Source organism: Rhizomonospora bruguierae (assembly GCF_018397995.1).
Taxonomy (GTDB): Bacteria; Actinomycetota; Actinomycetes; order Mycobacteriales; family Micromonosporaceae; genus Rhizomonospora; species Rhizomonospora bruguierae.
This window is the reverse complement of sequence record NZ_BBQH01000081.1, coordinates 1-55874: the sequence shown is the minus strand read 5'-3', so window position 1 is coordinate 55874 and position 55874 is coordinate 1. Positions and strand designations below refer to the sequence as shown.

The window sequence follows — 55874 nt, the reverse complement described above, 5'->3', positions numbered from 1 at the left end:
GGACCCGTACCCCCTCTTGCCGGAGCGTGGCCACCGCGTGTTGGAAGGGTGCCCGCGCGGCCAGGGCCGCGTTGACGAACGGCACCACCACGGTGGGAACGTTGCGTCCGATCAATTCGGCGATCGAGGTCAACGGGTAACTGTCGGCGATGCCCAGGGCTATCTTGTTCACCGTGTTGTACGTGGCCGGGGCAATGATCAGTGCGTCGACCCACGTTGGAACCCGCCGGCCCCTCCCAACAGTCTGATACGAGGTGCGCACGGGGTTCCCGGTGAGCCGCTCGATCGCCGGTATGTCGATGAAGTTCGCCGCGCTCGCCGTGGCGGTGACCGCCATCGTCCACGATGCCTCGCGAGCCACCACGATCAGCCGGGCGACGTCGGAGGCGGGGCCGGCGCCGCACACGACGATCTGCAGGTGCCCGTCGCTCACAGGCGGATTCCTGCCGCGGCGGCGAAGGTGGTGACCTCGGCTCGTACCCCGCCTCGGGAGAGAACAGCGAGGTCACCAACGATCTTCCGCGCAGCCGGCCGGTGGCGGATCTCCTCCGGCGCTACGCGGTACGCCGTCCTCAGCGCCGATAGCCCCTCCTCGTGGCGGCCCCATTGCGTGTACGCCTGCGCTACGTCAACGAACAGCGCCGCCTTGCGCTCGGCGAGTGTGATCTTGTCGAGCTGGATCTGGCGGGCGAGGGAGATCGCGCCGCCCGCGTCGCCGAGCGTGAGGGCCACATTGACCCGATGTAGCAGCACGTTGCCCGGACCGAATGCGGTCCAGCGATCGTTGCCGTCGTACCCCAGCCTGGTGGCGGTTCGCGATGCCTCGTCCAGCATCGTGGCAGCGGCGTCCCGGTCATCTGCCCTCGCGGCTGCGATCGCGCCGCGCAGCATCAGCGCCCCGTACACGGCGACCGCGTCTACGGAACTGAGCCGGGTAGCCCGATCCAGGTCGTTGGCTGCGGCCTGCGCGAGGTGCAAGGCACGACGGGCGTGGCCGTTCGCCATCAGCGCATGGGTCATGATCCGGGCACTGGTGCCCACCGCCACCGGGTCCTCGCTGGCGAGCCCGCAGTGGCGGCTGCGTTCGGCCGCGACGAGTGCCATCGCTTGATCGCCGACCTTCAGAAGCACACTGCCCACGACATGATAGAGATCCGCGGCCAGCGTAGCCAGCTGTTCCCGCTCGTCGCCGCCGCTTTCCGATCTCGCCAGGGCTAGATCGGGAAGCAGTACCACGAGCCGGTCGAGGACCTGCTTGTAACGGCACGCCTGATAGTCGGCCTTCGCAGCGGCGACTCCCTTGGCCAGGCATAGCCGGGAAGGAGGCGTCGTGCCCGGCCCGGCGGCCGGATGCCCTGCTGACACCAGCACGTCGAGTAGGTGCGTGACCGCAGGAAGGACAGCAACGCCGCGCAGCATCGCTCCCGCGAGAAGACCCCTGCGCCGCATGTCACCATCCTGGTCAGGACCGCCGAGAGTGCCCTCGCCAGTATCGACCGCTGGCCCCGGGATCGTGGCGGAGCCGGAGATTGCGAGAACCGCGGATGCGCCGCCGCCACCCGCTGCCATGAGCTTCTCGAAGCGTTCCTTGACCTCCGGTGCGGCCCGCATCAGCACGGTGTCCAGCGCGGCCTGCATATCGGCACGTAGCTGGACGCCCCGACCTCGGCTGCTCCATGTGGCGACCGTGCGCCGCGCGGCCCCCAGGTGCTCGGCGAAGTCGGTCACGCTCATTCGCAACGCCTTACGCAGAGCGTTGGCCTCCCAGCCGGTCCACATCACCACGGTGGTCATCGCAACGCCCTTCCCGGACTGCGGCGCTTGTCGCCATGGTAACCGCATGTGTGGGTCCGAAAGTGCACCGTCAATGCACCGGCGGGACATTTCCGTACAGTCATGGATCAGCCAGCCTGTACGTGGGACCGGTTGTTCGCCGAGATCCGACTGACGCCAAATGCACCCTGAGCGTTGACATCGCCTGACCGGCCGGCGCCGGGCCACTCAGGAAATCACAGGTTCGGCTCATCCCACTGACCGTTGTGGAACCAAGAACTGTTCACCCCGCCCGACCATGGAGGGTTCCTGTGCCACCGCGACCGCTGCGTCCCAAAGTGCTTGAGTTCCGGGTCTTCCGCGGTACCGAGGCGATCCGCGCCGGTTTGTTGACCGAGCATCAACTGCGGAGCCGGGCGTGGGTCCGGCTGCTCCAGGACGTGTACGCGGATGCGCGGTTGGAGCAGGATCACCGGTTGATGTGCCGGGCGGCGGCGCTTCGCCTCCCGAAAGGGGCGGTAGCCGCAGGGCCGTCAGCGGCCGTCCTTCACGGAGTCACCGTGGCGGCGGGGTTCAACGACCCGGTGCACGTCGTGTCGCCACCGTCCGTTCGGGTCAGTGCGCAGAGCAGGTTGCGGGTGCACGTCGGGGAGATGTGCTACGACGAGGTGCTCCTGCACGCCGAGCCGCCGTGCACCACTGCCATCCGCGCCGCCTGGGATGTCGCCCGTTGGCTCTCGCCCGCCGACTCGGTGCCGATCCTCGACGCGATGCTCCACAGCGGAATCGTCGCCCGCGCGGACCTGGACGCGCTGCTCGTGCGGCACAACGGCCGGCGGGGCAGCAGACGCTGCCGGATCGCGTTCGGCATCGCCGACGAGGCCGGCGGCCACCCGCTCGGGTCACGGCTGCGGGCGCTGCTGGTCCTGGCCGATGTTCCGCGACCGGCAGTCGGTTACGTGGTGGCGTACCCCAGCGGCCTGGAGCTGCGGGTGGAGATGGCGTGGCCCGATCAGCGAGTGGCGGTCGTGTATGACATGCGCCAGACGGCGGCGTTGACCGTGGCCGGCTGGATCGTGGTTCACGTACCTCTCGAGCGGGTGCGGCGCGACATCCCGAGGGTCGTGCGGGAAGTTCGGCAGGCTCTTGCCCGGCGTGACCGGAAGATGGCCGAGCGCCTGTGGGGGCCGGAGTGGAGGCCGGGTGGTGAGCTCACAGCGGCAGGGGCGCCTGGAGGGCGATGCTCTGGGCGCGGTACGCGTAGCCGAGCCGTTCGTTGAGCCGGCGCAGGTCCTCGCCGCCCCGCCGGGTGCGCGCGACGACCTCGCGGACGCCGTTGCGGGCGGCCCAGGCGAGCGTGTGCCGGGTCAGGGCGGTCGCCACGCCCCGGCGGCGCCACTGCGGACGGACAGCGGTGAGGCCGTGCTCCGCTCGCTCCGGGTGGCCGGCGCGGGTGAGCAGGCCGGCGCAGCCGATCACCCCGTCCCCGGCCAGCGCGACGAACATCGCGGCCGGGTCGGTGAGCCACTCCCGCTGCCACTGGGCGGGCGTCACGGGCGGTTGGCCGGGCAGCCCCGCGAGCGCGCCCCGGGCGACCGACTCGTACGCCTCGGGCCAGCGGTGGGGCTGCTCGGCGACGGAGACGATCCATACGCCCGCCGGGAGCGCCGGCGAGCGCTCGACGCCGACCGGGCGGACCTGTTCCGCCTGCCGTTCGACCTCCACGAAGCCGAACCGGGCGCCGAACGCGACGCCCACCGCGTCGTCCGTGTGCCCGAGCGCGAGCGGGAAGCCCTGCTCGGTGGCGTGCGCGGCCAGCCCGTACAGCAGGGCACCGCCGACGCCACGGCGCCGCGCGTGGGGCAGCACCCGCGGCGTCACCGCCGCCCGACCGGCCTGATCGGACGGCCCGACCATCCCCGCGCCGACCACCTCACCGTCCAGCGTGGCGAGCAGCAGCAGGCGCTCCGGTGCGGCGCCGGCCCGCAGCCGGGCCACCGAGGGCACCGCGCCGTCCGGCGCCACGGCCAGGCGGATCTGCCGCCAGGCGTGGTAGTCGGCGTCGGTCATCACCTCCCGCAGCGCGATCATGCGGCGAAGGTAACCCCGGGGGGTGAGCCGCCGCGAGCGGATTCCCACGTTTCGTACCACCGCCGGCGTGGCCGCCGGGCGGATTCTCAGGCGCGGACCACCGCCAGCCATTCGCCCGCCGCGACCGGGGTGCCGGGGCCGACCAGGAACCGGTCCACCGCCCCGGGGGCGGCGGCGACCAGGTCCCACAGCGCGCCGCCGGGCAGCCGGACCCGGGCGAGCGGGTGCCCCGCCCCGTACGGCTCGCCCGGCTCGACCAGCCAGCGGACCAGGGTTCCCCCGCCGCCGGGGATCGGGAACGCTAGCGGCACGGTCCGGCCGCCGGGCGTCTCCGCCGCGATCACGCGGGGCCCGCTGCGGGGCAGCCAGCCGACCGCGCCGCGGACCACCGCGAGCTCCGGCTCCGGGAACCGGCGCACGGGGCGGTGGAACGCGCCGGCCAGCAGCCGGGTGACCAGCGGCATCCGGGTCGCGCCGCCGACCGGCAGCACCTCGTCCGGCGCCGCGCCGGCCTCGGCCAGCACCTGCTCCGCACACTCGACCGTGCGGCGCAGCAGCGGCTCGGCCAGCGCGGCGAACTCGTCGGCGGTCAGCCGGTACGGCGGGGTGTCCGGCAGCAGGCTCCGCTCGACCACCGGCCCGTCGCTCAGTCCCTCCCGGACCTGCCGGGCGAGGTCCGTCACGGCCCGGTCGAGCCGGGTGGCGTCGGCCGCCGAGGCGCCGGTGAGCGCGGTTTCCCGCCACGGCTGCGCGCTGGCCCGGATGTGCTCGGCGATCAGCGCGTCCAGCGGGTCGCCGCCCAGCCCGTCGATCCCCGCCTGGGCGAGCACCCGGTGCCCGTGCCGGTCCAGTTCCACCAGGGCGGTGGAGAAACCCGAGGCGCCCAGCCCGTACACCAGCAGCCGGCTGCCGGACGGCAGCGCCGGACCGGAGCCGGGCGCGTGCGCCGCCGCGAGCGGCTCGGCCAGCAGTTCCACCACCCCGAAGCCGGCCGCCTCGCCGGCCGCGATCAGCCACTCCCGGCGCGGGTCGGCGCCGGTGTAGCTGACCGGGACGGTGAGCAGCAGCCGGTCGACCACCCCGCCGTGCCGCCGCCGCGCCGCCGCGCCGATCGCGGCCAGCAGCCCGGCCACCAGGTCCACCGGGCGGTACCGGTGGTCGCCGAGCGTGACGGGCGCGTCACTGTCGAGGGTGCGGACGAAACGGCCGGCGTAGTTGGCCGGCTCCGCCGGGCGGTGCCGCTCGGCCAGCGCGCCGAAGGCCAGGCCCTCGGCCGGGTCCAGGTACGCGGCGGCCGGCCACTGGCCGGAGCCGTCCGCCGGGTCCGGCACCAGCCAGGCGTCCCCGCTGTCGAACACCGCCGCCCGCGCGCATGCCGCGCCGAGGTCGACCACGAGCGCCGCCGCCATCAGACCACCCACACCGTGACGCGGCTGTGCCCCGGCGCGGTCCAGCGGGCCAGCAGGTGCCGGCCGTCCTCGGTGAACGCCACCGAGGCGCCGGTCGCGTCGGCCTGTTCGGTGCGGAACACCTCCGTGTCGCGTTCGGTCAGCGTCACCGCCACTCCGCCGGCCGCCGGCCGCGTCGTCGCCCGCAGCCCGTCCGGGGCGACCGCGGTGGCCGTGAAGGCGTCTCGGGTGCTGCGCTGCGCGTACCCCGGGTGCCTGTGCATCCAGGACTCGTCGGACAGCCGGTCCACCGGGGCGCCGCTGGCCAGGTCCCAGATGGTCACGGTGCCGCGCCGGTACCGGCCGACGCCGCGCCCCACGCTCGCCACCGCCACCCGCCACAGTTGCTCGTTGACCAGCACCGTGCCGGGCGGCTCCGGCTCGCCGAAGGTGTTGGTGAGCCGGGCGGAGCCCAGGTCGTACAGGTGCAGCGCGCCGGTCGGCTCCCAGGCGAGCAGCGCGGGCCGGCCCTCCGGGTCGACGAACAGCCGGCCGCCGAGGGGCGGCCCGACCAGCGCCGGGCGTACCTCGCCGAGCGGGGCACCGTCCGGCACCGCCCGGGCGGTCACCACACGACCCCCGTCGACGCACTCGAGCAGGACGCGCCGCTGCGGGGTGAGCAGCCACTCACCGTCGGTCCCGACCTCGGACACCTGGGGTGGCGGGTCGGCCAGGAGGGCGGCCGGGTCGCGCGCGGCGGCGACCGCCAGGGTCGGGCCGACCAGCCCGCCGGCCGGAATCCGGTGGGCGAGGACCCGCCCCGGCTCGGCGGCGGTCACCTCCACCACCCGGTCGTCGCCGGTGCGTACCAGCGCGAGCGGCGTGCCCGCCTCGTGCGGGTGGTTCTCCTCGACCAGCCAGCGCAGCAGCCGGCCCCCGCCGCCCGGTATCGACCAGGTCAGCGGCGCCACCCGCCAGCCGGGCTGCTCGGCGGCCACCCGCCGGGCCGGCTGGTCCAGTGCCCAGCGGGCCGCGCCGCGCACCGGGTTCGCCCGGCGCATCGGCCGGCCCAACCCGTTGGCCAGCATCGGCTCGACCAGCGGCGCCCGGGACCAGCCGCCGGCGAGCACCAGCGCCGTCACGTCCCCGAGGATCGCGCCCGCCCCGGCCACCACCGACCGGCAGTCCTCCAGCAGGCCGCGCAGCGCGGGCTCGATCACCGCGTCGAAGTCCTCCCGGGTGAGCCGGTAGGGCGGGACGGCCGGGCTCGGCGACCCCTCGGCCGCCGGCTCGTCGGCCACGGCCGCGATCAGCGTGTCGACCACGGCCCGCGCGTCCTGCTGGGCCCGCCGGGCGTCCTCCCCTCCGGCGGCGACCTGCGGCTCCAGCCACGACCGGGCGTGCGTGTGCAGCCGGTCGAGAAGCACCTCCGCCAGGTCCCGGCCGTCCGGAGAGGAGCGCCGCCCCAGGATCCGCGCGCCGCCGCCGGCCAGCCCGAGCAGCGTCGTGGACCAGGTGACGCCGAGGTCGCAGACCAGCACCAGGGCGTCCCGGCCGGGGTCGACCAGGTCGGTGTCCAGGGCGGCGGCGAACGAGGAGTCGATCAACTCGACGTCGGGCAGCCCGGCCGCCTCGCCCGCCGCGACCAGCGCCTCGCGGCGGGGGTCCCCCGGCTCGTAGGTGGCCGGCACGGTGAGCGTGAGCCGGTGGACCGGCTCGCCGGCGGCCTGCTCGGCCTCCGCCCGGAGCGGTTCGAGCGCCGCGGCCAGCGCCGCCACGCCGCTCACGGCCGCCTCGCCGCGGGCCGCGGTCAGCCGCAGTGGTGCCCCGGTGTCCAGGGCCCGCCGCGGGTTGGCGGCGTAGCCGCCCGGCTGCCCCCGGCGTTGCCGCTCCGCCTCGGCGCCGGAGACGAGACCGACGGGCGTCAGGCAGACGGCGGCGGAGCGGGTGAAGCCGCCGCCGCCCGGCTCGCGCAGGACGGTGGCCCGCCCGCCGGCCACCAGGGCCACGGCCGTGCGGGCCGTGCCGAGGTCGACCGCCAGGACCGGCTCTGCCATTCCACGCTCCACCGATCAAGAGTCCGCCGCCGCCCGGGACAACCAGTGACACATCAGTCTCGACCGTCCCCGGGCGCCTCGTCCAGCCCTCGACCGAGCACCCTTCGATGCCTGGTCATCCCCCGTGACGGGCCCTCGTCCGGCCATCCCGGCCGGTTCGGCTGGCCGGTGTGCTAGACGCCTGGGCGGCGCACTGCGTCACCCCCCATCGGGGGCGACCAGTCAGGGCAAATCGGGACTGACCGGCGCGGTGGCGGCGCGGCCGCACGGGTTCCCCGGGATCGTCTGACATCAATACGATGCGATCCGGGTGCGCCGGCACCCGGCTGTCCGGCCGGTGACTGCATCGACCATTGTATGTTCCGGTAATCTGCCGGTACTTCTTTCCGGCCCGGTGACGCTACGGTCGCGTTTTGACCCGATCCAAGACCTACCGCTTATCAGGTCCAGGCGTTACTTTGGTGTGACCTTGGCGCGACCGGCGGCCCCGAAAACCCTCCGGAAAGTCGTCGAAAACAGGTCCTACACCGAGTTCAAGCGCCGGTCGCGCACCGCGGCCACGCTCGCGCCCGGCAGAGCTTGCCCCAGGACAGGAGGCTGCACGTGAGCGGCGACGCCCACATCCGTGACGGTTCGGGAGCGGTGCCACCCTTGCCCGGCCCAGACCGGCCCACCGTGCTGACCGCGCCCGGTGGCCCGGAGGCGGACGGACACGCCCCCTGGCGGGACCGCGGCCGGCCGGCCGCCGAGCGGGTCGAGGACCTGCTGTCCCGCATGACCGTGGAGGAGAAGGTCGCCCAGCTGTACTCGGTCTGGGTCGGCGGCGCGGACGGCGAGGGCGAGGTCGCGCCCCAGCAGGACGAGCTGATGGAGGACGTGGACTGGGCCGAGGTCATCCCGGCCGGCCTGGGCCAGCTCACCCGCCCGTTCGGCACCGCGCCGGTGCCTCCGGGGGAGGGCGCCCGCGGCCTGGCCCGGCTCCAGCGGGAAGTCATCGCGGCGGGCCGGTTCGGCATCCCGGCGCTCGCCCACGAGGAGTGCCTGGCCGGCTTCACCACCTGGCAGGCCACCATCTACCCGGTCCCGCTCGCCTGGGGCGCCAGCTTCGACCCGGAGCTGATCGAGCGGATGGCCGCCCAGATCGGCGGCGCGATGCGCTCGGTCGGCGTGCACCAGGGCCTGGCCCCCGTCCTCGACGTCGCCCGCGACCTGCGCTGGGGCCGCATCGAGGAGACCATCGGCGAGGACCCCTACCTGGTCGGCACGGTCGGCACCGCCTACGTGCGCGGCCTCCAGTCCACCGGCATCATCGCCACCCTCAAGCACTTCATCGGGTACTCGGCCTCCCGCGCCGGCCGCAACCACGCCCCGACCGGGATCGGCCGCCGGGAACTGCACGACGTGCTGCTCCCACCGTTCGAGATGGCGATCGCCGCGGGCGCCGGTTCGGTCATGAACTCCTACGCGGAGATCGACGGGCTGCCCCCGGCCGCCGACCCGGAGCTGTTCACCGGCATCCTGCGGGACACCTGGGGCTTCACCGGCACCGTCGTCTCGGACTACTTCGCGATCGCGTTCCTGGAGCGCAACCACCACGTGGCCGCCGACCGGGGCGCCGCCGCCCGGCTGGCGCTGGCCGCCGGCATCGACGTGGAACTGCCCTCCATGTACTGCTTCGGCGCGCCGCTGCTCGCCGCCATCCGAGCCGGCGACGTGCCCGAGTCGCTCGTCGACCGGGCCGCCCGCCGGGTCCTGCTGCAGAAGTGCGAGCTGGGCCTGCTCGACCCGGGCTTCTCGCCCGAGCCGCCGGCCGGCGACGAGCCGATCGACCTGGACCCGCCGGCGGCCCGCGCGCTGGCCCGCCAGGTGGCGGAGGAGTCGGTGGTGCTGGTCGTCAACGACGGCACCCTGCCGCTGCGCCCGGACGCCCGGGTCGCGGTGGTCGGCCCGCTCGCCGACGACGCCGACGCGATGCTCGGCTGCTACTCGTTCCCCCGGCACCAGGCCAGCAGCCACCCCGGGCTGCCGCTCGGGCTGGAGATCCCGTCCCTGCTCCAGGCGCTGCGCCGGGAGGCGACCGGCGCCACCCTCACCACCGCCCCGGGCTGCACCGTGGACGGTCCGGACAGCGCGGGCATCGCCGAGGCGGTCGCCGCCGCCCGGGCGGCGGATGTCTGCGTGGCCGTGCTCGGTGACCGGGCCGGCCTGTTCGGCGGCGGCACCTCCGGCGAGGGCTGCGACGCCCCCGACCTCGCCCTGCCGGGCTTGCAGGGCCAGCTCCTGGAGGCGCTGCTGGAAACCGGCACGCCCGTCGTCGCCGTCCTGTTCTCCGGCCGCACCTACGCGCTGGGCGCCTACGCCGACCGGCTCGCCGGCCTCGTGCAGGCGTTCTTCCCCGGCGAGGAGGGCGGCCCCGCGGTCGCTGGCGTGCTCACCGGCCGGGTCTGCCCGTCCGGCCGGCTGCCCGTCGGCATCCCCCGGCAGAGCGGTGGCCAGCCGGCCACCTACCTCGCGCCGGCACTCGGGCAGCGGACCGAGGTCAGCAACCTCGACCCGTCCGCGCTCTACCCGTTCGGCCACGGCCTGTCGTACACCACCTTCGAGTGGGCGGGCGCGAGCGCCGACGCCACCGAGATCCCCACCGACGGCACCGTGACCGTGGGCGTGACCGTGCGCAACGCCGGCGACCGGGCCGGGGCCGAGGTGGTCCAGGTGTACCTGCACGACCCGGTCGCGCAGGTGACCCGGCCGGTGACCCGGCTCATCGGGTACTCCCGGCTGGCGTTGGAGCCCGGCGAGTCCCGCCGGGTGGAGTTCGCCGTGCACGCCGATCTCACCTCGTTCATCGGCGTGGCCGGCCACCGGGTCGTGGAGCCCGGCGACATCGAACTGCGTCTCGCCGGGTCCAGCGCCGACGTGCGGCACGCCCTGCCGGTCCGGTTGACCGGCGCCGAGCGCCGCGTCGACCACCGCCGGACGTTCACCGCGGGGGTGTCCCTGCGATGACCACCCTGGTCCTGGAGGTCGCCGTCGTCGGCGCCGGCGGGACCGCGGCAGCACACGCCCGGGGCGTCGCCGCCACCCGGGGGGTGCTGCGCATCGTCGCGGCGGTCGACCCCGTGCCGTCCCGGCTGCGCGCCTTCGGCGAGCGCTGGGCGGTCCCCAACCTGTACTACGACCTGCCCACCCTGCTCGAGGCGGAGTGCTCCGACCTGGTCGCGCTGTGCTCACCGCCCGCCCTGCACCGGGAGCAGGCCGTCGCCTGCATCGCGCGGGGCCGGGCGGTCCTCAGCCACCACCCGACCGCCCTCAGCCTCGCCGACCTGGACGCCATCGCGGCGGCGACCGGGCCGGGCCGCGGGGCGGGTGGGGTGTTCGCGGGTGCCTTCCCGGAGCGGTTCGCCCCGGCCGACGACCCGCGTACCGGCCTCGCCGCTCAGCTCACCGCCGTCCACGCCGCCCTGCTGGCCGGCGAGCCGCCGCCCGTCACGCTGGCCGACACACGGTCCACCGTGGAGCGTCTGGCCGGCATCCGGAGCGGTAGCCGGGGCTGACCACCCGGCACGGCGGCGGCCATACCCGGCCCGTACGCGTCCGCGTTGGCGGGGTGGGCGGCGCGTCCACAAACTTCCGGAAGGCTCCCGGAAATCAACCTAGCGGTGCGGTGCTGTGCCGCACCACCAACTCGGTCGCCAGTTCGACCCGCGGGGTCTCGATCTCCTCGCCCTGGGCCAGGCGGAGCACCGTGCGGGCCGCCAGCAGGCCCATCTCGGCCAGCGGCTGGCGGATCGTGGTCAGCGGCGGGGACGCCCAGCGCGCCTCCGGCAGGTCGTCGAAGCCGATGACGCTGATGTCGTCCGGCACCCGCAGGCCCTGTCGGCGCAGGCCCTCGTACACGCCGAAGGCCATCTGGTCGCTGGCCGCGAAGATCGCGGTGGGCGGGTTCTTCAGGGCCAGCAGCGCGGTGGCGCCCGCGTAGCCGGACTCGTGGTAGAAGTCCCCGGGCTGGAGCAGTTCGTCCACCACCTCGATGCCGACGGCCTCCAGGCCGGCCCGGTACCCGTCGAGCCGGGCCCGGCTGCACAGCAGGCGCTTCGGCCCGGAGATGAAGCCGATCCGGCGGTGGCCGAGGGAGAGCAGGTGCTCGGTGGCGGCCAGCCCGCCGGCCCAGTTGGTGGCGCCGATCGTGGGCACGTCGATGGCCGGCACCCCGGCCGGGTCCACCATGACCATCGGGATGTTCAGCCGGCGCAGTTCGGCGTGCAGCGGCGGGGTCAGGTCGGAGTTGACGTAGATGACCCCGTCGGTGGCCCGGGCGCGCAGGTTCTGCAGCCACTGCCGGGCGGACGTGCTGCGCCGGTGGATCGCGGAGACCACGGTGCCCACGCCGGCCGAGTGCGCCATCTCCTCCACGCCGCGGATGATCTCGACGGCCCACGGGCTGTCCAGGTCGTTGAAGACCAGGTCGATCAGGCTGGAGCTGACCCGGGAGCGGGTGGCGCGGCGCCGGTACCCGTGCGTGCGCAGCAGTTCCTCGACCCGCTCGCGGGTCGACGGCGCCACGTCTGAGCGGCCGTTGAGGACCCGCGACACGGTCGGCACGGAGACGCCGGCCTCGCGCGCTATCGCGGTGATGGTGACCCTGCGTCCCTCATCCTCGGCCACGTAACCGTCTCCTTCAATCCTCGCGCCGGCGGGTGGCCGGAAGTTCCGGAACGCTCCGGCGCCGGCAGACCCCCGTCGTCCTGCGCCTATCTTGCCCCACCGATGGGGGTTGACGGCATCCCGGGTCGGCCCTAGCGTTCCCAACAAGTTACGGAAGTGTTCCGGAAACTTGTCCGGGTCCAGCCGCTGGCTGGGCGCCTCCGGCGCGGCGAACCGCCGCCGGTCGCGTCCTCCTCCGGTATCCGCAGCGCGCGAAGGGAACGCCCATGAACGTGCGCCGCCTCGCCCCCGCCGGTGCGCTGGCCGCCATCCTCCTGGCCACCCTCGGCTGCTCGGCGACCGCGGATGCCGATCCCCACGGGTCCGCGCCGGCGGCGGCCACCCCCGCCGCCAGCGCGAAACCTCCCGCCCCGGCCGACCGGCCGCTGCGCACCGTGGCCGCCGCCACGGGCGTTCGCATCGGCACCGCGGTCGACGTCAACGCCCTCAAGAACGACGCGCTGTACGAGCGGCTGGTCGGCCAGGAGTTCAACACGGTCACCCCGGAGAACGCGATGAAGTGGGAGTCGGTCGAGCCGCAGCGCGGCGTCTACACGTGGGAGCAGGCGGACGCGCTCGTGGACTACGCGCGGGCGCACGACCAGCTCGTCCGCGGCCACACGCTCATCTGGCACAACCAGAACCCGTCCTGGCTGACCGACGGCAACTTCTCCACAGCGGAACTGCGGGCGATCCTGAAGGAGCACATCGCCACCCAGATGCGGCACTTCAAGGGCCGGATCTGGGCCTGGGACGTGGCCAACGAGGTGATCGACGACAGCGGCCAGCTGCGCAGCACGTTCTGGCTGCAGAAGCTCGGCCCCGGCTACATCGCGGACGCGTTCCGCTGGGCCCACCAGGCGGACCCGAAGGCGATCCTGTTCCTGAACGACTACAACGTCGAGGGCATCAACGACAAGAGCACCGCGTACTACAACCTGATCAAGGACCTGCTGAAGCAGGGCGTGCCGGTGCGGGGCTTCGGGATCCAGGGCCACCTCGACGTGCGGTACTCGTTCCCGGCCGACGTGCAGGCCAACCTCAACCGGTTCGGCCAGCTCGGCCTGAAGACCGCGCTGACCGAGGTGGACGTGCGGATCACGCTGCCGGTGGACGCCACCGAGTCGACCTCCCAGGCGTACGCGTACAACTCGCTGCTCACCGCCTGCCTGCTGGCGCGCGGCTGCATCTCGTACACGGTGTGGGGCTACACCGACAAGTACTCGTGGGTGCCCGGCGTCTTCGCCGGGCAGGGCGAGGCGAACCTGCTGGACGGAAACTTCCAGCCGAAGCCGGCGTACGACGCGCTGAAGCAGACGCTGACCCAGGCCGGCGCGCGCAAGTAGGCGGCGCCCAACGACGGAGGACGCGCAGGTGGCGCTGCCGTCCTCGCGGGTGGGTACCGGGGCGCGGGGCCCGCCCGGTGGTACCGGGGGAACGGCTCCCCGGTCCGCTGGGCGCCGGTCCGGATCAGGGGCGGACGGACGGCCCCGCCCCGGCCCGCCCGACCGCCCGTGCGCACCGTGGTCCCGGGGATCTGACCACGGCCGCGGCGCGGGCGCGGAGGACCCCTCGTTCCGGGCTGGACGAGGGGTCCTTTGCCGCCCTGCGGATGTCGGTCTGTCCGCGGGTGCTGCTACGCACGCGCGGATCAGGCGTGGTGGCCAACTGGCGGGCGGGTTCGGCGCGCTGTCCGCGGGTGCCGACCTGCTTGCGCGCGGATCAGGCGTGGTCGGTGGCCAACTGGCGGGCGGGTTCGGTGCGCCGGGACAGCAGCGCGTCCAGCGACCACCGGCCGGCGCCGAGCGTCGCGATCGCGAGGAATGCCCAGCAGAACAGCGCCGCCGACTCGCCGCCGTTGGTCAGCGGCAGCAGCCCGCCGGGCTGGTGCACGGTGAAGTACGCGTACGCCATCGAGCCGGACGCGACCAGCGCCGCGAACCGGGTGCCCAGGCCGATCAGGACCAGGACGCCGGCGACGAGTTGGATCACCGCGGCGTACCAGCCGGGCCAGGTGCCGGCGGGTATCGCGTGGCCGCTGCCGCGGTTGCCGCCGAGTACACCGAACAACGAGGCGATCCCGTGGCAGGCGAACAGCAGTCCGACGACGGTGCGGTACAGGGACAGAACGGTGCCGGAGAGGCGGGCGGGAGTCATGGTCCGCAGAGTAGCAAAAACATAGAGAACTATAAATATTGATCATCATGATTGTGTTTTCCGGGCGGCGCAGGGTGACGGCGGGTGAGCGGGCGGAACTGGCCCGCCCGGGCGTGCTTGGCGGCGGCGGGGAACGGGTACCAGCCGGGCGGACCCCGCGCGAGGAGAGCGGGCCCGCCGAGGGAGGGGCAGCCATGCTGAGCAGAGCGGACCAGCGCCGACTCGACGAGATCGCCCGGCACCTGCGCGACACCGACCCGGAGTTCGCCATGGCGATGGGTGGACCGGCGCGGCCGAGGGCCTACCGGATGCTGCTGACGGTGAGCGTCGTGCTGTGGACCCTGCCCGTGGCGCTGACCGCGCTCGGCGGCTGGCTGCTCGGCGCGATCACCGCGGTGGTGCTCACCGCCGCGGGCGTCGCGCTGCTGCTCTGCCGTCGATGGTGACCGCCGGGCCGTGGGTGCGCGTGGTCACCAACGGGATGGGGGACCGGTCGGCGCTGCGCCGTGGCGGGTGGGCCCCTGCCCGGCCGCCGGGATCCAGGCGTACCGGCGACCGGATCGGGAACTTTTTTCGTGATCGATTGAACCGACCGGGCGCCGATTACGAACACCCCGGCATGGGGTACCCGTATCCGCTCCGGGGCCGGCGTGGCGGCCGGCTCGCCCGCGCCGCGGTGACGCTCTGCGCCGCCGCCGGCGGGCTGCTGGTGGCCGCCGCTCCGGCGCTGGCCGATGTCGGCCTCACGCCCCCGGAGGCGGTCCAGGGCGGTGCCGCCCGGGTCACGTTCCAGGTCACCAACCCGGCGGGCGCCCACCCGGGCGGGCAGGCCGCGATCACCCGGGTCGAGGTGCGGCTGCCCCCGGAGACGCCGATCGCCGAGGTGTACCCGCTGTCGGTCTCCGACTGGGCGCCGGCCATGACGACCCGCACCCTGGCGACCGCGCTCCCGGGCATACACGGCGATCAGACCGAGGTCACGACGGTGGTCACCTGGACGGCCGTGGGCAAGGGGTTGCCACCGGGCGGCTCGGCTGAACTGTCGCTGGAGATGGGCCCCATGCCCGCGACCGACCGGCTCGCCTTCCAGGTCATCCAGACCAACTCGGACGGCACCGCGCTGAAGTACACGACGGGCGCCGATGGCGGCCAGCGCCCGGCCCTCGTGGTCGCGCTGCGGCCGCCGGCGCCGGGAGAGGTGGCCGGGCACGTGCACGGCGCCGCACCGCCCCAGGGTGCCGCACCACCTCAGGGTGCCGCGCCACCCGCCTCTCCGGGCCGTTCCAACGCCTGGTGGCTGGCCGGCGCGATGCTGCTCATCGGCGTCACGGCGGGCGCCGGAATTGCCCGCCAGCGGCGCCCGCAAACGGTGCGAGAAGAAGGCGGTAATGAGCCGGTCCCGGCGGGCGTCAATGGCGGTGTCGGCTGAGGAAAGATGCTCCCGCAATTCCATTTTCGAGACGGCCTCGCGCGCTCGTTAGAGCCACTCTGACCTGCCCATATGTGAGTGACTGCGCCAGTCGGCGCGACCTCACGGGAAACATAAATCTTCTTTAAGTTAGATCGTGGTGTGGCTTATTTTCCGGGTGGCGCTTGACAGGCGTCCGGCGCGCTCATAATTTGGGGAAACGCAAATAGGCTTACCGATTCACAGGCGTCGGCACGTACTCCGCCTGCGGTTCGGGTCCCGCCGGTGCGGGGAGTCGGCGAGATCGGCCGGGGTGGCCCGGGCCGTTCGTCGCCGGAGAGGCCGCGAGCGATCGCGGGGCTCCGCGGCGATGGCGGGATGCGGCCCACCACCTCCACCGGTCGCGCGGCTGCCCGCGGCGAACCGGCGGTCGTACCCCGGCCCGCACGCCACCTGGCACCACCCGGCGGCGCCGTCCCGGCGCCCGACGAGAGAAACGAGAGGGAAGGGTATCCCGCCATGCACCAGAGGTCGGCACAACGCGGCGGTTCCGCTGCCCGGTACCGGAACAAGCGCGTCTTTGCCGTGATCGCCGCGCTGGCCACCTTCGGCGCGGTCGCGGCGGTCGCCCAGTTCGCGAACGCGGGAACCCGCGGCGGCAACAACGCCTGGACCCGGTCGCGCACCGCCTGCACTCCCGCGCCAGCCCAGCCCGCGCCCACCGCCACGGCCAGCCCGGGCGCCACCGCGGGCACGGTCAACGGCGGCATCCAGAACGGCCGGCAGGTCCGCAACCACCTCCAGGACGGCGCCAACGACCGCGGCTCGCTGTTCGCCCGCAACCGCGGCTGCACCCCGGCGCCCGGCACCGGCACCGCCTCGGGCACCCCGTCGGCCGGCGCGACCGACGCCGGCACGGAGCCGCCGCCCGCGCCGGAGATTCTGGGCAACAACTGCGACACCAGCCAACTGGCCGAGCACGACGGCTTCCAGAACGGCGGGCGCTGCGTCACCACCGAGTTCGGCGAGGTCGGCACCCAGGACCAGAACCCCACCCTGCTGATCACCTCGGCGCCGCAGACCGTGCGGGTCGGCCAGGCGTTCACCCTGCGGGTCAGCACCCGCAACCTGGTCCGCGACCGGTTCCTCGCCGCTGGCCAGGGCGGCTACTACAAGGAGAGCTCCTTCCTGACCGCCGAGGGCCTGGTCCGCGGCCACTTCCACACCGCCTGCCGGATGCTGTCCACGACCCGCGGCGCGCCCGACCCCGCCCCCGTGCCGGCGTTCTTCGTGGCCACCGAGGACGGCGGCGGCGGCGCCAACCCGGACGTGATCAGCATCCAGGTGACCGGCCTGCCGCAGCAGGGCATCGCGCAGTGCGCCTCGTGGGCCGGTGACGGCTCGCACCGGATCCCGATGATGCAGCGGGCCAACCAGATCCCCGCCTTCGACTCGGTCCGGATCATCGTCCAGTAAGGACCATCGCGAGACATGACAAGGCGTGGGCGCCCACGGGCGCCCACGCCTTGTTCCCTACAGTGCGACCGGATGCACGGCAAGCCGGAGCTGCTGGGCCCCGTTTCGACCTGCGTTATAGCGGGTGTCCAGGTGGGCGCCGCGTCGGGTCAGTGCTTGGCGTACTTCGTGGAGTACGGCGGGGAAGTCGCGGCGGATTCGTTCTCGTGTTGCGTGTATTACCAGCCATCCTCGGTAGGTCAGTAGCATCGTGGCGCGGGTGTCGAATTCGATCGTGACGTGGTGCTCGGGCCAGGCGATCTCCGTGATTACTTCGAGTCCGGAGTCGTGGCGCAGTAGGTGGCGTAGTTGCGGGCGTGGGAGGCCGGCCAGCATCAGCCGTGTGCGTAGGCAGGAGATGAACTGGTCGGTGGGGGTGCCGTCGGCGGTCTCGAACACGAGGCGGGCGCGTTTGCTGCCACGTCGGCGTTGGTGTTTGGCTAGCTGTTGGTCTAGGTCGTGGCGGGTGACGAACCCTTGGCGAAGCATGGTGTCCACGATGGCCACCGCGTCGGTGGTGGGTAGCCACATCGCGGTGTCCCAGGCGGTTCGGGCTGGGGTGGTGTGTGGTGGGTCGCCGCCGGGTTGGGTGTCGTCGGGGCTTGGTTGGGTGACGTGGACGCGGACGTGACGCTGTGCGCTGACTCGCACCTGTGGGGGTGCGATGACGTGGACTGGGTCGCTGAATGAGGCGGCGTTTGCTACGCCGAGCAGTGTTGCTGCGGATGGTCCTGCGATGAGGGTGCCTTGGGGTAGGCGTAGGGCGGCGGCCTGGCACATCAGGGTGTGGTCTTGGGGTAGGCGGGCGTCGGCGTAGATGTTTTGTAGTAGTCGGATCCATGCCTGGCTGCGTAGTTGGTGTTCGGTGAGCAGGCCGGCGTGGATGGCGTCGCTGCCGTGGAAGACCTGCCGTTCGAGTGGGCGTGGGCGGTGTGGTTGTGGGGGCATCAAGGCTCCACGAATCGGGGAAAGGGGAGGCAGGGGGGGTCGCAGATCAGCGGGTGGGTGCGGCCGTAGGTATCCGGCCGTCGTCGGCTCGGTGGGGTCGTGGGGTGGGTTGTTTGGGGTGGGTTGTTACTGTCCGGTTGCCCGCCACCACGCACCCCGGGTCATCAGTGGCGGGTCGTTCAGCGGCGGGTGGCGGGGCTGGAGGACGGGAAACCGTTGCGTCGGCTGCCGTTCCCACGACGGCCGTTTCGTCTGCCCCCACCACGGTTGCTGAAGACCGCGAATCCTGCGGCAGGGATATTCAGGTGCGCCGCAGGTGCAGTGCCGCAGCCAGGGCGCCCACCACGGGCGCCGCGGTCGATGTTGCATTTCGCCTCGCCCCCATATCTGGGGAGGCGCGGCGGTCGGACTCGGGTCACCGCCGCGCCTCGACCGGTGAGGACCGCGGCGGCTATCTGGTCGAGCCTGGGCATTGACACACCGCCGCGGTCGCTTGTCGCCGAACGTAACGACGCCATGACCACGCGGCGTGCCCCGCTATGGGTCAATCGGGCAGGAATCTCATGGTCGGATTGTCCTCAGCCCGGGTCAGTCGGTCACACCCATCCGCTCGGCGATGCCCTTCAACCCCGGCATCCGCTGCTTGCGCCGGCGCGGCATCAGTTCCTCCACCACGGACCTGGCCAGGCCGTGGTGCTGCAGCATCTCAGGGGCGATCTGCTCGATTTTCCGCAACGCGTCCAGGGCTTCCTGCGACTTCCATTGCAACGTGGCAGCCCACGCCACGTTCAGCAGGTGACGGCAGTGGATGCTCGGTGGCAACGTCTCCGGGTGCTCCACCCGCTTCGCGGCTGTCAACGCCTGCCGCGGCTGGTCGGTGACCTGTGCGAGTTGCACCTCGGAATGGGCCGCCCAGGTGCGGGAAAAGGGCACTGTGTACGCGGCGGTCAGCTTCCGCTCACCCACCACCTGCCCGGCCGCCTGCACGAGCGCGAGCAACTCGTGGGCCTCGTCGGTGCGGCCTTCCCGGGCCAGGGCCATGGTGCCGAAGTGCAGCAAGTACCCCCACACGGCGACCTGCTCCTGCGACGCCTTCGATAGCACCGGCTCAATCTCTTGAGCCGCCGTCGCGGCGAGGGTCTGTGCCTGCTGCCACAGGCCCTGCCGGGACAGCAACCACGCCATGGAGGAGTGCTGGGCCGCGCGCAGCAGAGGGTCCTCGGCCGCCTCCGCGGCGTCTACGGCTTGGAGTAGCGCGACATGGGCGAGGTCTTCGTAGGCCAGTTGGGTGACCAGCTTCGCGGCGATCTGCAACGACTCGGACAGAATCGCCGACGCCGTCCGCCGGTCGTCGCCCCCGCTGGCGGCGCGGACCGCGGACCGGGCGGCGGCCAGGTGCCCGGGGATCTGCTCGGACAGGGCCCCGTAGCGGGCGTGCCAGTACAGGGAACGCATGTCGGTGACGTTGCGGCGCAGTACCGCGAGGGCAGGTGATTCGGCGTCCTCGCTGCGGTCGTAGATCGCGGCCCGGATGGCGGCCACATCGGCCGTCTTTCCGTCGCTGAGGCCGTGCTGGACGCCGAGGAGGTCAGACACGGGTGCGTCCAGGGCGGCGGCGAGCGCGGTGATGGTGTCCAGGCGGGCGCTCTGCCGCTTGCCCTGCTCGAGTTTGCGGATGATGCCGACGTACACACCGGACGCGGTGGCGAGTTGTTCTTGGGACATGCGCCGCCGGTGGCGTGCCTGGGTGAGTCGCTGCCCGAGAGAGGTAGTCGTCGTCACGACCCGAGGGTAACCCGCGGCGGGTCACTTCGGGGATGTGCAGGACGTGCCAAGCAGCCGGTGCAGACCTTTGGTTGGGGGAGTGCGAAGGATAGGCAGCATGTTTTGCGCTGTACGGTCAGTTCGCCGGAGCGGTCGGGTACGAGGTCGCTGAGGTCGGCCACGTTCAGCGCGCGGAGGAGGGTGTCGATTGTTTCGGCTATCGGGCCGGGGACGGTCAGGGTAGCCCCTCCAGTAGTGCACGGGAGCGGCGATGCCGCCTACCCTGGCGCGATGAGCGACGAGCGGACCGTGTTGCGGGCCACCTTCACCGAGGACGCCGAGCGCTACGATCGGGCCCGCCCCGGGTACCCCGAGGCGTTGTTCGCCGATCTCGTCGAACTGACCGGCGCCGGTCCCGGCAGTCGGGTGTTGGAGATCGGTCCCGGTACCGGCCAGGCGACCGTTCCGTTGGCCGGTCTCGGCTGCGCGGTCACCGCGGTCGAGTTGGGTGCCGAACTGGCCGGGGTGGCCCGGCGTCGGCTCGCCGCCCAGCCGCGGGTGCGCGTCGTCACCGCTGAGTTCGAGACCTGGCCGCTGCCCGCCGAGCCGTTCGACGTGGTGTTCAGCGCCACGGCGTTCCACTGGATCGACCCGGCCGTGCGGCTGGCGAAGGCGGCGGCCGCGCTGCGCCCCGGCGGCGCGTTGGCGACCGTGTTGACCGAGCACGTCGCGGGCGGCACCGAGCCGTTCTTCGCCGAGGCGCAGAAGTGCTACGAGCGGTACGACCCGACCGTCGAGAAGGGAATCCGGCTGATCCCGGCCGCCGACATCCCGCCCGACGACGCCGAGCTCGCCGGCCAGGATGCCCTCACCGGAACGGTTTTCCGCCGCTACGTGACCGATGTGGAGTACACCACCGAGGCGTACCTGGACGTGCTGATGACGTACTCGGGGCACCGCGCGATGCCGGCGCCGGCCCGGGCGGGGTTGCTGGCGTGCATCGCCGACCTGATCGACGGCCGGTACGGCGGGCGCATCACCAAGCGGTACCTGCGGGAACTGCGGGTCACCTACTGCTCGCCCGGTACCAGCAGCCCGAGTTCGTAGCCGGTGGCCACGGCCGCCGCCCGGTCGTTGACCCCGAGCTTCGCGTACACGTGCAGCAGGTGCGTCTTCACGCTGGCCTCGCTGATGAACAGCCGGCGGGCGGCCTCCCGGTTGGTGGCGCCCCGGGCGACCAGGCGCAGCACCTCCAACTCGCGCGGGCTCAGCGGCTCGGCGGTGCGACCGGACGGGCGCCGCACGTGGCCGAGCAGGCGCGTCGCGACGGCAGGGGAGAGGGTCGTCTCGCCGTTGGCGGCGGCGCGCACCGCCTGGAACAGTTCCGCCTGGCTGGCGTCCTTGAGCAGGTAACCGGTCGTTCCCGCCTCGATCGCCGGTACCAGGTCCGCCTCGTCGTCGAACGTGGTGAGCACGACCACCCGGCACGGCAGGCCCCGCTCGTGCAGCCGCCGGATCGCCTCCACGCCGCCGACCCGGGGCATCCGCAGGTCCATCAGCACCACGTCGGGGGCGAGCGATTCGGCCTTCGCCACCGCCTCGGCGCCGTCGCCGGCCTCGCCGACGACGGTGAACTCCGGGGTGCCGGTGAACATGCCGCGCAGCCCGTCCCGGACCACCGGGTGGTCGTCGACGATGAGCACCCGGATCGTCATGGGGCCGCCTCCACGCTCTCGGCGGGCACCGGGATCGCCGCGTAGACGGCGGTGCCCCCGCCCGGTTCCGACTCCACGGCCATCGTGCCGGCCAGCCGGGCCACCCGGTCCCGCATCGCCGCCAGGCCGTACCCCTCGACCGGCGCGGCGACCTCGAAGCCGACGCCGTCGTCGCGCACGTCCAGGCTGACCAGATCGTCCAGATAGGACAGTGTGAGCCCGACCCGGGTGGCGCCGGCGTGCCGGGCCACGTTGGTCAGGCTCTCCTGCGCGGCGCGCAGCAGCGCCGCCTCCGCGTCGCTGGGCACCTGGCGGACCGGGCCCGTGACGGTCACCTCGACCGGCACGCCGTGCGTCGCGGACCAGCGGGCCGCCACCCCGGCGACCGCGTCCGGCAGCCGTTCGGACGCCAACTCGCCGGGGCGCATCGCGCGCACCGAGCGGCGCGCCTCGGCCAACCCCTCAGCGGCCAACCGGGCGGCGTTGGCGAGGTGGCGTTCCCGGTCCGCCGGGCGGGCCGCCGCGGCGGTGGCGGCCTGGAGTTGGGTGATGACGCCGGTCAGGCTCTGCGCGATGGTGTCGTGGATCTCCCCGGCCAGCCGCTGCCGCTCCGCACGCACCCCCGCCTCCCGCGCCTGGACCAGCAACTGCGCGTGCAGGGCGGTGTTCTCCCGCAGCGCCTCGGCCAGCCGCCGGTTGCGCTCGACGCTGACGTCGCCGATCCGGCAGAAGAGCACCACCAGCGCGGTGACGACCGCCGCCACCGCCAGCCACAGCGGCACCGCCACGCTCGACGGCTGGGCCAGCGAGCCGGGCAGCCAGGCGGTGGCGGCCAGGGCGGTCACCGCGACGCCGGCGAGCTTCCACCGTCCCGGCAGGAACGCCCAGGAGTGCATGTACCCGACGAAGACGAAGAAGCCGAACCAGGGGCTGACCGCGGCCAGCGCCACGATCAGGGCGAGCAGGCCGACGCAGTAGGCGACCATCAGGCGCGGCCGGGGGGTGGTCGCCGGCAGCAGGGTCGGCACCATCCAGGCCGCGGCGAGCAGGGTCAGCGGGCCGGCCGGGTACCACCCCTGCTGCCCGACCGCCAGCGCGGCGCTGACCGCCAGCAGGACGTACGGGATTGCGCGGGTGACCCGGACCAGCCACCTGGGTGCCTGCTCGTCCAACACTCACTCCCAGCGGAAGTACCTGGCCGCGGCGGCGGCGAGGGCAATCGCCCAGGCCGCCATTATGACCAGCGGCAACGGGTCGGTGCGCCCGCCGGCCCAGGCGGCCAGCAGCGCCTCCCGGAACGCGCCGAGCGGCGTGAACCGCCCGGCCGCGGCCACCGCCGGCGGCATCCCCGCGACCGGCAGCATCAGCCCGGCCAGGAACGCGCACGGGAAGTACAGCAGGACGCCGACGCCGTTGGCGGCGCGACCGTTCGGCGCGAGCGCGGCGATCAGCAGCCCGACGCCGAACAGTGCCGCCACGCCGAGGACGAACGCCGCCGCGAACGCCAGCGGGTCGCGGGGCAGCGGCACGCCCACCCCGAGGCGGGCGGAGGCCACGATGAGCGCGCCCGCGACGACCGCCAGCCCCACCTGGAGGACCAGCTGCACCGCCAGCAGCGCCGCCGGCCGCACCGGGGTGGTGGCGAGCCGGCGCAGTATCCCCTGCTCCCGGTACGAGGCGAGCGTGGTGGGCACCTGGTAGAACGCGACCAGCGCGATGCCGATCGCCACGGACATGGCCGCCAGGCCGGTCAGGGACCGGCTGTCACCGGCCGGGGTGGCGGGGGCGCCCCCGTGCGCGTCCCCGCCACCGGGGTCGGTGCCGCCGCCGGCCGTGAGGCCGAAGACGGCCAGCACGAACAGCGGGATCACCACGGTGAACAGCCACGCCGGCTGGCGCAGCAGCAGCTTCGTCTCGACGATCGCCAGCGCCCTCACCGGTCGCCCCCCATCCGGTCGGTTCCGTTCCCGTCGCGTCCCGTCCCGCCGTTTCCGGTCAGGGCGACGAACGCGCCATCCAGCGTGCGGGGCTCGATCCGCAGGTCCGCGACGAGCAGCCGCCGCCGGGCCAGCGCCGCGGTCACCTCGTCCGCGAAACGGCCCCGGCCGGTGACCACCACCCGGCCGCCCTCGCGCTCTACCCGGGCCACGCCCGCCAGGTCCCGCAGTGGGCCGTCGGAGAAGGTCCCGTCCATCGGGCGGAAGCTGAGCCGGTACGCGGCGTCCACGCGGTCGATCAGCCCGGCCGGGGTGTCCACCGCGACCACCCGGCCCCGGTCGAACACCGCCAGCCGGTCGCAGAGCCGCTCCACCTCGTCCATGAAGTGGCTGACCAGGATGACGGTCACCCCGCGGTCCCGGATCCGGGCGACCGCGTCCCAGGTCTCCCGGCGGGCGTGCGGGTCCAGGCCGGTGGTCAGCTCGTCGAGGATCGCCAGCCGGGGGTCGCCGACCAGCGCCAGCGCCACGTTCACCCGCTGCTTCTGGCCGCCGGAGAGCCGGCCGAAACGCGCGCCCACGTGGTCGGCGAGGCCCAGGTCGTCCAGCAACTCGCGCCAGTCCCGCGGCCGGCGGTAGAACGACGCGTACAGCCGCAGCGCCTCGCCGACCTTGATGGCGTCCGGCAGTTTCGCCTGCTGAAGCTGCACCCCGACCCGCTCGCGCAGCTCCCGGCCGCCGCGGCGGGGGTCCCGGCCGAGCACCCGGACCTCGCCGCTGTCCGGGCGGCGCAGGCCGGCCACGCACTCCACCGCGGTGGTCTTGCCGGCGCCGTTGGGCCCCAGAATTCCGAAGATCTCGCCCTCGCGGACCGCGAACGAGGCGCCGTCCAGCGCCGTGCGGTCGCCGTACCTTTTGGTGAGGCCCCTGGCCTGGACCAGCTCCGCCTGGACCAGCTCCGCCTCGACCGGTGTTCCCGATGCCATACCGCCAGCGTCGCGGCCGGCGGGGCGCCGGGCATCGATCGCCGGCCGCGCGAAGAGGGGTGCGGTTTTAGCCGATCAGTCGATGTGCACCCGGGGGGCGTTCGCCTGGAACGTCTCCACCACGGTCGCCAGCTCGCGCAGGTCCTCGTCGGGCAGCGCGTCCCGCAGGTGCGGGTGCTCGTGCCGCTCCTCGTTCTGGCAGTGGCCGAGGACCGCCTCGCGCAGCAGCAGCAGCGAGGTGTCGAACGTCGGGTGCCCCAACCCCGCCTCGACCAGCTGGCCGAGCATGTCGTTGGTGCGCTGCTCCTCGCGGAGCCGGTCGTCGACCATCGCGTCGCCGCCGCCGGTGCGCGCCAGCGGGTGTACGAACTGCTGCTCGGCGGCCTCGTGCACGGTGATCAGCCGGACCAGCTCGGCGAACGAGTCCCGGCGGACCTCCGCCGCGGACGCGCCGACGAGCAGGAACAGCTCCTCGATCCGGGCGTGCTGGGACACCAGCAGGTCCACCACATCCCACTCAGGGTCGGTGTCGGTCACGCCGGCCGGATACCCGGCGGCACCGGCGGTAACCGCCCCCGCCCGCCGGCGATTGGCGGGGTGCCCCGCGCCACCATCCGGCCGGGTTCGCGGGCGGATCGGCTATCGTGATCAGCGCGAGGGGGAGTAGCCCACCAACACCGCGGTCGACATGCTGGCGCCTTCGGACGCCCGGCTGCGGGGCCTCACGCGGGGCGGGCGAGACCTTCGACTCAGGCTGAAGGGCCGGGTCGAGGGCGTCCACCCCCGGATCCGGCAAGAACCGGACAAGGGGTGCGATGAACGGCTTCCTCGCCGCGCTGGCGATCAGCTTCGGCGTCATCTTCGTGGCCGAACTCGGCGACAAGTCACAACTCATGGCGCTCACCTTCGCCACCCGGTTCCGGGCCGCGCCGGTGCTGATCGGCATCACGGCCGCCACGGCCCTGGTCCACCTGGTCTCGGTCGGCATCGGGTACGGCCTGGGCGCCGCGCTGCCCACCGCCTGGATCTCGCTGCTCGCGGGGCTGGCGTTCGTCGCCTTCGGGGCCTGGACGCTGCGCGGCGACCGGCTGACCGAGGAGGAAAAGGGCCGGGCCGAGCGAACCAGCGGCTCGGTGATCCTGGCGGTCGGCGGCGCGTTCTTCCTCGCCGAACTGGGCGACAAGACGATGCTCGCCACCATCACCCTGGCCACCCAGCACGGCTGGTTCGGCACCTGGATCGGCTCGACCGTCGGCATGGTCGCCGCCGACGCGCTGGCCATCCTCGTCGGCCGGCTGCTCGGCCGGCGCCTGCCGGAGCGGGTCATCAGGTACGGCGCGGCCGCGCTGTTCTTCGTCTTCGGCATCGTTTTATCGATCGATGCGCTGATCGAACTCCTCTAGCCTGTCGGACGTGAAGCAGATCACCAAGCGGCTGATGAACTGGGCCAGCATCGTCGAGCCGGCGACGCTGGAGCAGGCGAAGGCGACCGCCTCGCTGCCGTTCATCCACCCGCACGTGGCCCTGATGCCGGACGCGCACCTGGGCAAGGGCGCCACCGTCGGCTCGGTCATCCCGACCCGCGGCGCGATCATCCCCGCCGCGGTCGGGGTGGACATCGGCTGCGGCATGGCCGCCGTGCGCACCCAGTACCACCGGGGCGAACTCGGCGCGCGCCTGAGCGACCTGCGGGAGGCGATCGAGCGGGCGATCCCGCTCTCGGCCGGCAACCACAACACCGCGCTGACCGACACCGCTCGCGAGCGGGTGGAGCGGCTCACGAAGGCGGCCGAGAAGGCGGGGTTCGAGCCCGGCCGGTACGCCGGCAACTGGGAGCTCCAGCTCGGCTCGCTCGGCTCCGGCAACCACTTCATCGAGGTGACGGCCGACGAGACCGGCGCCGTCTGGCTGTTCCTGCACTCCGGCTCCCGGGGCATCGGCAACCGGATCGCCGCGCACCACATCCGGGTGGCGCAGGAGGCCATGACGCGCTGGTGGATCCAGCTACCGGACCGCGACCTGGCGTACCTGGTGGAGGGCACCGACGAGTTCTGGGCGTATATCCGGCAGCTCACCTGGGCGCAGGAGTTCGCGCTGGCCAACCGGGACGAGATGATGGACCGGGTGGTCGACTGCTTCGCCGGGTGGCACGGCCCGGTGCGCGAGGTGGAGCGGGTGCAGTGCCACCACAACTACACCGCCCGCGAGCGGCACTTCGGCGAGGAGGTGTGGCTGTCCCGCAAGGGCGCCATCAACGCCGCCGAGGGGGTGCCGGGGCTGATCCCGGGCTCGATGGGTGACGCCTCGTACGTGGTGGTCGGCAAGGGCAACCGGCTGTCGCTGAACTCGTCCCCGCACGGCGCCGGCCGCAACTACTCGCGGTCGGCGGCGCGGCGGGCGTTCACCCGCGAGCAGCTGCGGGAGGCGATGGCCGGCATCGAGTACCGGGACACCGACGCGTTCATCGACGAGATCCCGCAGGCGTACAAGCCGATCGACGTGGTCATGCGGGACGCGGCGGACCTGGTCGAGGTGCGGCACACCCTGCGCCAGATCGTCAACGTCAAGGGCGACTGACCGCACCGGGCCCGGGTAAAGAGCAGCCGACCCCCCGTCCGGCATGGCCGAAGGGAGACGCGGATGAAGTACGACGAGTTCATCGACGCGGTGGCGGAGCGCGCGGTGCTGACGGACGGTCAGGCCCAGGTGCTGACGATCGCCACGCTGGCCACCCTGGCGGAACGGATCACCGGTGGCGAGGCGGACGACCTGGCCTCCCAGCTCCCCGCGCCGCTCCAGGAGCCGCTGCTGGCCGCCGACGAGCCGGCCATGCCGTTCGACCTGGCGGAGTTCATCCGGCGGGTCAGCGAGCGGGCGGCGGTCGACGCGGCCGACGCCGTGGAGGGCATCCGGGCCGTGTTCGGCACCCTCGCGGAGGCGGTCACCGGCGGTGAGTTCGCCGACGTGCTCTCCCAGCTGCCCGACGAGTACGTCGAACTGGTCGGGCCGATCGGCATCGTGTAGCCCCTACCGCGGCCAGTCGTCACCGGCGTCCAGGCGCTGGCGCAGCAGCGTCTCGGCGAACCGCGCGACCAGCGTCCGGGCCCGGGCCGTCTCCACCGCCCGAGCGGCGGCCTCGCCGGCCGCGCGCCGCTGTAACGCCTCCCGCCGCTCGTCCATCCGGCCATTCTGCCAGCGGGCCAGGGCCGGTCCGGACCGGCACGGTCGGCCGCGCCCGCCGAACGGCCCTGGTCGGGCGCCGTCAGCGGTGCAGGCTGATGGCGCCCTCCGGGCAGGCGGCCGCACCGCGTTCGGCGGCCGCCTCCCGGCCGGCGGGTACGGCGCGCTCGCCGGGCGCCGCGTAGCCCTGCTCGTCGAGCGGGTACACCTGCGGGGCGAGCGCGTGGCAGCGCACGTGCCCGACGCACCGCCGCTCGTCCACTGTAGACTTCACCGGGGCAGCTCCACCCCGCGCGGCTCGCCCGGGGTGAACGTGGCCGGCAGGTCCACGAAGCCGTTGATGATGCCGATCGACTCGTTGCGCCGCGCCGCCGCCCGGTCGATCCGGTGGTCCGGCATCCGGTCCAGGACGCCGCGCAGCATGAGCTGGAACCAGGAGCGGGCGAAGTTCGAGCCGATGCAGCGGTGGATGCCCAGGCCGAAGGCGGTGTGCGGGTTCGGGAAGCGGTCCAGCCTGGCCGTGCCGGGGTCCTCGAAGACCGCCGGATCGCGGTTCGCGGCCGCGAACGACATCAGCACCCGGTCGCCCGCCCGGATCTCCTGATCTCCGAGTGTCACGTCCTTCGTGGCGGTGCGGGCCAGCGCCGGCACGGGCGTGAAGAGGCGCAGGAACTCCTCGGTGGCGTGCTCCAGCAACTCCGGTTTGCCGGCGAGTTGCTCGCGCTGCGCCGGGTGCTCGTCCAGCCACCACAGCGTGTTCGCCAGCAGCGCCGTGGTGGTGTCGACCCCGCCCTGCATGACGAGCAGCGCGATCAGGACCACCTCGCCGTCCGGCAGCGCCTTGCCATCCACAGTGGCCCTGCACAGGCCGCTCAGCAGGCCGTCCGCCCGCTCGGTGCGCAGCCGCGGCACGAGGGCGCCGAGCGCGCCGCCGAGTTGCTGGAGCGCGGCCATGCAGCGCAGGTACTCGGGGCCGCCGGCGGGGAAGGAGACGATGCCGTGCATCGGCTCGGCGTAGGTCTCCCAGTCGTCCAGCGGCAGCCCGACCAGGCGCATCGTGGCCAGCGCGGGCACCGGGTTGCCCAGGTCCCGGACGAAGTCGATCCGCCCGCTCGCGCAGGCCCGGTCCAGGAACGCGTCCACCGCCTGCCGCACGAACGGCTCCATCGCGCGGGCCGCGGTCGGCGAGAAGTACGGGTTCAGCATCCGCCGGTACGCGTTGTAGATCGGCGGGTCGAACTCCATCGGCACCTGGAGCATCGGGTTCGGCGGGATCACGATGCCCTGCCGCGGATCGCTCGGGTCCGCCATGTTGTGCGTGGACGTGAACGTCTCGTCGTCCCGGATCACCCGGCTGAGGCTGGCGTGGTCCGAGACCACCCAGAAGCCGCCGTACGCGTCGGAGCGGGCGACCGGGCACCGGGCCAGGTTCTCGTCCGCGATCCGCTGCCAGTTGTCCCGGTACCCGGTGGTGTAGTGGTCGAACGTGGTCACTCGTCGCCTCCCTGGCGGGCCCGGCGGATCAGGTCCTCGACGAACGCGATGAGAACCTCCTTCGCGGACTGTCGGTCCCGGGCGTCGGTGAGCATGACCCGCACGTCGTCGTCCAGGTCCAGCGCCACCCGGATGTCCTCGGGGCGGTACCGCTTCGCGCCGTCGAAGCAGTTGACCGCGACGAGGAACGGCATCCCGCGCTTCTCGAAGAAGTCCACGGACGGGAAGCTGTCGGCCAGCCGGCGGGTGTCGGCCAGCACCACGGCGCCCAGCGCGCCGGTGGCCAACTCGTCCCAGACGAACCAGAACCGGTCCTGGCCCGGGGTGCCGAACAGGTACAGGATCAGGTTGCCGGCCAGGGTGATCCGGCCGAAGTCGAGGGCGACCGTGGTGGTCGACTTGCCCTCCACACCGGACAGATCGTCGATCCCGACGCTCTCGGCGGTGATGACCTCCTCGGTGCGCAGCGGGTCCACCTCGCTCAGCGAGGCCACCATGGTGGTCTTGCCGACGCCGAAGCCGCCCGCGATGAGGATCTTCAGCGCGGTGGGCAGGTCGTCCTCAGAGTGCTTGTAGGCCATGGGCCACCGCCTTCAGCAGGTCCAGGTCGGGACGGGCGGTACGGGCCGCCGGCATCCGGACGATGAGCGCGCCGCGCGCCCGCAGGTCGTCCAGGAGCACCCGGACCACCCCGGCCGGCAGGTTGACCGCGGCGGCCAGTTCGGCCACCGAGACCGGGTGCCGGGCCCGCTCCAGGATCGCCAGGTGCTCGGGCTCCCACCCCTCGTCGGTGCGGGCCGCACGGGCCGCCACCACGAGCGTGATGAGGTCGAAGTCGGCCGAGGCCCGGGTCCGGCCGTGGGTCATCGCGTAGGGCCGGACCAGCGGGCCGGCCGCGTCGTCGTCCTGCTCGGCCACGGCTCAGCCCCGGGACTGGAACAGCGGGTCGGGCGCCGGGGGCGGCGGGGTGTGCGCCCGGGACCGGGAGACCGTGGCCAGGCTCTGCCCCACCCGCTGGATCAGCAGGTTCATCTCGAACGCGACCAGGCCCACGTCGCAGCCCTCGACCGCCACGACGGCCAGGTTCGCGCCGTAGCCGGCGGCCGTCACGAACAGGAAGCCGGTGTCCAGTTCCACCACGGTCTGGCGCACTGTGCCGCCGGCGAAGTGTCGGCCGGCGCCCCGGGCCAGGCTCTGGAAGCCGGACGCGACCGCCGACAGGTGCTCCGCGTCGGCCCGGTCCAGGTCGTCGGACGCGGCCACCAGCAGCCCGTCCGCGGACAGCAGCACCGCGTGGCGGATGTCCGCCACCCGCTGCACCAGGTCCTCCAACAGCCAGGCCAGATCGGCGGACGCGGTCGTGCGCTGGGTCATGGGTTCGTCTCCTCGGGCTGTGCCGGCCGTTCGGCGTCACCGGTGATCGTCTGGCGGCCGCGGGCGGTACCGCGTTGATAGGCGGTCATCATCGTGCGGATCTCCTCGGGCGACCGGGTGGTCGGCGCCGCGGGCGGCGAGGCCGCCGGTTCGTCGCGCAGGCCGGGCGCGAGCCGGGCCTGCCGGACCCGCACCGGCAGGCCGAGGTGCGTGCGTCCGGCGGCCTCGTCGGCACCCGCCGCGCCGGCCTTGCCCGTCCGCGGCGCGCGCACTGCCTTGGCGGTGCCCCGCACCGTCGCGGCGGGTGCGGATGCCGGTCGCCCGCTCGGCGGCGCCGTGGTTGGCGGGGTGGGAACTTCGCGAAAGCGGACCGGGAAGGGCAGCACGACATCCGATTCCGGAGTGTCTGATTGCGGGGTCTCTGATTTCGGATCCGCCGGGTTGGGGGCTGTCGGGTTGGGGGTCGCCGGGTTGGGGGTCGACGATTCCGGGGGCGCCCCCAGCGCCTCCGCCTCGCGCCGGCTCAGCTCGGCCGCCGCGCCCGCCTCCGCGACCAGGTGCGGCGGGATCAGCACGATCGCGGTCACACCGCCGTACCCGGAGCGGCGTAGCGCCACCCTGATGCCGTTCTGGGCGGCGATCCGGGCCACCACGAACATGCCCAACCGCGGGGACTCGCGCAGCGCCAGCACATTGAACTCGGGCGGCTCGGCCAGCCAGCGGTTCGCCGCGGCCAGATCCTCGTCGCTCATGCCCAGGCCCCGGTCCTCCACCTCGACCGCGAACCCGTGCGGCACCAGTTGCCCGAACACCTGGACGGTGGTGTGCGGCGGGGAGAAGGTGGTGGCGTTGTCGATCAGTTCGGCCACCAGGTGGATGACGTCGGAGACCGCCGAGCCGGCCAGCACCACCGGCGGGAACGGCAGCACCCTGACCCGCTCGTAGTGCTCGGCCTCGGACGCCGCCCCGCGCAGCACGTCCTGCATGGGCACCGGCTCGCCCCAGGTCCGCCCCGCCTGGGCGCCACCGAGGATCACCAGGTTCTCCGCGTACCGGCGCATCCGCGTCGCGAGGTGGTCCATCGCGAACAGGTCGGCCAGCTCGGCCGCGTCCACCGTCTTGCGCTCCATCGCGTCCAGCAGGTTGAGCTGCCGGCGGACCAGCGTCTGGCTGCGCCGGGCGATGTTGAGGAACACGTTGCGGACGCCGGCCCGCAGCTCCGCCTGCTCCACCGCCGCGCCGACCGCGGTGCGCCGCACGGTGTTGAACGCGTTACCGACCTCGCCGAACTCGTCCGCGCCGTGGCTGAGCACGGGCGCCTCGGCGTCCACGTCGACCGGCTCGCCGGCGCGCAGCCGGCGCACCACGTCGGGTAGCTGCTCGTCGGCCAGGGCGTGCGCGGTGTCCCGCAGCTCCCGCAGGCGGGCCGCGAGCCGCCGGGCGATCCGCAGCGAGATCCACACCGTCACCACCACGGCGACGAGGCCCAGCAGGCCGGCGAGGAGGATCCGCCCGAAGATCAGGTACGCCGGACCCTTCGCGTTCTCCTCGGTGAATTTCGCCAGGTCCAGCTGGAAGTCGGACAGGTCGGCCAGCGCCCGGGTGTTGGTCTCCCGCCACCGGGTCGCGTCGACCGGGACGGGGCCCGCGCCGCCCACGTTCAGCGCGGTGTTCTCCATCCAGGTCAGCGCCGGGTACGGCTCGGCCGCGAAGTGCTGGTCGACCTCCACCCGGTACTGGTCCGTCATCCGCACGTACGCCTCGTGGTACTCGGCCCGCATGAGCCCGACCCCCTGCGCGAACCGCACGTAGCTGTCCCGGGTGAACCCGCCCGCCGCGAGCGCGCCGGCCAGCACGGCGTCCACCCGGGCGCGCAGTTCACGGGCGTACGCCAGCCGTTGCAGCGCCTGTCCCTCGGCCGACACCGCGTCGTCGGGGAACGTCGCCACCGCCGCGTAGAACGGGGTGAGCGGGTCGACCAGTTCCGTGTAGGCGTCCATCAGCGCCTGCCCGCCGGTCCGGCGGGCGTCCACATCGGAGCGCACCGCGGCCAGCCGGTCGAGCGCGGCAAGCTCCGCCCGGGCCAGCGCCATCACCCGGTCGGGGGTGATCCGGCGGATGTCGCCGCGGTCCAGCACCGCCCGGTACGCCGCGATCTTCCCGTCCGTGCCGGCGCGGGCCCGGTTCAGGTCCGTGCGGGCTCCACCGCGCGGGTCGGCCACGAACACCATGGACGCCCGGCGCTCGGTCTGGATCGCGCTAAGGATCTCCTCCGCCGGCGCGGCCACCTCGGTGATGAGCGTGCCCTGGTTGTACAGTCGCACGCCGTCACCGACCGTGAGGTACGTGGCCAGGCTCCACAACCCGATCAGCGACACCAGCGGCACCAGGACGAGGGTGAGCAGCTGGCGGCGGATCGGTTGATCACGGTGAGCCATGACGTAGTCTCGTCTCCGTGGCGGTCGCGGGGTGCGGCGCGGGTGGCGCAGCCGGTCAGATCGCCCGAAGGCCGACCAACAGCTCGCTATGGTACGCACCGGCCACATCGAGCGGTATCCCCCTCTATCCCCCCAAGGTAATGCCCAGGTCAGCGCGTGTGTGGCCGGCACCGCCCCGCCAGATCGGCACGCTGTGCTGTCGCTTCATACACGAAGCGTGGTCGAAACCCTTTACAAGCCGCCCATCCGGCGCCTACGCTCGCCGGAGCGCTCCCATTGACGGTCTGCCCGGCCGCCCGCGGGCACCGTCCCCGAGCGGCCAGGCAGGCCGATTCACCGTCCGGATAGGACGGGCGCCGAAGACCAGCAGCGCGGGCAGCCCGCTCAGGGGCGGGTGGCCGGTGCCGCCTCCCGCGCCTCGCGCAGGCCCTTCGCGGCCAGCCGGTCGGCCCGCTCGTTCTCGGCGTGGCCCGCGTGCCCCTTGACCCAGTGCCACTCCACCCGGTGCCGGCCGGCCGCCTCGTCCAGGCGCTGCCACAGGTCCATGTTCTTGACCGGCTTCCGGTCGCTGGTCAGCCAGCCGTTGGCCTTCCAGCCGTGCACCCACTTGGTGATGCCGTTGCGCACGTACGTGCTGTCGGTGTGCAGGTGGACCTCGGACGGTCGGGTCAGCGCCTCCAGCGCGCGGATCGGCGCCATCAGCTCCATGCGGTTGTTCGTCGTGCCGCCCGGGTCGCCGCCGCAGATCTCCCGCTCCACCGTGCCGTACCGCAGCAGGGCGCCCCAGCCACCGGGGCCGGGGTTGCCGCTGCACGCCCCGTCGGTCCAGATGTCCACGTGGGTCACGCCGACACGATAGTCGCCCACCCCGACACTCGCGGTCGGAGCCGGGCGCCGCGGGCGTGGCGGTACCGCCGCCCGGGAAGGCCGGCGGGGCGGCGAGCCACGCGAGATCTTGGTACCCGGGCCGCCGTTTTCCGGCGGAAATTACCAAGATTGCCGCCTGACGGCGACCGCGCCCGCGAGCGGCAAGGCCGTGGGGGGCGGGGCCGTGGGGGCGGGGGCCGTGGGGCAGGGCCGCGGTGGCGGCGATCCGTCAGGAAGACCGGGTCGGGCTGAGTTGCCGTTCGCGGCGCCGGGCGGTGGCCGGGGCCGCGGTGGCGGCGGCGATCGCCGCCAGGACGAAGCCGACGCCGATGGTGAAGGCCAGCCGGTACCCGCCCGTCAGCGCCTCGGTGGGTGGTGCGCCGGCCTGATGGAGGTGGTTGGTGCGGGCGGCGGCGAGGGTGGCCAGGACGGCCAGGCCGAGGGTGCCGCCGACCTGTTGTGCCGTGTTGACCAGTCCGGATGCCACTCCGGTGTCCCCGGCGGGCACGCCGGTCATGGCGAGCATGGTCACCGCGGGCATGGCGGCGCCGAAGCCGAGGGCCATCAGCAGGACGGCGGGCAGGAAGTCCACCGGGTAGCTGCCGGTGGCGGGGACGCGGGCGAGCAGGGCGAGGCCCGGCGCGATGACGGCCAGGCCGCCGATGAGGGTGGTGCGGGCGCCGAAGCGGGTCACCAGGCGCGGGGCGACGCGCAGCGAGACGTACGCGATGGTCAGCGGGACCGGCAGGAAGGCCAGGCCGGTGCGGGCGGCGTCGAGGCCGAGGACCCGCTGGAGGTACAGCGCGCCGAGGAACTGGAAGGCGAACATGCCGGCGACGAGCAGCAGCATGGCGGCGTTGGCGGCGCTGACGGCGCGCCGGCGGAAGATGCGCAGCGGCAGCAGCGGGCGGTGGGTGGTGGCCTGCCGGGCGACGAAGCCGCCGAGCAGGGCGGCGGAGAGCGCGCCGGACCCGAGGGTGCGCCCCGACAGCCAGCCGTGACTCTCCACAGTGACTAGTGTGTAGACGGTCAGCGTGAGGCCGGCGGTGACCAGGGCGGCGCCGAGCACGTCCGCGTCGCCCGCCGCGGGGGTGGTCCGGGCGTCGGCGGGTACCCACCGGGTGGCCAGCAGCACGATCGCGGCCCCGATCGGCACGTTGACGAAGAAGATCCAGTGCCAGTTCGCGGCCTGGGTCAGCACGCCGCCGAGCAGCGTGCCCAGGGACGCGCCGGCGGCGCCGGTGAAGGCGAAGATGCCCATGGCGCGGGCCCGGTCGGCGGGCTCCGGGTACCGGACCGCGATCATGCCGAGGCTGACCGCGGTGGCTAGCGCCCCGCCCGCGCCCTGGGCGAAGCGGGCGGCGATCAGCGCGTCGGGGCGGGTGGCGAGGCCGCACAGCAGGGAGGCGAGGGTGAACAGGGCGAGCCCGGCGAGCAGGACCCGGCGCCGGCCGAGCAGGTCGCCGAGGCGTCCGGCGAGCAGCAGCAGACCGCCGAACGGGATCAGGTAGGCGTTGACCACCCAGGCCAGGCCGGCCGGGGTGAAGGCCAGGTCGCGCTGGATGGTGGGCAGCGCGACGGTCACCACGGAGCCGTCCAGGATGATCATGAGGGAGCCGGCGCAGAGCAGCAGCAGGAGCATCGGGGTCACTTCCTATGGGGCATGACTTGTAACAGTGACGATGATCTGTGACCATGTGGGTCGGCGGAAGGGAGCACATTCATGTCCCCGAGGAACACCGATGTGTCCGAGCAGGTCCAGGCGCTGTGCCCGCTGGTGCAGGTGATGGGGGACATAGCCGACAAGTGGACGATCGGCATCCTCGTCGCGACCGCGCACGGGCCGATCCGATTCACCGAACTGGAACGGGCGGTGAACGGCATCAGTCGCCGGATGCTCACCCTGAACCTGCGCAAGCTGGAGCGGGACGGGCTGCTGACCCGCAAGGTGTACCCGACCGTCCCGCCGAAGGTGGAGTACACCGCCACGCCAATGGCGATGGAGCTGTACGACTCGCTGGTCGGGATGACCTCGTGGGCGGAGAAGCACCGCGCCGCCATCGCTGCCGCGCGCGCCAGCTACGACGCGCATCGGGCGGCGGCGGCCGTGGCGTCATAATCCTTTACCGCCCAACCGGAGTTCCCTGTAACTCATTGACGGCCGTCGACGGCGCCGACGATACTGCCCCCGTCGATTAACCCTGATCGATGGAGGAGCGATGTTCAGACGACTCGGCAAGGCATTCCTGGCCCTGGCTCTCGGACTGTCCACAACGGGCGTCGCGGTCTTCGCCGCGGCCACGCCCGCGCACGCGGACGGCTGCTACACCTGGGGACGCACGCTGTCCGAGGGCGCCGGCGGCGAGGACGTGCGCCAGTTGCAGATCCGCGTCTCCGGGTACCCCGGTTCCGGCGCGGTGCTCGCCCTCGACGGCGCGTTCGGCCCGGCCACCAGATCCGCGGTCGTCCGCTTCCAGCAGGCGTACGGGCTGGCCGCCGACGGCATCGCCGGCCCGGCCACCTTCGGCAAGCTCTACGCCCTCCAGGATGACGACTGCACGCCGGTCAACTTCAGCTACGCCGAGCTGAACCGCTGCAACACCACCTGGGCCGGCGGCAACGTCACGGCGGCGACCGCGCGCGCCAACGCGCTGGTCACCATGTGGAAGCTCCAGGCGATGCGGCACGCGCTCGGCGACCAGCCGATCGTCGTCACCAGCGGCTTCCGCAGCGCCGCGTGCAACAGCGCGGTCGGCGGCGCCTCGAACAGCCGCCACCTCTACGGCGACGCGGCCGACCTCGCGGCCGGCCCGCACAGCCTGTGCACGCTCGCCCAGCGGGCGCGCAACCACGGCTTCGCCGGCATCCTCGGCCCCGGCTACCCCGACCACAACGACCACACCCACGTGGACGGCCGCCCCAGCCGCTACTGGTCCGCGCCGAACTGCGGGGTCTCGGCCGCCATCAGCAACCTGATGGACCCGCTCGGCGACTAGCTGGCCAACGGCACCGGTGGCCCGCTCCTGCGCGGCCGTCGGCGCCGTCGCGCGCTAGGGGAACCGGCGGGGGCCGCCCCTGCCGTACACCAGGTACAGCATCGGGCCGATCGGGAACGGGAGCACGATGATGAACGCCCAGGTCCGGCGGTCGAAGTAGCGCAGTTCCCGGTCGCTGGTGTGCGCCAGGTCGGCGAGCACCCGCCGGTCGAACCAGACGATCGCGCTCAGCACGAGCACGACGGTGATCAGGGTGATCCGCACGTCGTTCACGCCGGCCTCCGCCGCCTCGTCGGGCCGGCGCCCGCGCCGGTCAGATCGACTGTAGCGCCGCGGCGACGGCCGACTCCGTGGCGGACTTCGTCAGGCCCAGGCCGGACAGCACGCCGGTACCGTCCTCCTGCTCCAGCAGGGCGAGCAGCATGTGCTCGGTGCCGATGTAGTTGTGCCCGAGGCGCAGCGCCTCCCGGTAGGTCAGTTCCAGCGCCTTGCGAGCCGCCGCGCCGTACGGCACCAGGGCGGGCGGCTCCTCGACGGCCGGCGGCAGCGCGGGGACGGCCGCGGCGCGCACCGCGTCCAGCGGTACTCCCTGCGCCACGATCACCCGCGCGGCCAGCCCTTTCGGCTGGCTGAGCAGCCCGAGTACCAGGTGCTCCGGGTGGATCTCGGCGCTGCGCGCGGCCTGGGCCTCGGTGTGCGCGGCCTTGACGGCGGCGCGCGTCCTCGGGGTGAACCGTCTGAACTCCTGGTCGGGGTCGGGGTCGGCGGCCCCGGCGCGGGTGCCTCCGGGCACGAACCGCTTCTGTGCCGCCTGCTTGCTGACCCCCATGCTCTGGCCGATCTCCGTCCAGGAGGCGCCGGACCGGCGCGCCTGGTCCACGAAGTGCCCGATCAGGTGGTCCGCCAGGTCGCCGAGGTGGTCCGCGGCGATCACGGCGTGGGAGAGGTGCTCGAGTGGGTTGTCGGACGCGCTGGTGATGGCCGAGATCAGGTCATCCAACTGGATGGGGACGCGGTGGTCGGTCATGCGTCAACTCTAGGTTGACGCGGGCGGAACCGTCAACCTCAAGTTGACGATGGTGGCCGCGCGGTACCCGCCATGTCCTATCCGGAGGGAATGTGTCCTTTGCCGATGATCGAGCCGTCTCGCGGTAACGGATACCCGCCCTTCGACGGTCTCCAGCGCTCGGCGGGAGGGTCTATCTTGGTGGAGTCCTGACGCGGCGGCAGTAGCCCCGGACGGAGGGTAGCCGGCGCCGCGGGTGCGGGGGAGGAGGGCGGGTGACCACCGGGAGCGTCGCGGATCGATGGCGGTCCACGACCACGCTGCGCCTGGCCAACCTGCTCGACCTCGCCGAGGAGGCGCGCCTGCGCGGCGACTACCGGACCGGCAGCAACCTGGCCCGGGAGGGCGCCGCCCTCGCCGCCGAGGCCGGCGACGGCGCCGGCCGGGCCCGCGCGCTGCGCTCCCTGGCCACCCAGCTGTTGCGCCTCGGCGAGCACGAGGCGGCGGTCACCGCGTGCAGCGACGCGCTGGCGCTGCTCGAGACGGCCGGCGACGAACTGGGCATGTGCGAGACGCTGACCGCCCAGGCCATGCCGTACAACGACCTCGGCCTGCACGAGGAGGCGCTCGAGGCGCTCGGCCGCGCCCACCAGATCGCCCAGCGCCTGAACAACCGGACCCTGCTGTACTGGGTGCACAACCGCACCGGGGTGGTCCACGCCAGCATGGGGCGCCACGCGGTCAGCACGGAGTACTTCGTGCGCGCGTTGACGATGGTCGAGGGCCTGGACGACGACGCGCGCTTCTGCATCCTCAACAACATCGCGGACAACGCCGTGTACCGGGTGCCCGAGTTGCGCGCCGACGGCGACGAGGCGGGCGCCGCCCGGGTCCTCAAGGAGGCGCTGGGGTACATCGAGGAGGCGCTGTCGCTGGCCCGCGCCGCCGCGCACCCGTTCCAGGAGTCGCTCGCCGTGGACAACCTCGGCATGCTGCGCGCGCTCCAGGGCGAGTACGACGCCGCGATCGGCCTGATCGAGGAGTCCCGGACGATCGCCGTGGCGCGCGGCTACCGGTCCCTGGAGTCCGCGGCGCTCCAGCACCTGGCCCAGGTCCGGCTGATGCGGGGCGACTGCCGGGCCGGCATCGAGGGGCTGACCATCGCGCTCGACCGCGCCCTGACCATGGGAGAGAAGCCCCTCGCGATGGTCATCCACCGGGAGCTGTCCGAGGCGTACGAGAGGATCGGCGACTATCCCGCGGCGCTGCGCCACTACCGCCGGTACCACCGGTTGGAGCGGGCCGCGCACAACGACGTGGCGGCCACCCGCGCGCGGATGATGATGCACACCTTCGAGCTGGACAACGCCCGTCTGGAGGCGGACAACGCCCGCCTGGAGATGGAGCTGCACCGCATCCGCAGCCTGGAACTGGAGGCGGACAAGGAGGTGCTGGAGCGGCGCGCGGTCGACCTGAGTCGACGCGTCCACGAGGACCCGCTGACCGGCCTGGCCAACCGTCGGGTCGTCGACGTGCGCCTGCCGGAGCTGACCACTGCCGCCACCAACGCCGGCCGCCCGCTGTGCCTGGCGATCGCCGACGTGGACCTGTTCAAGGGCGTCAACGACCGGTTCGGCCACCTGCTCGGCGACGACGTGCTGCGCCAGATCGCCACCGTCCTGCGCGGCGGGGTGCACGGCGAGGACCTGGTCGCCCGGCTCGGCGGGGAGGAGTTCCTGCTGGCCTTCCAGGGCGCGGACCTGACCGAGGCGTACCGCCGCTGCGAGCGGCTGCGGGTGGGGGTGGCCGAGTACCCGTGGCGCCTGCTGCACCCCGGGCTGGCGGTCACGATCAGCATCGGCGTGGCCGAACACGACCCGGAACTGGACCACAAGGCGCTGATGGCCCGCGCGGACAAGCAGCTTTACCAGGCCAAGCGCGGCGGTCGCAACCGCGTCGAGGCCGGCTGAGCGGCGCCGCCGCGGTCACCGCCGGCCGGGGACCGGGCCGAACCAGGTGACCTCCTGACCGTGCGAGCGGACCCACGCCAGCGGCGTGCCCTCCAGCGCCAGGACGTTGTACGCGGCGCCGCTGGGCGGGTGGGGTACCCCGTCGTGGTGCAGCACGTGCGGGGCGTCGTTCGACAGCCAGTGCCCCGGCAGGTCGCGGACCATCGCGGCGAATGCCTCCCGCCGCGGGGACGGCACCTGATACAGCACGGAGGTGTGGAACACCACCAGCGTCGCCCCGGCGGGCGCCCGGGCGGCCAGCGCCGGCAGATCGTCGAGCAGGTCGCCGCGCACGAGCAGCGGCGGCTCGGCCGCGGCGACGGCAGCCGCGGCGCGCAGCCGGGCCCGCCGGTGAGGGTGCTCCGGCCAGATCAGCGCGTCCAGCCAGGCGACGTCCGCCGGCTCCCGCACGTCGAGCGGGTTCAGGTCCAGGCCCGCGCGCCAGACCACCTCCGGGAGCCGGGCCGGCGGTTCGACGCCGGTCACCGCGCACTCCAGCACCGGCGCGCCGGTGCCCAGCGCGTGCCGGCCGTACCGGTACGCGTACCGGTCCGGGTAGAGGCAGAGGCCGGCGGACGCGCCGACCTCGATCAGCGCGAGCGGCTGGGGCAGCGTGGCGAGCGCGAGCAGCAGGGCGGCGCACCGGCCCGGCTCGTTCGTCTGGGTGGCCCGCACCCGCATCTCCGCCGCGATCGCCGGCCAGTTCGCCACCGCGTAGTCGTGGAACCCGGCCGGGTCGTCAGCGGGGCCGCCCAGGAAGCGGACGACCCCGAAGAGCAGGTTCGGCTGCCGCTTCGCGGCCGGGAGGGTCGCCAGCAGCGCGAGAATCTCCTCGTCCCGGGCCACCGCGGCGGCCAGGCGCTCGTACGCCGGCGACACGCCCCGCGCCTCCCGTTCGGCGAACTCGGCGTAGGCCGCGGCGATCGACATGCCCGCAGCATGGCACCGCTCCCGGCGCCGCGCCTGCCCCGCGCGCTCCACCGTGACCGGCATCATCGAGGGATGGAACTGCTGTCTGCCCACGTGGGCCACTGGACCGGCGCCGGGACCGGGGTGACCGTGATCCTCGCGCCGGAGGGGACCGTCGGCTCGGGCGAGGTGCGCGGCGGCGCGCCGGCCACCCGCGAGTTCGCCCTGCTGGACCCGACCCGCCTGGTGGACCGGGTGGACGCCGTCGTGCTCTCCGGCGGCTCCGCGTTCGGCCTCGCCGCGGCCGACGGCGTCGTGTCGCTGCTGCGCGGGCGGGGCGTCGGCTTCCCCACCCACGCGGGACCGGTGCCGATCGTCGTCGGCATGTCGGTCTTCGACGAGTCGGTGCGGACCGCCCCGCCGGACGCCGCCGCCGGACGGTCCGCCGCGCTGGCGGCGCTGGCCGGGGAGCCACTGGAAACGGGACGCGCCGGCGCGGGTACCGGCGCGTCCACCGGCAAGTGGCGCGGCCGCCGCGACCCGGGCGGGATCGGCTGGGCGCAACGGCCCGCCGGAGCCGCCCGGGTGGCCGCCGTCGTGGTCGTGAACGCCTGGGGCGACGTTCTCGGCACGGACGGCTCGCCCCTGTTCGCCGCCGGGGACGAGGGCGCCCGGCCGCAGGCCCCGTCCGGGCTGGAGAACACCACGGTCGGGGTCGTGCTCACCGACGCGCGACTGTCCAAGAACGACAGTTTCCTGCTGGCGCAGAGCGGCCACGCCGGCCTCGCCCGCGCCCTGCACCCGGCGCACTCCCGCTACGACGGGGACGCCGTGGTCGCGCTCGCCACCGGGGAGGTCACCGAAGGCGCGGACCCGGATCTGATCCGCGCCGTGGCGGTCGACGTGGTCGCGGACGCCATCCGCGCGGCGGTCCGCCCGCTCACCTGACGCGGCGTTGACCCTGACGCCGCGCTCACCCGGCATGCGGGCTGCGGCGCTCGATGAGCACCACGTCCCGCCAGCGGTCGCCCCGCGCGGCGTGGCGCCCGAGCCGCTCCCGCACGCCGACGGTGCGGAAGCCGGCGGCGCGGTGCACGGCCAGGCTCGCCGTGTTCTCCGGGAAGACGCCCGCCTGGATGGTCCAGATGCCCGCCGCCTCGGTGGACGCGATGAGCCCGGCCAGCAGAAGCCGCCCCACCCCCCGGCCGCGCGCCCCGGGCGAGACGTAGACGGAGTGCTCGACGACCCCGGCGTACACGGGGCGCGCGGAGACGGGGCACACGGCGACCCAGCCGAGTAGGACGCCCCCTCCCGCACCCCGCCCCGCCGCCCGGCCGTCGACGGCGACGAGGCGATGACCGGGCAGTTTCCCCGCGTCGAACGCCGCCCAGGTCGGCGCCACGGTCTCGAAACTGGCGTCGCCGCCGTCGAGGCCGGCCTGGTAGATCGCCAGCACCGCCGCCGCGTCCGCGTCCGTCATCGGGCGCAGCCCCACCCCCGTGCTCGCCGGCTGCCCGTTCATGCTCGCCTCCCCGTCCGCCGCTTGCCGCCCGGCGAGGGTCGCACACCGGCGTGAGAGACCCGCGGCGGTAGACCTGTCCGCAAGCGTCTGGAGTGGACCCGACGGGACGGCGCCGGGCGCCGGCACACCGGCCGGCACCCGGCACCCACTGTCAGGGGGCCCCGCTGTCAGAGGGCTTCGCTGTCAGAGGGCTTCGCTGTCAGGAGGAGTAGCCGCGGGTCGCCAGCCAGTTCGCCAGGTCGGTGGTGCTCAGCGAGTACTCGCCGATGCCGTACACGTTCGCCGGGTCGGAGATCTTCACGGTCCGACCCTGATCGGCGTAGCCGACCACGGCGATGTAGTGGCCGCCGGGGAACGAGCGGGTGTTGCCGCTGGTGTCGGTGGCGGAGCCGACGATGTTGGCCACGATCGGGAAGCCGGCGGTGATGGACGACACCACGTCCTCCCGCAGCCGCTGGATCTGGGCGCTGCTCGGCGAGGAGTCGAAGAACGTGCTCCGGTAGTGGCTGGTCTTGGCGAGCTTGTTCAGCCCCCGGGTGATGTCGTCGGCGGAGTTCGTCCCGTTGACGGTGGTGCCCAGGGTGTTGGCCACCGAGTCCTGGTTCAGGTCGACGCCGAGCGCGGTCAGCGCGATGCGGGTGGCCGCGGGGCCGCAGTAGTACCCGTTGATCTGGGCCTGGTACTCGTGCTTGAGCGTCTTGGCCGCGGGTGCGGGTGCGGGCGCGCTCGTCGCGGGCGCCGACGTCTTGGATGCCGCCTTCGCGGTCGCCTGGGGCGCGGCTGGCGTCGCCGCGTCGGCGGAAGGCGTGGCACCGGGTGCCGCCGTGAGCGCGCGCGAGTCTCCGCGCGAGGCGCGCGCCGCCTCGTCGACGCGGTTGACGTCCATCGCCGCCACGGCCTGGGGCTCGCCGGCCGCGGGCGGGTTCAGTTGCGAGATGGCGAAATCGGTCCCCAGCGCCGCGGCGAACAACACGGCCGCGGTGAGGACCATCCGGCGGCGCCGCGGGCGGGCGCTCACCAGGTGCCTGGGGTGATAGGGGGGCTTCTTCACTCGATCCTCCACAAACATGCCCGTCCCTCGTTCCGGAAGCCGCGCAGGCGTCATCGCCCCCCGTACGGGGGTACGTACCGGAAAGGAACGGTGAAATCGTCGGCGTCCGGTCAACGGAATTCGCCGTCCGTGTTCAGAAATGCACGGACGGTAAATGTCCCTATGGGACCGTCGGTACTGGGCGGTGTCGTGAAGGCGCCGGTGGGCTGGGGCTCAACCGGAGGCGCAAGGTCGTACTCCTTCCGTTGCCGCCTACCGGGTTAGCTGACGGATTCGGGCGGGAAGTCGCCCTACCACGGACTCGAAGCCCGCGGATTCACCCCAACGTTCGTGGGTCCCCGGTTCGTGATCGCTCACGACTCAGCGGTTCCGTTGCGACGCCATCCGGCGTGACGGCGATTGGTCCGCAACGGACTCGTAGACACTAGCGGTTCGCATTTCCTCGCGCTAGACCACCCCGGCGCTTCTTGTCGGGGTCCGACGAATTCGAAAGAATTGTTACTCGATGAGGCCAAAGGTATTCCTGTTACCGGTGGGGCTGCTGTGGTTGTTGATGCGCGGCCAGGGGGCGGCCTCGTAGGGGGCGATGACGAGCGCGCAGACCGGCTGCCCCGCGCAGGCCGCGCCCTGCACCACCCACTCCGGCGGCGTGTACTCCTCGGCCGCCCCGGCGACCATGTCCGCCAGGCTCGCCTGGATCGCGGTGGAGACGGACTGCTCATCAGCGCCCTCGTGCTCGACGAACAGGCCGCCCAGGCCGTCCAGTCGCCGCACCCAGCCCACCCCGGCCCACGCCTGCTCACCGACGACCGTCGCCGCGCGCTCCGCATACACACAGTAGAGGCGGTCGCCCCAGACGCTCTCCGGCGCACGGGCCCGCCCGGTCGCGTCGACCCCGGTACCCGGCGGGATGACGCTGGACAGGCGCACCAGGTTGACCTGGCCGAGACCGACCGCGACCAGGGCGGCGTGAAAGGCGGATAATGCGGTACGGCCAACCCCCGAGGCGCGCAGCACCGGAATCTGACTGTACACAACGGACCGATTCATTTCGCTCCGATCGCCCGCGGCACCGGCGCCATTATTGTGACATGTACCTATGCCCTTGGTCACGGGGTGGGAGCGGAGGAACCGCGAATTCCAAGGATCCCGCAACATCCGAAATGGAAATTGCAAGGTGGACCGGGACTACTCGCGCTCGACCCTTCGCAGCCCCTGCTCGGGCGTCCACCACTCGACGACCAGCCTGGTCGCCTCCTCGTTGAGGTGCGTGTGCACGACCTGGGCGATGTCGGCGTGGAAGCGATCACCCTCCTGCCCCCCGGCGGTCGCTCCCGCGGTGGTCGCCCGACCCGAGATCTTCGCCTCGCCGGGCCACTGCGCCTCGGCGCCCTCGATCGGGTCGACCGTGGCGCAGTGGCCCGGCGAAGCGCGGATCACGGCGCAGGTCCGCGCCCTTGCGCGCGTTCGGCATCGAGCCGAAGACGAGTTCGCCGCCCTCGAAGACCGCCTCGATCCCGGAGATCCGTGGCGACCCGTCGGCCCGCACCGTGGCGATGGTCTTGTGCCGGTGGGCGTCGAACAGCGCCCGCACGCGCCGCGCGAACTCCGGAGCCGCCTGTTCGACCTCACGCCATGCCGTCATGCACCCATGCTCCCACCGGCGCCGCGCCGCGCCCGACGGCCCGGCGCGTGTTTGAGGCGTGGTGATGGGTGGCCGGCGCCCGGCGCGTCCGGCAGTCAGGCCGGCGATGATGCCGGGGTGGCCGGTTGGCCGGGGAGCAGCCGTGGGCGGCGGCGGGCGGCCAGGTCCTCGACCCAGCCGATGACGGCGGTGGTGACCGCGGTGGCCGCGAGGCCGAGGCCGAAGGTGGCGGCCAGCCCGCGGGGCGTGGCCAGGTCGACGCCGGCCAGGAGCAGGATCGTGCCGGCGGCGAACAGGGCCGGCAGGTGCCAGATGTAGATCGTCATGGCGCGGGCGTTGACGAACGCGACGATCCGTTCCAGCAGCGGGACCCGGTCCAGCCAGGCCATCGACGGACGTAGCCGCATGAGGATCAGCGCGTAGCCGGTGCCCCACAGGGCGTCCGCCGCGACGTTCTGCAGCGGCCAGCCGCCGTTGAGCCGCAGGACGCCCCAGAGAATGCCGGCACCGCAGACCAGGACCGCGGCGACCGCGCAGACCGCGAGCGGGATGCGGTCGAGGCGGCCGGTGTGGCGGGCGAAGCCGAGGATCCAGCACGTGCCGTACAGGGCGGTGGCCCAGACGACATCCGTGATCTTGTCGGTGGGCAGGTTAACCAGCGGCGAGTCCAGGATCAGTGCCGTGAGGATGGGCGCGACGAGGGTGGCGAGCGGCCACCGCCGGTATGCCCACCACAGCGCGGGGGACAGCAGCACGAACCACAGGTAGGCGCGCAGATACCACAGCGCGAGCACGAACGGGCCGCCCCACGCACTGGCCGGCGGGTTGGCCAGCGGCAGGACCCAGTAGAGCAGGTCGGACCAGCGCAGCGGGCTCTCCTGGTCGGCCAGCCAGCCGCGGGCGATCATGAGCGGCACCGCCACCGCGGCGAACACCCACAGCGGGGGCAGCAGTCGCCGCAGCCGCGAGCGCAGCGTGCGGACCGGTCCACCGCGCTCCAGCGAGGCGGCGGTGAGGCAGCCGGCGAGCGCGAACATGACCCACATCGACGGGAAGAGGAAGGTTAACCAGCCGATCCACAGCGAGTGGTGCACGAAGACCCGGACGATGGCGGTCGCCCGAAGCACGTCCAGGTAGCGGCTGCGCCGCCGTGGCAGCGACCTGCCAGCCTGTTGGACGGCCTGCTGGGTAGGGGTTTCCACGGCGCACTCCCGTTGGCTGCTCGCGGTCCGGCCAAGATCATGCGACACCGGCTCTCCTGTGCCGGCAACACCGCGGCGACCCTACCCGGCACCGTTGTCGATCCCAAACCGATCGGCGGCCCTCGTGCTGTTATCCATCGCACACCCACCGCCGCAGCGCTGGTCGCGCGGCCATTTTCATCGACGGATCACCGTGCCAATCCCCATCGATCTTGGACGTGTGATGCAGGGATCGCACCTGTTGGCGGCATTTGACCGCCACCTCGACTTTCGAACTTCGTCGACGTGCCGCCGCCGGCCAAAAGCGAGGCTCGACTTGGAGCTTGCGGCACCCTCCCGCGCAGCCCACACCCTCCCGCGCAGCCCACACCCTCCCGCGCAGCCCACACCCTCCCGCGCAGCCCACACCCTCCCGCGCAGCCCACACCCTCCCGCGCAGCCCGCGCTCCCGGCCACCACAACGCCCGGCAGGGCGCGGACCGTGCGCCGGCAGAGCGCCGGCAGGGCGCCGACACGGAAGCAGAGCAAAGCGGCGTTATTCAGCACCCACAAACCCAAGGGGCGGGTCAGTCAGGTCAGGCAGAGGCGGAACGGGAGCGAGACGCGAAATGAGGACGGTGGTCGCGCTCAGCGCCACCAGACACGAGCCGGCAGACGATCATGTCCGGATGCATCTGCTGGCCACCTCCTGCACGGTCCACCGGGGGCCGCCAGCGCCCCGGGTTCACCTGACCGGGCGGGGCGCCGGGAACACCTTGACAAGCCGAAGTTAGGCTAGGTTAGCCTAACCCTCATGGTTGGTGGTGACAGCCGCGCCGAGGGGCTTCGCGGCGTGGATCTCCGTCTGGGCTACCACGGTGCGACCGTGGTGCACGACGCCGCGATCACGCTGCGGCCCGGCGCCGTGACGGCGCTGGTCGGGCCGAACGGCAGCGGCAAGTCGACGCTGCTGCGCGGGCTGGCCCGGTTGCATCCGCTGGAGCGCGGCGATGTCGTGCTCGCCGACGGCACCCCGGCCCGCGCCCTAACCGCCCGGGAGTTCGCCCGGCGGGTCACCCTGCTGGCCCAGAGTCGCCCCACCCCGAACGGGGTCACCGTGCGGGACGTGGTCGGCTACGGGCGCCACCCCTACCGGGGCCGGTGGCGGGCCGGCGACCCGGAGGGCGCCGCCGTGATCGGCCGGGTGATGGCGGTGACCGGCGTCGCCGGGATGGCGGAGCGGCCGGTTGACGAGCTTTCCGGCGGCGAGTTGCAGCGGGTCTGGCTGGCCACCTGCCTGGCCCAGGACACCGGCACCCTGCTGCTCGACGAGCCGACGACCTTCCTCGACCTGCGTTACCAGGTGGAGATCCTCGACCTGATGCGCGACCTCGCCGACGCCGGCGGCGTCGCCGTCGGCGTCGTCCTGCACGACCTCAACCAGGCCGCCGCCGTCGCCGACCACGTGGTGCTCCTGCACGGCGGGCGGGTCCGGGCCGCCGGCGCCCCGCCGGACGTGCTCACCGAGGACGCCCTCACCGAGGTTTACGGGATCCGCGTCGAGGTGACCGCCGACCCGCTGACCGGGCTGCTTTCCACCCGGCCCGTCGGGCGGCATGCCGCCCGGGTCTTCGCCTGACCCAATCAATCCATTCGCGACAGAAAAGAAGGCCATGCTGCGTACCCGCCTGACCGTCCTGGCCGCCGCCGCGGCGCTGCTGCTCAGCGCCTGTGGCACCACCGAGACCCCGGCCGCCGTTCCGTCCGTTCCCGGTGGCGCGCCGACCGGCCCGGTCACCGTGACCGACAGCCGGGGCAAAACGATCACCCTCAAGGCGCCGGCCACCAGGGTCGTCGGCCTGGAGTGGGGCGAGATCGAGATGCTGGTCGGCCTCGGCGTCATGCCGGTCGGCGCCGCCGACACCAAGGGGTACGCCACCTGGGTCAGCGCCGCCAAGCTGGACCCGGGCGTCAAAGATGTCGGCACCCGGGGCGAGCCGAGCGTCGACTCGATCGTCGCGTTGCAGCCCGACCTGGTGGTGATGGAGGCCGAGCGGGGTTCGGCGCTGGTCACCCAGCTCGAGAAGTACGTGCCGGTGCTGGTCGCCAAGGGCAGCGACGCCGCGGACAACCTCGGCCGGATGCGGTCCGACCTGAACATGATCGCCGCCGCGACCGGAACGACCGCCGAGGCGCAGCGGCTGCTCGCCGACTTCGACGCCGCCCTGGCCGACGGGAAGAAGAAGATCGCGGACGCCGGCGCCGCCGGTCGGCAGTTCGCCATCGCCGACGGTTGGAAGGAGGGCAGCACCGTGTCGATCCGGATGTTCGGCCAGGGCGCGTTCGTCTCCCAGCTCGGCATCCAGCTCGGCCTGACGAACGCCTGGACCGGCAAGACGGACGCGGCCTGGGGGCTGGGCCAGACGGACGTCGAGGGGCTGAGCGTCCTCAAGGGACAGGATCTGCACTTCTTCTACAACGCCTCGGACGGCGACGACGTCTTCGCCAACGGGCTGGCGAACAACGCGATCTGGAAGTCCCTGCCGTTCGTCCAGCAGAACCGGGTGCACCGGATGCCCGATGGCATCTGGACCTTCGGCGGGACCCTCTCCGCCCGGCAGTACATCGACCAGTTCGTGAAGGTCTACGCGGCTTGAGCCAGCTCACGGCAGCGCCCCGGTCCGGCCCGGTCACCCGGCCGGGCCCGGCCGGGACGCTCTCCCGCCGCCGGGTCGCCGGCGCCTTCGTCCTCGCCGCGCTGCTTCTCGTGGTGATCGCGGCCGTCCACCTCACCCAGGGCACGTCCTCGGTCGGGGCGCTCGACCTGCTGCGCCTGCTCGCCGGCGGGGACGACGAGGCCGCCCGGGTGCTGGTCGCCTCCCGCATCCCCCGGCTGCTCACCGGGCTGGCCGTCGGCGTCGCGCTGGGCTTCGCCGGGGCGGCCCTGCAATCGCTGACCCGCAACCCGCTCGCCTCCCCGGACACCCTCGCGGTCAACGCGGGCGCCCACCTGGCGATCGTCGCCGCGGCGGCGTTCGGCGTCGCGCTGCCGGCGCTGCCCGCCGGCGGGCTCGCGTTCTGCGGCGGGCTCACCGCGGCCGGGCTGGTGATGGCGCTGTCGGCCGGCGGCCGGGCCGCCACCACCCGCCTGGTCCTCGCCGGTTCGGCCACCGCGATGGCCCTCAGCTCGGTCACCATGCTGCTGATGCTGCTCTTCGAGCAGGCCACCATCGGGCTGTTCGCCTGGGGCAACGGCTCGCTCGTGCAGAGCGACCTCGTCGCCTTCACCCAGCTCGCGCCGGTCATCGGGCTCGCCGCGCTGCTGCTGGTCGCGCTCGGGCACCGGCTGGACATCCTCGCCCTCGGCGACGACACCGCCACCGTGCTCGGGCTGGACGTCCGGCGCACCCGACTGGTGGTCACCCTGCTCGGGGTGCTGCTCGCCGCCGCCGCGGTGACCCTGGCGGGGCCGATCGGCTTCGTCGGGCTGTGCGCGCCGGTGATCGTCCGGCTGCTCGGCCGGGCGGTGCCGGGGGTGCACCGGCACCGGGTCCTGCTGCCGCTGTCCGGCATCGTCGGGGTGGTCATCGTGCTCGGCGCCGACGTGCTGCTGAGGGCGCTGCTCGGCGGCCAGGCCGGCGTGGAGGTGCCGACCGGCGTGGTCACCACCCTGCTCGGCGCGGTGCTGCTGATCTGGCTGGCCCGGCGGCACCGGGACGCCGGCCCGACCCGCCGACCCCCGGGTGGGCACGCTGCCGTCCGGTCCCGGCCGTTCCACCTGACCGTCGTCACCGGGTGCGCCGTGGCCGTCGTCGGGGCGGTGCTGGTCGGCATGCTCGCCGGGGACACCTGGGTCCTGCTCGGCGACGTCGTCAACTGGGTGCAGGGGCGCACCGGTCCCGCGTACACCTTCGTGTTGGACCAGCGGTGGCCCCGGGTCGCGGCCGCGCTGCTGGCCGGCGCGGCGCTCGCGGTCGCCGGTACCACGGTGCAGGCGGTCTGCCGCAACCCGCTCGCGGAGCCGGGCATCCTGGGCATCACCGGCGGGGCCGGCATCGGCGCCGTGTCCCTGCTGACGTTCCTCCCGCTGGCCGGGGTGGCGGCCATCTCCGGCGCCGCCGGCCTCGGTGCCATCGTCGCCTTCGGCCTGGTCTACGGGCTGGCCCGGCGCGGTGGGCTGAGCTCCGACCGGCTCGTGCTGATCGGCTTCGCGGTGTGGCAGGGCGGCGCCGCGATCATCACGTTTATCGTCGTCTCCTCCGATCCGTGGAACACCGGCAAGGCCCTGACCTGGCTGTCCGGATCCACCTACGGCCGCACCGCCCCGCAGGTGCTGCCGGTGGCGATCGCCCTGCTGCTCAGCATCCCGGCGGTGGTCGCGGCCCGGCGCGAACTGGACCTGCTGGCGCTGGACGACGACACGCCCCGGGTGCTCGGGGTCCGGCTGGAACGCGTCCGGCTGCTCGCCCTCGGCGCGACGGCGCTGCTCACCTCCACGGCCGTCTCCGCGGTCGGCGTGATCGGCTTCGTCGGCCTGGTCGCCCCGCACGCGGCGCGGGCGCTCGTCGGCGGCCGGCACGCCCGGGTGCTGCCGGTCGCGGTGCTGCTCGGTGCGGCGCTGGTCAGCCTCGCCGACACCCTCGGGCGCACGGTCATCGCGCCCGCCCAGATCCCCGCCGGCCTGGTCACGGCCATGGTCGGCACCCCGTACTTCGTCTGGCTGCTGTGGCGCTCGCGCGGCACGGCGGCCGGCCCCCGATGAGATCCGGCCGCACGGCCGCCGGGTCGGCGTCCACAGAGGAAGGTGTCATGCCGAGTACCCTGCCCGTCGCGCCCTGGCGCGTCTTCACCGTCGAGGTCCGCGCGCTGCGCCGGCTCAGCCCGTCGTTCCTGCGCGTCACCTTCACCGGACCGGACCTGGACCGGTTCGCCGACAACGGATACGACCAGCGGATCAAGCTGGCGTTGCCGCTGCCCGGCACGGTGGGGGAGTTGCCCGACGGCGCCGACTGGTACCGGCGCTGGCGCGAACTGCCCGTCGACCGGCGCTGCCCGATCCGCACCTACACGGTCCGCGCGGTGCGCCGGCAGGTGCCGGAGGTGGACGTCGACCTCGTGCTGCACGGCGACGGCGGCCCGGCCACCCGGTGGGCGCGCCGCGCCCGCGTCGGCGACCAGCTCGCCGTGGTCGGCCCGGACGCCGGCTACGACGGCCCGCACGGCGGCCTCGAGTTCCGGCCACCGCGGGGCGCGACGCTGCTGCTCGCCGGGGACGAAACCGCCGCGCCGGCGATCTGCGGCATCCTGGAACGGCTGCCGGCCGAGGCGCGCGGCCACGCGCTGATCGAGGTCCCCGATCCGGCGGACGCGCTGCCGCTCGCCGGCCCGCCCGGCGTCGCCGTGACCTGGCTGGCCCGCGCCGGCCAGGGGCACGGCAGCCGGCTGGTGCCGGCCGTGACGGCACTCGCCGCCGAACTGCTGCCGGTGCCCGCCCCGGCCGGCGCCGCGCCCGGGCCACTGACCGATGTGGACGTCGACCGGGAGATCCTCTGGGAGGTACCCGCCCCGGCCGGTCCCGCGCCGCTGTACGCGTGGCTGGCCGGCGAGGCAGGCGTCATCCGCGGCCTGCGCCGGCACCTGGTCACCGAGCGCGGCGTCGACCGCGGCGCGGTGGCCTTCATGGGCTACTGGCGACTGGGCCGCGCCGAGTCCTGAGCGACTGTAATCGCCCTCGTTATCCGCGCACGGCTGGAACGCGTATCCAACGTGCGCCCGGCCGGTACCGGATGCACGACTTGCTGTGCCAGTACGCCCGTGATCTCGCCGCCCGGTTGCGTCAAGTCAGGACTCCCGAGCCGCGGACGGGTTACCTGAGTCGGGCGGGGCCATCCTTATATCGGTATCTGTATATGATTGGCCCCGATAGCCACCTGCTCCGCGTCGCCAGCACATGTTCGCTGGCACCAGCTTGGCTTGGAGGTCTCATGCCGACCTTTGCCATCCGCCGTCACATCGTCCTTCCCGCTGTCACCGGTCTGCTCATCGCTGGCGTGGCGGTCGTCTCGGATTCCGCCGGGGCCGGTGCCGCCTCGGCAATGGGCACGGACCGGCTGTACGTCACCAACAGCGCGTTGCGGGCCGAACCCGAGGCGGCGGACGTCACGTGGTTCCGGCTCGGCCCGGGTGGGACGGTGACGTCGACCGGCACGGCACCCGCCGGGCACGGGGCACGCGGCATCGTCTTCAGCGCCCGGCTCGCCCCGAACGGGCAGCGCTTCGGCTATGTGTCGAGCCAACTGGTCAACGAGATCGAGCGGTATCGGGTGAACCCCGACGGCTCGCTCACCTTCGCCGGCGCCACCCCGACCCCGCAGCCGTTCGGGATCGCGACCGACCCACGTGCGCATACGGTCTATGTCGCGAACTTCGACGGCGGCCACGGCACGGGTGTGCTGTCCGCCTTCCACATCGAGTCGACCGGTGCGCTGACCCTGCTCAACACGGTCGACTCGGGAGGCGTCAACGCGAAGGGTGTCGCGGTGACGCCGGACGGCAGATTCGTCTACGCGGTGCATGGCGCGCAGGCCAACGAGCCGGCCGTGGTCACCGGCTTCGTGGTTCGCCCCGACGGGTCGATCGGGGCCAGGGTGGCCGAGGCCGGCCTCGGCTCCTCCGGCCACCGTATCGTCATCACCCCCGACGGCCGCTTCGCCTACATCACGAACCAGGAGGCCGGCGATGATCCAGACATCTTCGGATTCAGGATCGGCGCGCGCGGCGAGCTGACGCCGATCTCACCGGAGCCGGTCGAGTCGGGCGTGTGGACCGAGGGCGCCGCGATCAGCCCGGACGGGCACCGGCTCTACGTGACCGCCCTTGGCGTGGTGGGCGGCACGCCACCGGCCACAGACGGACAGGTGCGCGGGTTCGACATCGGCGCCGACGGGCGGCTCACCCAGGTCGACCGGATCGACATCGGATTCGATCCGGTCGACCTGGCATTTGGCGCCGGCGGGACGCGTGTCTACATCGCCGACTTCTCCGGCAACAGCGTCACGGTGTTCGCGGTCGACCGGCGCGGGCATCTCCAGCCGACCCGGACCGTGTCATCGCAGGGCTCCGGCCCGGGATACCAAGCTGTGGCAGTGTTGTGACGGAGCTGGGGAACCGGCCGCGGTCCGGGCGCGGGCTGCAACGCGGAGCGCCTGGCCTGAACGCAGCTACTCAGACGGTGATCATTTTGGCCCAGGGCACGTCCCACACCGCTCCGGCGCTGTCGCCGATCTGCTGCTGGCGACCCGTGTGCTCGACGACGACGACGTCACCGAGGCGGAAGTTGTCGTAGAACCACTGCGCGTTGCTCGGCGATATGTTGATGCAGCCGTGCGACACGTTGCGCTTACCCTGGTCGCCGACGCTCCCCGGGGCCGAGTGCACGAACTCGCCGCTGTAGGAGATGCGGCAGCAGAGCTTGATCAGCGCGTCGTAGTAGTCCGGGTCCTTCGGGTTCGTCACGCCGTAGCTGGACGAGGTCATCTGATGTTCCAGTTCGCGGGTCATCACCACGTGCGTCCCGGAGCGCGTCGGGAACAGCACCCGTCCACCGTCCGCGGTGTTCGTCCCGCCCGGCTTGCCCATGCTGATCGGCATGTTCTTCACCTGTACGCCGTCGACGAGCACTCGCATGTAGTGCGTCTTGTCATTGGCGATGGCGATCCGGGCGGGGCCGATCGTGATCGACACAGAATTGTCGGCCGCGCCGTAGACGCCCTTGCCCAGGTCGACCCCGCGGATCTTCGCACCGGCCGTGATCTTCGTGCCCTTGGCCCAGTACTTCTGCGGGCGGTAGTGCGCGGTCCGGTTGTCGACCCAGTACCAGCGGCCCTCGACCGACGGCGTACTGGTGACCTCGATCGCCCTGAGGGCGGCCCGGCGGTCGCTGGGGGCCTTGCTGAACCGGGCGATGATGACCTGGCCGACACCGTAGGTGCCGCCGTTCTTCATCGACGTCAGCGCGTTGGCCTGGAACGTGACCGTGGCGGTCGACGCCGGCTTCAGCGTGCTGAACGTCGACGACTGCTCGACCGCCGCCCCGTCCGCGTCGACGATCGTCGCCGTCACCCGGTAGGACTTGCCGTACGCCAGGACCCCGCTGCTGGTCCACGTCGTGCCGGCGGCGTCGAGCGAACCGCGCACCGACTTGCCGTCGGCCCTGACCGAGACCTCTTTGATCGTCCCTGTCACGGCCGTTACCACGACCGGCTTGAGCGGAGCGACGTTGTTCGTCCCGTTTTCCGGCTCGAAGGTCGCGGCGGCCGGTCTGGGCAGCGGTGCTGCGCCCGGCTCGGCCGGGTCCGACGGGCTCGGCGAGTCGCCCCACACGGCCGGCCCCGGGTCCCCGCTGCACGCGGTCAGCAGTGTGGCCGAGGCCGCTCCAACGGCGGTGGCGAAAATGGTACGACGGCGCATGACGATCCTCCCCGGGCAGAGGGTACTCAATCACCGGCCCACCGCGACACCCCGCGATCCGGGTGCGAAGCCGAGCGGGGTAACGCTTGGAAGGCCTCCGCCCTACGGCGCCGTCCCGTGGCGCCATGCCTCGGCGAGCGGGCCGTACGTGTAGCCGTCCACCCAGCCCAGCTCGGCGTGCCAGGAGTCGCCGACGCCGTGCTGCTCACTCGCCGACTCGGGTGGCTGCGGCGCCGTAGGCGTCGCGGTGGGGCAGCCGGATCCGAAGCCGTACATGCGGATCGGGATCGCGGTACGGCAGGTACCACCATTCGGTGGCTTTGTCCCAGTCAGCGATCAGGTCCCGCACGTGATCGAGCAGCTCGGTGAGTCGACCCGGCGAGATGTACAGCTTCGCGTACAGCCAAGATCCGGCGCCGGGTAGGTGACCGTCGCCGGGTTCAATCGTCCGGGCGCGGGCCAGAGGCGGAACGGTTCGTGCCGGCACCGTGGACGACAGAGGGATGGCGATCTCGTGTGCGCGGTCGTCAAGCCAGCCGAACGCGCCCGGTGGGGGCGCTTCGTCGAGCCGGGCGTGGCCGTGCCGGTTGAGATGGGTTCGCAGCAGCTCCTGGTGGGCGTTCACCGTAAGGTCCAGTGGCAGGAGGTTGTCAGCCTCGACCAGGTACGCCCGGTCGGGGAGCCTGAACCGCTGCCGCCACTCCGCGAGCGCCGCTCGCGCCGCATGTGGCAGCCACGACCAGGCGTACCCACGCGGAAGCGCTGACGGCTCTCACCGTTCTCATGCTGACCAACGCCAGAGGCCGCCCGAACGGAAGGTGCTCCGTCACGCCCTCGGTCGCTGGGCTTTCAACACCGCCCGCCGCGCGGCCGAGGATGTTCCTGACCAGGTGAAGACCACCCTTGATTGGGTGAAGCGGAACACCCGCGACGTGGCCAGCCTCAGCCGCGCTGATGTGCTGCGCCCGGTGCTGGACGGCCTCACCGTGCGACTCGACGGTACGCCGGCCGCGCCGAGCGTCATCGGCCGTCGCCGGAAGATATTCAACACCGCGATTGAATGCGCGGTAGAAAAGCGGCTGCTGCCAGTCAACCCGCTGCCGCAGTTGAAATGGAAACCACCGAAAACCGTCACGACCATCGTACGTATTCAGTTTGAGGCAACCGTTTGAGGCAGCCACGGGCCAGTGTTGAACAGCTGTTTGAGCACGTCGAGGGTGTCCTTGCCGTGTTTGGCGGCGGTGGGCAGGTAGGAACGCGGGGTGGCGAAGTCGGCGAGTCTTTGCAGGG

The 55874-nt window shown here is 73.1% G+C and carries 55 protein-coding genes, 2 pseudogenes and 1 riboswitch (1 of these 58 running past the window's edge); of the genes and pseudogenes, 21 read left to right on the top strand and 36 right to left on the bottom strand.

All coding sequences use genetic code 11. The annotated features are described in order from the left end of the window. Both KJS59_RS26850 and KJS59_RS26845 read right to left on the bottom strand, forming a co-directional pair. A protein-coding gene (locus tag KJS59_RS26850) for a flavoprotein (RefSeq protein WP_213456031.1) crosses the window boundary here: on the bottom strand, positions 1-433 show its 5' portion. Its footprint begins 128 nt before the window's first position; the window shows 433 of its 561 coding nt (coding positions 1-433); its start codon is at positions 431-433; its stop codon lies beyond the left edge, outside the window. After that, positions 430-1794 (bottom strand): hypothetical protein, encoded by a 1365-nt coding sequence (locus KJS59_RS26845; protein WP_213456029.1) that lies wholly within the window; start codon positions 1792-1794, stop codon positions 430-432. Before KJS59_RS26845 ends, KJS59_RS26850 begins: the two co-directional genes overlap by 4 nt. Before the next feature lie 539 nt (positions 1795-2333). Between KJS59_RS26845 and KJS59_RS26840 the strand changes: the two genes are divergently transcribed. Beyond that, a complete protein-coding gene (locus KJS59_RS26840; protein WP_213456027.1) occupies positions 2334-3053 on the top strand; it encodes a hypothetical protein in 720 nt (239 codons plus the stop codon). On the opposite strand, the gene KJS59_RS26835 is transcribed toward KJS59_RS26840, so the two are convergent. From KJS59_RS26835 to KJS59_RS26825, 3 genes are all read right to left on the bottom strand, one after another. Further along, positions 2986-3864 (bottom strand): GNAT family N-acetyltransferase, encoded by an 879-nt coding sequence (locus KJS59_RS26835; protein ID WP_213456025.1) that lies wholly within the window; start codon positions 3862-3864, stop codon positions 2986-2988. The two genes, KJS59_RS26840 and KJS59_RS26835, sit on opposite strands and share 68 nt — an antisense overlap. A gap of 86 nt (positions 3865-3950) precedes the next feature. Further along, positions 3951-5273 (bottom strand): Hsp70 family protein, encoded by a 1323-nt coding sequence (locus KJS59_RS26830; protein WP_213456023.1) that lies wholly within the window; start codon positions 5271-5273, stop codon positions 3951-3953. Next, entirely contained in the window at positions 5273-7309 is a 2037-nt protein-coding gene (locus KJS59_RS26825; RefSeq protein ID WP_213456021.1) for an Hsp70 family protein, read from the bottom strand. Before KJS59_RS26825 ends, KJS59_RS26830 begins: the two co-directional genes overlap by 1 nt. A 603-nt stretch (positions 7310-7912) precedes the next feature. On the opposite strand from KJS59_RS26825, the gene KJS59_RS26820 reads away from it, so the two are divergent. Beyond that, positions 7913-10315, top strand: a complete 2403-nt coding sequence (locus KJS59_RS26820; RefSeq protein WP_249714935.1) for a beta-xylosidase/alpha-l-arabinosidase — start codon at positions 7913-7915, stop codon at positions 10313-10315. Beyond that, on the top strand, positions 10312-10863 hold the full coding sequence (locus tag KJS59_RS26815) for a Gfo/Idh/MocA family oxidoreductase (RefSeq protein WP_213456019.1): 552 nt from the start codon (positions 10312-10314) through the stop codon (positions 10861-10863). Before KJS59_RS26820 ends, KJS59_RS26815 begins: the two co-directional genes overlap by 4 nt. A 94-nt stretch (positions 10864-10957) precedes the next feature. Here KJS59_RS26815 and KJS59_RS26810 read toward each other — a convergent pair whose 3' ends face one another. Then, complete coding sequence (locus KJS59_RS26810) at positions 10958-11974, bottom strand: LacI family DNA-binding transcriptional regulator (RefSeq protein ID WP_213456017.1); 1017 nt, start codon at positions 11972-11974, stop codon at positions 10958-10960. A gap of 266 nt (positions 11975-12240) precedes the next feature. On the opposite strand from KJS59_RS26810, the gene KJS59_RS26805 reads away from it, so the two are divergent. Further along, positions 12241-13359 carry an endo-1,4-beta-xylanase gene (locus KJS59_RS26805; protein ID WP_213456014.1) on the top strand — a complete coding sequence of 373 codons (1119 nt, stop codon included), beginning with the start codon at positions 12241-12243 and terminating at the stop codon, positions 13357-13359. Between the two features lie 376 nt (positions 13360-13735). Here KJS59_RS26805 and KJS59_RS26800 read toward each other — a convergent pair whose 3' ends face one another. Next, positions 13736-14170 carry a DoxX family protein gene (locus KJS59_RS26800; RefSeq protein WP_213456012.1) on the bottom strand — a complete coding sequence of 145 codons (435 nt, stop codon included), beginning with the start codon at positions 14168-14170 and terminating at the stop codon, positions 13736-13738. 194 nt (positions 14171-14364) lie between these two features. Between KJS59_RS26800 and KJS59_RS26795 the strand changes: the two genes are divergently transcribed. The 3 genes from KJS59_RS26795 (at position 14365) to KJS59_RS26785 (ending at position 17054) form a co-directional block, all read left to right on the top strand. After that, complete coding sequence (locus KJS59_RS26795; protein ID WP_213456010.1) at positions 14365-14616, top strand: DUF3040 domain-containing protein; 252 nt, start codon at positions 14365-14367, stop codon at positions 14614-14616. A gap of 173 nt (positions 14617-14789) precedes the next feature. Then, the gene (locus KJS59_RS26790; protein ID WP_213456008.1) at positions 14790-15599 is read left to right on the top strand and encodes a DUF1775 domain-containing protein; all 810 of its coding nucleotides are present in this window, start codon (positions 14790-14792) and stop codon (positions 15597-15599) included. A 498-nt stretch (positions 15600-16097) separates the two neighbouring features. After that, positions 16098-17054 carry a Pecanex-like protein 1 gene (locus KJS59_RS26785; RefSeq protein ID WP_213456006.1) on the top strand — a complete coding sequence of 319 codons (957 nt, stop codon included), beginning with the start codon at positions 16098-16100 and terminating at the stop codon, positions 17052-17054. Between the two features lie 57 nt (positions 17055-17111). Here KJS59_RS26785 and KJS59_RS26780 read toward each other — a convergent pair whose 3' ends face one another. The 3 genes from KJS59_RS26780 to KJS59_RS26770 form a co-directional block, all read right to left on the bottom strand. Further along, positions 17112-17600: a hypothetical protein gene (locus KJS59_RS26780; RefSeq protein WP_213456004.1), complete on the bottom strand. Its 489-nt coding sequence runs from the start codon at positions 17598-17600 to the stop codon at positions 17112-17114. Positions 17601-18629: 1029 nt separating this feature from the next. Next, complete coding sequence (locus tag KJS59_RS26775) at positions 18630-19823, bottom strand: helix-turn-helix domain-containing protein (protein WP_213456002.1); 1194 nt, start codon at positions 19821-19823, stop codon at positions 18630-18632. After that, positions 19820-19987, bottom strand: coding sequence for a (2Fe-2S)-binding protein (locus KJS59_RS26770; RefSeq protein WP_249714934.1), 168 nt, complete (start codon positions 19985-19987; stop codon positions 19820-19822). The genes KJS59_RS26775 and KJS59_RS26770 overlap by 4 nt, the downstream gene beginning before the upstream one ends. A gap of 109 nt (positions 19988-20096) precedes the next feature. Between KJS59_RS26770 and KJS59_RS26765 the strand changes: the two genes are divergently transcribed. Continuing rightward, the gene (locus tag KJS59_RS26765; RefSeq protein ID WP_213456000.1) at positions 20097-20912 is read left to right on the top strand and encodes a class I SAM-dependent methyltransferase; all 816 of its coding nucleotides are present in this window, start codon (positions 20097-20099) and stop codon (positions 20910-20912) included. Here KJS59_RS26765 and KJS59_RS26760 read toward each other — a convergent pair. From KJS59_RS26760 to KJS59_RS26740, 5 genes are all read right to left on the bottom strand, one after another. Continuing rightward, complete coding sequence (locus KJS59_RS26760) at positions 20876-21520, bottom strand: response regulator (protein ID WP_213455998.1); 645 nt, start codon at positions 21518-21520, stop codon at positions 20876-20878. The two genes, KJS59_RS26765 and KJS59_RS26760, sit on opposite strands and share 37 nt — an antisense overlap. Further along, complete coding sequence (locus KJS59_RS26755) at positions 21517-22695, bottom strand: sensor histidine kinase (protein ID WP_376771278.1); 1179 nt, start codon at positions 22693-22695, stop codon at positions 21517-21519. The genes KJS59_RS26760 and KJS59_RS26755 overlap by 4 nt, the downstream gene beginning before the upstream one ends. After that, positions 22696-23457 (bottom strand): ABC transporter permease, encoded by a 762-nt coding sequence (locus KJS59_RS26750; protein ID WP_213455994.1) that lies wholly within the window; start codon positions 23455-23457, stop codon positions 22696-22698. Further along, on the bottom strand, positions 23454-24443 hold the full coding sequence (locus KJS59_RS26745; RefSeq protein WP_213455992.1) for an ABC transporter ATP-binding protein: 990 nt from the start codon (positions 24441-24443) through the stop codon (positions 23454-23456). The genes KJS59_RS26750 and KJS59_RS26745 overlap by 4 nt, the downstream gene beginning before the upstream one ends. A 75-nt stretch (positions 24444-24518) precedes the next feature. Further along, positions 24519-24980, bottom strand: coding sequence for a hemerythrin domain-containing protein (locus KJS59_RS26740; RefSeq protein ID WP_213455990.1), 462 nt, complete (start codon positions 24978-24980; stop codon positions 24519-24521). Between the two features lie 278 nt (positions 24981-25258). On the opposite strand from KJS59_RS26740, the gene KJS59_RS26735 reads away from it, so the two are divergent. The 3 genes from KJS59_RS26735 to KJS59_RS26725 all read left to right on the top strand — a co-directional run bounded on the left by KJS59_RS26735 (position 25259) and on the right by KJS59_RS26725 (position 27467). Further along, complete coding sequence (locus KJS59_RS26735; protein WP_213455988.1) at positions 25259-25846, top strand: TMEM165/GDT1 family protein; 588 nt, start codon at positions 25259-25261, stop codon at positions 25844-25846. 10 nt (positions 25847-25856) lie between these two features. Further along, positions 25857-27020: an RtcB family protein gene (locus tag KJS59_RS26730; protein ID WP_213455986.1), complete on the top strand. Its 1164-nt coding sequence runs from the start codon at positions 25857-25859 to the stop codon at positions 27018-27020. A 63-nt stretch (positions 27021-27083) separates the two neighbouring features. Further along, the gene (locus KJS59_RS26725) at positions 27084-27467 is read left to right on the top strand and encodes a DUF2267 domain-containing protein (RefSeq protein WP_213455984.1); all 384 of its coding nucleotides are present in this window, start codon (positions 27084-27086) and stop codon (positions 27465-27467) included. A gap of 3 nt (positions 27468-27470) precedes the next feature. Here KJS59_RS26725 and KJS59_RS26720 read toward each other — a convergent pair whose 3' ends face one another. From KJS59_RS26720 to KJS59_RS26680, 9 genes are all read right to left on the bottom strand, one after another. Next, entirely contained in the window at positions 27471-27623 is a 153-nt protein-coding gene (locus KJS59_RS26720; protein ID WP_213455982.1) for a hypothetical protein, read from the bottom strand. Between the two features lie 82 nt (positions 27624-27705). Then, a complete protein-coding gene (locus KJS59_RS26715; RefSeq protein WP_213455980.1) occupies positions 27706-27897 on the bottom strand; it encodes a ferredoxin in 192 nt (63 codons plus the stop codon). Further along, positions 27894-29117, bottom strand: a complete 1224-nt coding sequence (locus tag KJS59_RS26710; RefSeq protein ID WP_213455978.1) for a cytochrome P450 — start codon at positions 29115-29117, stop codon at positions 27894-27896. The genes KJS59_RS26715 and KJS59_RS26710 overlap by 4 nt, the downstream gene beginning before the upstream one ends. Further along, positions 29114-29698 (bottom strand): GTP-binding protein, encoded by a 585-nt coding sequence (locus KJS59_RS26705; RefSeq protein ID WP_213455976.1) that lies wholly within the window; start codon positions 29696-29698, stop codon positions 29114-29116. Before KJS59_RS26705 ends, KJS59_RS26710 begins: the two co-directional genes overlap by 4 nt. Then, positions 29679-30035, bottom strand: a complete 357-nt coding sequence (locus KJS59_RS26700) for a DUF742 domain-containing protein (protein ID WP_213455974.1) — start codon at positions 30033-30035, stop codon at positions 29679-29681. The genes KJS59_RS26705 and KJS59_RS26700 overlap by 20 nt, the downstream gene beginning before the upstream one ends. A 3-nt stretch (positions 30036-30038) precedes the next feature. After that, on the bottom strand, positions 30039-30491 hold the full coding sequence (locus KJS59_RS26695; RefSeq protein ID WP_213455972.1) for a roadblock/LC7 domain-containing protein: 453 nt from the start codon (positions 30489-30491) through the stop codon (positions 30039-30041). After that, positions 30488-32929 (bottom strand): sensor histidine kinase, encoded by a 2442-nt coding sequence (locus tag KJS59_RS26690; RefSeq protein ID WP_213455970.1) that lies wholly within the window; start codon positions 32927-32929, stop codon positions 30488-30490. The genes KJS59_RS26695 and KJS59_RS26690 overlap by 4 nt, the downstream gene beginning before the upstream one ends. Before the next feature lie 384 nt (positions 32930-33313). Then, entirely contained in the window at positions 33314-33775 is a 462-nt protein-coding gene (rnhA, locus tag KJS59_RS26685) for a ribonuclease HI (RefSeq protein ID WP_213455968.1), read from the bottom strand. Between the two features lie 250 nt (positions 33776-34025). Continuing rightward, complete coding sequence (locus tag KJS59_RS26680) at positions 34026-35438, bottom strand: DHA2 family efflux MFS transporter permease subunit (protein ID WP_213455966.1); 1413 nt, start codon at positions 35436-35438, stop codon at positions 34026-34028. Positions 35439-35519: 81 nt separating this feature from the next. On the opposite strand from KJS59_RS26680, the gene KJS59_RS26675 reads away from it, so the two are divergent. Both KJS59_RS26675 and KJS59_RS26670 read left to right on the top strand, forming a co-directional pair. Continuing rightward, positions 35520-35915, top strand: a complete 396-nt coding sequence (locus tag KJS59_RS26675; RefSeq protein ID WP_249714933.1) for a winged helix-turn-helix transcriptional regulator — start codon at positions 35520-35522, stop codon at positions 35913-35915. A gap of 100 nt (positions 35916-36015) precedes the next feature. Beyond that, positions 36016-36792, top strand: coding sequence for a D-Ala-D-Ala carboxypeptidase family metallohydrolase (locus KJS59_RS26670; protein WP_213455964.1), 777 nt, complete (start codon positions 36016-36018; stop codon positions 36790-36792). Between the two features lie 54 nt (positions 36793-36846). On the opposite strand, the gene KJS59_RS26665 is transcribed toward KJS59_RS26670, so the two are convergent. Next, positions 36847-37065 (bottom strand): hypothetical protein, encoded by a 219-nt coding sequence (locus tag KJS59_RS26665; RefSeq protein ID WP_213455962.1) that lies wholly within the window; start codon positions 37063-37065, stop codon positions 36847-36849. Between the two features lie 40 nt (positions 37066-37105). After that, positions 37106-37819, bottom strand: a complete 714-nt coding sequence (locus tag KJS59_RS26660) for a Clp protease N-terminal domain-containing protein (RefSeq protein ID WP_213455960.1) — start codon at positions 37817-37819, stop codon at positions 37106-37108. Positions 37820-38073: 254 nt separating this feature from the next. Between KJS59_RS26660 and KJS59_RS26655 the strand changes: the two genes are divergently transcribed. Further along, positions 38074-39768: a GGDEF domain-containing protein gene (locus KJS59_RS26655; RefSeq protein WP_213455959.1), complete on the top strand. Its 1695-nt coding sequence runs from the start codon at positions 38074-38076 to the stop codon at positions 39766-39768. Positions 39769-39783: 15 nt separating this feature from the next. Here KJS59_RS26655 and KJS59_RS26650 read toward each other — a convergent pair whose 3' ends face one another. Next, positions 39784-40737 carry a DUF2332 domain-containing protein gene (locus KJS59_RS26650; protein WP_213455957.1) on the bottom strand — a complete coding sequence of 318 codons (954 nt, stop codon included), beginning with the start codon at positions 40735-40737 and terminating at the stop codon, positions 39784-39786. Between the two features lie 72 nt (positions 40738-40809). Here KJS59_RS26650 and KJS59_RS26645 point away from each other — a divergent pair, with 72 nt between their 5' ends. Next, positions 40810-41664, top strand: a complete 855-nt coding sequence (locus tag KJS59_RS26645; RefSeq protein ID WP_213455955.1) for a P1 family peptidase — start codon at positions 40810-40812, stop codon at positions 41662-41664. A gap of 25 nt (positions 41665-41689) precedes the next feature. Here KJS59_RS26645 and KJS59_RS26640 read toward each other — a convergent pair whose 3' ends face one another. The 6 genes and pseudogenes from KJS59_RS26640 to KJS59_RS26620 all read right to left on the bottom strand — a co-directional run bounded on the left by KJS59_RS26640 (position 41690) and on the right by KJS59_RS26620 (position 46136). Beyond that, positions 41690-42238, bottom strand: a complete 549-nt coding sequence (locus tag KJS59_RS26640; RefSeq protein WP_376771277.1) for a GNAT family N-acetyltransferase — start codon at positions 42236-42238, stop codon at positions 41690-41692. 199 nt (positions 42239-42437) lie between these two features. Further along, the gene (locus KJS59_RS26635; RefSeq protein WP_213455953.1) at positions 42438-43289 is read right to left on the bottom strand and encodes a C39 family peptidase; all 852 of its coding nucleotides are present in this window, start codon (positions 43287-43289) and stop codon (positions 42438-42440) included. A 234-nt stretch (positions 43290-43523) separates the two neighbouring features. Further along, positions 43524-43665, bottom strand: a riboswitch (cyclic di-AMP (ydaO/yuaA leader). Positions 43666-43787: 122 nt separating this feature from the next. After that, positions 43788-44306 (bottom strand): pyruvoyl-dependent arginine decarboxylase, encoded by a 519-nt coding sequence (locus KJS59_RS26630; protein ID WP_249714932.1) that lies wholly within the window; start codon positions 44304-44306, stop codon positions 43788-43790. Between the two features lie 171 nt (positions 44307-44477). Continuing rightward, positions 44478-44729 (bottom strand): hypothetical protein, encoded by a 252-nt coding sequence (locus tag KJS59_RS31485; RefSeq protein WP_249714939.1) that lies wholly within the window; start codon positions 44727-44729, stop codon positions 44478-44480. 49 nt (positions 44730-44778) lie between these two features. Continuing rightward, positions 44779-44934, bottom strand: a pseudogene (locus tag KJS59_RS31480) (pyridoxamine 5'-phosphate oxidase family protein); the annotation flags it as partial. Between the two features lie 95 nt (positions 44935-45029). Beyond that, positions 45030-46136: an acyltransferase family protein gene (locus KJS59_RS26620; RefSeq protein ID WP_213455949.1), complete on the bottom strand. Its 1107-nt coding sequence runs from the start codon at positions 46134-46136 to the stop codon at positions 45030-45032. A 793-nt stretch (positions 46137-46929) separates the two neighbouring features. On the opposite strand from KJS59_RS26620, the gene KJS59_RS26615 reads away from it, so the two are divergent. The 5 genes from KJS59_RS26615 (at position 46930) to KJS59_RS26595 (ending at position 53269) form a co-directional block, all read left to right on the top strand. Beyond that, positions 46930-47754: an ABC transporter ATP-binding protein gene (locus KJS59_RS26615; protein ID WP_213455947.1), complete on the top strand. Its 825-nt coding sequence runs from the start codon at positions 46930-46932 to the stop codon at positions 47752-47754. 34 nt (positions 47755-47788) lie between these two features. After that, the gene (locus tag KJS59_RS26610; RefSeq protein WP_213455945.1) at positions 47789-48772 is read left to right on the top strand and encodes an ABC transporter substrate-binding protein; all 984 of its coding nucleotides are present in this window, start codon (positions 47789-47791) and stop codon (positions 48770-48772) included. Further along, positions 48769-50877 (top strand): iron ABC transporter permease, encoded by a 2109-nt coding sequence (locus KJS59_RS26605; protein ID WP_213455943.1) that lies wholly within the window; start codon positions 48769-48771, stop codon positions 50875-50877. The genes KJS59_RS26610 and KJS59_RS26605 overlap by 4 nt, the downstream gene beginning before the upstream one ends. Positions 50878-50924: 47 nt before the next feature. Next, the gene (locus KJS59_RS26600; RefSeq protein ID WP_213455941.1) at positions 50925-51830 is read left to right on the top strand and encodes a siderophore-interacting protein; all 906 of its coding nucleotides are present in this window, start codon (positions 50925-50927) and stop codon (positions 51828-51830) included. 269 nt (positions 51831-52099) lie between these two features. Then, a complete protein-coding gene (locus KJS59_RS26595) occupies positions 52100-53269 on the top strand; it encodes a beta-propeller fold lactonase family protein (protein ID WP_213455939.1) in 1170 nt (389 codons plus the stop codon). 70 nt (positions 53270-53339) lie between these two features. Here KJS59_RS26595 and KJS59_RS26590 read toward each other — a convergent pair whose 3' ends face one another. The 3 genes and pseudogenes from KJS59_RS26590 to KJS59_RS26580 form a co-directional block, all read right to left on the bottom strand. Then, positions 53340-54584, bottom strand: a complete 1245-nt coding sequence (locus KJS59_RS26590) for a L,D-transpeptidase (protein ID WP_213455937.1) — start codon at positions 54582-54584, stop codon at positions 53340-53342. Between the two features lie 102 nt (positions 54585-54686). Further along, positions 54687-54791: pseudogene (locus tag KJS59_RS26585) on the bottom strand (GNAT family N-acetyltransferase); the annotation flags it as partial. Further along, entirely contained in the window at positions 54790-55317 is a 528-nt protein-coding gene (locus tag KJS59_RS26580; RefSeq protein ID WP_213456042.1) for a thiopeptide-type bacteriocin biosynthesis protein, read from the bottom strand. The gene KJS59_RS26580 and the pseudogene KJS59_RS26585, both read right to left, overlap by 2 nt. 157 nt (positions 55318-55474) lie before the next feature. Between KJS59_RS26580 and KJS59_RS26575 the strand changes: the two genes are divergently transcribed. Then, positions 55475-55756 (top strand): hypothetical protein, encoded by a 282-nt coding sequence (locus KJS59_RS26575; protein WP_213455935.1) that lies wholly within the window; start codon positions 55475-55477, stop codon positions 55754-55756. The last annotated feature ends 118 nt before the right edge of the window (positions 55757-55874 follow it).

Excerpts from the sequence above, each read along its gene's own strand:
- KJS59_RS26845 (WP_213456029.1), bottom strand. The coding sequence starts at position 1,794 with ATGACCACCGTGGTGATGTGGACCGGCTGGGAGGCCAACGCTCTGCGT.
- KJS59_RS26835 (WP_213456025.1), bottom strand. The coding sequence starts at position 3,864 with ATGATCGCGCTGCGGGAGGTGATGACCGACGCCGACTACCACGCCTGG.
- KJS59_RS26830 (WP_213456023.1), bottom strand. The coding sequence starts at position 5,273 with ATGGCGGCGGCGCTCGTGGTCGACCTCGGCGCGGCATGCGCGCGGGCG.
- KJS59_RS26825 (WP_213456021.1), bottom strand. The coding sequence starts at position 7,309 with ATGGCAGAGCCGGTCCTGGCGGTCGACCTCGGCACGGCCCGCACGGCC.
- KJS59_RS26815 (WP_213456019.1), top strand. The coding sequence starts at position 10,312 with ATGACCACCCTGGTCCTGGAGGTCGCCGTCGTCGGCGCCGGCGGGACC.
- KJS59_RS26805 (WP_213456014.1), top strand. The coding sequence starts at position 12,241 with ATGAACGTGCGCCGCCTCGCCCCCGCCGGTGCGCTGGCCGCCATCCTC.
- KJS59_RS26800 (WP_213456012.1), bottom strand. The coding sequence starts at position 14,170 with ATGACTCCCGCCCGCCTCTCCGGCACCGTTCTGTCCCTGTACCGCACC.
- KJS59_RS26795 (WP_213456010.1), top strand. The coding sequence starts at position 14,365 with ATGCTGAGCAGAGCGGACCAGCGCCGACTCGACGAGATCGCCCGGCAC.
- KJS59_RS26790 (WP_213456008.1), top strand. The coding sequence starts at position 14,790 with ATGGGGTACCCGTATCCGCTCCGGGGCCGGCGTGGCGGCCGGCTCGCC.
- KJS59_RS26785 (WP_213456006.1), top strand. The coding sequence starts at position 16,098 with ATGCACCAGAGGTCGGCACAACGCGGCGGTTCCGCTGCCCGGTACCGG.
- KJS59_RS26765 (WP_213456000.1), top strand. The coding sequence starts at position 20,097 with ATGAGCGACGAGCGGACCGTGTTGCGGGCCACCTTCACCGAGGACGCC.
- KJS59_RS26760 (WP_213455998.1), bottom strand. The coding sequence starts at position 21,520 with ATGACGATCCGGGTGCTCATCGTCGACGACCACCCGGTGGTCCGGGAC.
- KJS59_RS26745 (WP_213455992.1), bottom strand. The coding sequence starts at position 24,443 with ATGGCATCGGGAACACCGGTCGAGGCGGAGCTGGTCCAGGCGGAGCTG.
- KJS59_RS26735 (WP_213455988.1), top strand. The coding sequence starts at position 25,259 with ATGAACGGCTTCCTCGCCGCGCTGGCGATCAGCTTCGGCGTCATCTTC.
- KJS59_RS26725 (WP_213455984.1), top strand. The coding sequence starts at position 27,084 with ATGAAGTACGACGAGTTCATCGACGCGGTGGCGGAGCGCGCGGTGCTG.
- KJS59_RS26720 (WP_213455982.1), bottom strand. The coding sequence starts at position 27,623 with ATGGACGAGCGGCGGGAGGCGTTACAGCGGCGCGCGGCCGGCGAGGCC.
- KJS59_RS26705 (WP_213455976.1), bottom strand. The coding sequence starts at position 29,698 with ATGGCCTACAAGCACTCTGAGGACGACCTGCCCACCGCGCTGAAGATC.
- KJS59_RS26695 (WP_213455972.1), bottom strand. The coding sequence starts at position 30,491 with ATGACCCAGCGCACGACCGCGTCCGCCGATCTGGCCTGGCTGTTGGAG.
- KJS59_RS26690 (WP_213455970.1), bottom strand. The coding sequence starts at position 32,929 with ATGGCTCACCGTGATCAACCGATCCGCCGCCAGCTGCTCACCCTCGTC.
- KJS59_RS26680 (WP_213455966.1), bottom strand. The coding sequence starts at position 35,438 with ATGCTCCTGCTGCTGCTCTGCGCCGGCTCCCTCATGATCATCCTGGAC.
- KJS59_RS26675 (WP_249714933.1), top strand. The coding sequence starts at position 35,520 with ATGTCCCCGAGGAACACCGATGTGTCCGAGCAGGTCCAGGCGCTGTGC.
- KJS59_RS26670 (WP_213455964.1), top strand. The coding sequence starts at position 36,016 with ATGTTCAGACGACTCGGCAAGGCATTCCTGGCCCTGGCTCTCGGACTG.
- KJS59_RS26660 (WP_213455960.1), bottom strand. The coding sequence starts at position 37,819 with ATGACCGACCACCGCGTCCCCATCCAGTTGGATGACCTGATCTCGGCC.
- KJS59_RS26650 (WP_213455957.1), bottom strand. The coding sequence starts at position 40,737 with ATGTCGATCGCCGCGGCCTACGCCGAGTTCGCCGAACGGGAGGCGCGG.
- KJS59_RS26645 (WP_213455955.1), top strand. The coding sequence starts at position 40,810 with ATGGAACTGCTGTCTGCCCACGTGGGCCACTGGACCGGCGCCGGGACC.
- KJS59_RS26640 (WP_376771277.1), bottom strand. The coding sequence starts at position 42,238 with ATGAACGGGCAGCCGGCGAGCACGGGGGTGGGGCTGCGCCCGATGACG.
- KJS59_RS26615 (WP_213455947.1), top strand. The coding sequence starts at position 46,930 with ATGGTTGGTGGTGACAGCCGCGCCGAGGGGCTTCGCGGCGTGGATCTC.
- KJS59_RS26610 (WP_213455945.1), top strand. The coding sequence starts at position 47,789 with ATGCTGCGTACCCGCCTGACCGTCCTGGCCGCCGCCGCGGCGCTGCTG.
- KJS59_RS26600 (WP_213455941.1), top strand. The coding sequence starts at position 50,925 with ATGCCGAGTACCCTGCCCGTCGCGCCCTGGCGCGTCTTCACCGTCGAG.
- KJS59_RS26595 (WP_213455939.1), top strand. The coding sequence starts at position 52,100 with ATGCCGACCTTTGCCATCCGCCGTCACATCGTCCTTCCCGCTGTCACC.
- KJS59_RS26590 (WP_213455937.1), bottom strand. The coding sequence starts at position 54,584 with ATGCGCCGTCGTACCATTTTCGCCACCGCCGTTGGAGCGGCCTCGGCC.